Origin of the sequence: Erysipelatoclostridium sp. An173, from assembly GCF_002160495.1 — a bacterium.
In the GTDB taxonomy this organism is placed as follows: Bacteria; Bacillota_I; Bacilli_A; order Erysipelotrichales; family Coprobacillaceae; genus Thomasclavelia; species Thomasclavelia merdavium.
This window is the reverse complement of sequence record NZ_NFKR01000017.1, coordinates 1-57,671: the sequence shown is the minus strand read 5'-3', so window position 1 is coordinate 57,671 and position 57,671 is coordinate 1. Positions and strand designations below refer to the sequence as shown.

Annotated in this window: 52 protein-coding genes and 1 pseudogene (1 of these 53 running past the window's edge); 43 read left to right on the top strand and 10 right to left on the bottom strand. The window is 28.8% G+C overall.

The window, feature by feature from the left end; all coding sequences use genetic code 11:
- From B5F09_RS08680 to B5F09_RS08595, 17 genes and pseudogenes are all read left to right on the top strand, one after another.
- Nucleotides 1–579 carry the 3' portion of an iron-containing alcohol dehydrogenase gene (locus tag B5F09_RS08680; protein WP_158095833.1) on the top strand. 576 nt of this gene lie to the left of the window's left edge, so 579 of the gene's 1,155 nt are visible here — the last part of the coding sequence; its start codon lies beyond the left edge, outside the window; its stop codon occupies nt 577–579.
- Between the two features lie 43 nt (nt 580–622).
- Nucleotides 623–1,216 (top strand): histidine phosphatase family protein, encoded by a 594-nt coding sequence (locus tag B5F09_RS08675; RefSeq protein WP_087301984.1) that lies wholly within the window; start codon nt 623–625, stop codon nt 1,214–1,216.
- 229 nt (nt 1,217–1,445) lie between these two features.
- Nucleotides 1,446–1,601 (top strand): annotated as a pseudogene (locus B5F09_RS08670) (amino acid--tRNA ligase-related protein); the annotation flags it as partial.
- Nucleotides 1,602–2,417: 816 nt separating this feature from the next.
- Nucleotides 2,418–2,792: a VOC family protein gene (locus B5F09_RS08665; RefSeq protein WP_239404296.1), complete on the top strand. Its 375-nt coding sequence runs from the start codon at nt 2,418–2,420 to the stop codon at nt 2,790–2,792.
- Nucleotides 2,793–2,936: 144 nt separating this feature from the next.
- On the top strand, nt 2,937–3,164 hold the full coding sequence (locus tag B5F09_RS08660; RefSeq protein ID WP_087373637.1) for a hypothetical protein: 228 nt from the start codon (nt 2,937–2,939) through the stop codon (nt 3,162–3,164).
- A 31-nt stretch (nt 3,165–3,195) separates the two neighbouring features.
- Entirely contained in the window at nt 3,196–4,632 is a 1,437-nt protein-coding gene (gene pepD, locus B5F09_RS08655; RefSeq protein ID WP_087373635.1) for a beta-Ala-His dipeptidase, read from the top strand.
- Nucleotides 4,633–5,155: 523 nt separating this feature from the next.
- Entirely contained in the window at nt 5,156–6,157 is a 1,002-nt protein-coding gene (locus B5F09_RS08650) for an ROK family protein (RefSeq protein ID WP_158095832.1), read from the top strand.
- A complete protein-coding gene (locus tag B5F09_RS08645; RefSeq protein WP_087373631.1) occupies nt 6,150–6,950 on the top strand; it encodes a Cof-type HAD-IIB family hydrolase in 801 nt (266 codons plus the stop codon). The genes B5F09_RS08650 and B5F09_RS08645 overlap by 8 nt, the downstream gene beginning before the upstream one ends.
- 11 nt (nt 6,951–6,961) lie before the next feature.
- Nucleotides 6,962–7,564: a GNAT family N-acetyltransferase gene (locus B5F09_RS08640; protein WP_087373630.1), complete on the top strand. Its 603-nt coding sequence runs from the start codon at nt 6,962–6,964 to the stop codon at nt 7,562–7,564.
- Nucleotides 7,565–7,993: 429 nt separating this feature from the next.
- Nucleotides 7,994–8,362: a hypothetical protein gene (locus B5F09_RS08630; protein WP_087373628.1), complete on the top strand. Its 369-nt coding sequence runs from the start codon at nt 7,994–7,996 to the stop codon at nt 8,360–8,362.
- A gap of 198 nt (nt 8,363–8,560) precedes the next feature.
- On the top strand, nt 8,561–9,727 hold the full coding sequence (locus tag B5F09_RS08625) for an iron-containing alcohol dehydrogenase (RefSeq protein WP_087302005.1): 1,167 nt from the start codon (nt 8,561–8,563) through the stop codon (nt 9,725–9,727).
- 211 nt (nt 9,728–9,938) lie between these two features.
- The gene (locus B5F09_RS08620; RefSeq protein WP_087373626.1) at nt 9,939–11,204 is read left to right on the top strand and encodes a glycoside hydrolase family 125 protein; all 1,266 of its coding nucleotides are present in this window, start codon (nt 9,939–9,941) and stop codon (nt 11,202–11,204) included.
- Nucleotides 11,205–11,358: 154 nt separating this feature from the next.
- Nucleotides 11,359–12,699 (top strand): PTS sugar transporter subunit IIC, encoded by a 1,341-nt coding sequence (locus tag B5F09_RS08615; RefSeq protein ID WP_087302010.1) that lies wholly within the window; start codon nt 11,359–11,361, stop codon nt 12,697–12,699.
- On the top strand, nt 12,683–15,337 hold the full coding sequence (locus tag B5F09_RS08610; RefSeq protein ID WP_239404294.1) for a glycoside hydrolase family 38 C-terminal domain-containing protein: 2,655 nt from the start codon (nt 12,683–12,685) through the stop codon (nt 15,335–15,337). Before B5F09_RS08615 ends, B5F09_RS08610 begins: the two co-directional genes overlap by 17 nt.
- A gap of 43 nt (nt 15,338–15,380) precedes the next feature.
- Entirely contained in the window at nt 15,381–16,142 is a 762-nt protein-coding gene (locus tag B5F09_RS08605; protein ID WP_087302014.1) for a MurR/RpiR family transcriptional regulator, read from the top strand.
- Nucleotides 16,143–16,160: 18 nt separating this feature from the next.
- Entirely contained in the window at nt 16,161–18,371 is a 2,211-nt protein-coding gene (locus tag B5F09_RS08600) for a glycoside hydrolase family 3 N-terminal domain-containing protein (protein ID WP_087373621.1), read from the top strand.
- A gap of 155 nt (nt 18,372–18,526) precedes the next feature.
- Complete coding sequence (locus B5F09_RS08595) at nt 18,527–19,696, top strand: PLP-dependent aspartate aminotransferase family protein (RefSeq protein WP_087373619.1); 1,170 nt, start codon at nt 18,527–18,529, stop codon at nt 19,694–19,696.
- A 94-nt stretch (nt 19,697–19,790) separates the two neighbouring features.
- Here B5F09_RS08595 and B5F09_RS08590 read toward each other — a convergent pair whose 3' ends face one another.
- Nucleotides 19,791–20,459: a MurR/RpiR family transcriptional regulator gene (locus B5F09_RS08590; protein ID WP_087302020.1), complete on the bottom strand. Its 669-nt coding sequence runs from the start codon at nt 20,457–20,459 to the stop codon at nt 19,791–19,793.
- Nucleotides 20,460–20,514: 55 nt separating this feature from the next.
- On the opposite strand from B5F09_RS08590, the gene B5F09_RS08585 reads away from it, so the two are divergent.
- The 3 genes from B5F09_RS08585 (at nt 20,515) to B5F09_RS08575 (ending at nt 24,240) form a co-directional block, all read left to right on the top strand.
- Nucleotides 20,515–21,114, top strand: a complete 600-nt coding sequence (locus tag B5F09_RS08585; protein WP_087302022.1) for a hypothetical protein — start codon at nt 20,515–20,517, stop codon at nt 21,112–21,114.
- 18 nt (nt 21,115–21,132) lie between these two features.
- Complete coding sequence (locus B5F09_RS08580; protein ID WP_087373617.1) at nt 21,133–22,416, top strand: PTS sugar transporter subunit IIC; 1,284 nt, start codon at nt 21,133–21,135, stop codon at nt 22,414–22,416.
- Nucleotides 22,417–22,569: 153 nt separating this feature from the next.
- Nucleotides 22,570–24,240 carry an ABC transporter ATP-binding protein gene (locus tag B5F09_RS08575; RefSeq protein WP_087373615.1) on the top strand — a complete coding sequence of 557 codons (1,671 nt, stop codon included), beginning with the start codon at nt 22,570–22,572 and terminating at the stop codon, nt 24,238–24,240.
- 46 nt (nt 24,241–24,286) lie between these two features.
- On the opposite strand, the gene B5F09_RS08570 is transcribed toward B5F09_RS08575, so the two are convergent.
- The 4 genes from B5F09_RS08570 to B5F09_RS08555 all read right to left on the bottom strand — a co-directional run bounded on the left by B5F09_RS08570 (nt 24,287) and on the right by B5F09_RS08555 (nt 27,481).
- Nucleotides 24,287–25,006, bottom strand: coding sequence for a glucosamine-6-phosphate deaminase (locus B5F09_RS08570; protein WP_087373613.1), 720 nt, complete (start codon nt 25,004–25,006; stop codon nt 24,287–24,289).
- A gap of 18 nt (nt 25,007–25,024) precedes the next feature.
- Nucleotides 25,025–25,654: an HAD family hydrolase gene (locus B5F09_RS08565; protein WP_087373611.1), complete on the bottom strand. Its 630-nt coding sequence runs from the start codon at nt 25,652–25,654 to the stop codon at nt 25,025–25,027.
- A gap of 62 nt (nt 25,655–25,716) precedes the next feature.
- Entirely contained in the window at nt 25,717–26,109 is a 393-nt protein-coding gene (locus B5F09_RS08560; protein ID WP_087373609.1) for a GntR family transcriptional regulator, read from the bottom strand.
- The gene (locus B5F09_RS08555; protein WP_087373607.1) at nt 26,099–27,481 is read right to left on the bottom strand and encodes a PH domain-containing protein; all 1,383 of its coding nucleotides are present in this window, start codon (nt 27,479–27,481) and stop codon (nt 26,099–26,101) included. The genes B5F09_RS08560 and B5F09_RS08555 overlap by 11 nt, the downstream gene beginning before the upstream one ends.
- Nucleotides 27,482–27,622: 141 nt before the next feature.
- Here B5F09_RS08555 and B5F09_RS08550 point away from each other — a divergent pair, with 141 nt between their 5' ends.
- The 19 genes from B5F09_RS08550 to B5F09_RS15015 all read left to right on the top strand — a co-directional run bounded on the left by B5F09_RS08550 (nt 27,623) and on the right by B5F09_RS15015 (nt 46,786).
- A complete protein-coding gene (locus B5F09_RS08550; protein ID WP_087373605.1) occupies nt 27,623–28,660 on the top strand; it encodes a tetratricopeptide repeat protein in 1,038 nt (345 codons plus the stop codon).
- 13 nt (nt 28,661–28,673) lie between these two features.
- Nucleotides 28,674–29,390 carry a MurR/RpiR family transcriptional regulator gene (locus tag B5F09_RS08545; protein WP_087373603.1) on the top strand — a complete coding sequence of 239 codons (717 nt, stop codon included), beginning with the start codon at nt 28,674–28,676 and terminating at the stop codon, nt 29,388–29,390.
- A 165-nt stretch (nt 29,391–29,555) separates the two neighbouring features.
- Nucleotides 29,556–30,899, top strand: a complete 1,344-nt coding sequence (locus B5F09_RS08540; protein ID WP_087302435.1) for a PTS sugar transporter subunit IIC — start codon at nt 29,556–29,558, stop codon at nt 30,897–30,899.
- Nucleotides 30,892–32,307, top strand: coding sequence for a 6-phospho-beta-glucosidase (locus B5F09_RS08535; protein WP_087373601.1), 1,416 nt, complete (start codon nt 30,892–30,894; stop codon nt 32,305–32,307). The genes B5F09_RS08540 and B5F09_RS08535 overlap by 8 nt, the downstream gene beginning before the upstream one ends.
- Before the next feature lie 21 nt (nt 32,308–32,328).
- Complete coding sequence (locus B5F09_RS08530) at nt 32,329–32,976, top strand: RDD family protein (protein ID WP_087302439.1); 648 nt, start codon at nt 32,329–32,331, stop codon at nt 32,974–32,976.
- Nucleotides 32,977–33,165: 189 nt separating this feature from the next.
- A complete protein-coding gene (locus B5F09_RS08525; RefSeq protein WP_087373599.1) occupies nt 33,166–33,891 on the top strand; it encodes a MurR/RpiR family transcriptional regulator in 726 nt (241 codons plus the stop codon).
- Between the two features lie 96 nt (nt 33,892–33,987).
- Entirely contained in the window at nt 33,988–34,344 is a 357-nt protein-coding gene (locus tag B5F09_RS08520) for a helix-turn-helix transcriptional regulator (protein WP_087373597.1), read from the top strand.
- A gap of 4 nt (nt 34,345–34,348) precedes the next feature.
- Nucleotides 34,349–35,020 carry a nitroreductase family protein gene (locus tag B5F09_RS08515; protein ID WP_087373595.1) on the top strand — a complete coding sequence of 224 codons (672 nt, stop codon included), beginning with the start codon at nt 34,349–34,351 and terminating at the stop codon, nt 35,018–35,020.
- A gap of 162 nt (nt 35,021–35,182) precedes the next feature.
- Nucleotides 35,183–36,217: a GNAT family N-acetyltransferase gene (locus tag B5F09_RS15200; protein WP_087373593.1), complete on the top strand. Its 1,035-nt coding sequence runs from the start codon at nt 35,183–35,185 to the stop codon at nt 36,215–36,217.
- Between the two features lie 49 nt (nt 36,218–36,266).
- On the top strand, nt 36,267–37,886 hold the full coding sequence (locus tag B5F09_RS08505) for a glycoside hydrolase family 1 protein (protein WP_087373591.1): 1,620 nt from the start codon (nt 36,267–36,269) through the stop codon (nt 37,884–37,886).
- Nucleotides 37,887–38,008: 122 nt separating this feature from the next.
- A complete protein-coding gene (locus B5F09_RS08500) occupies nt 38,009–40,123 on the top strand; it encodes a glycerophosphodiester phosphodiesterase family protein (RefSeq protein ID WP_087373588.1) in 2,115 nt (704 codons plus the stop codon).
- A 111-nt stretch (nt 40,124–40,234) separates the two neighbouring features.
- A complete protein-coding gene (locus B5F09_RS08495) occupies nt 40,235–40,906 on the top strand; it encodes a response regulator transcription factor (RefSeq protein WP_087302452.1) in 672 nt (223 codons plus the stop codon).
- Complete coding sequence (locus tag B5F09_RS08490; protein ID WP_087373586.1) at nt 40,899–41,888, top strand: HAMP domain-containing sensor histidine kinase; 990 nt, start codon at nt 40,899–40,901, stop codon at nt 41,886–41,888. The genes B5F09_RS08495 and B5F09_RS08490 overlap by 8 nt, the downstream gene beginning before the upstream one ends.
- A 96-nt stretch (nt 41,889–41,984) precedes the next feature.
- Nucleotides 41,985–42,740 (top strand): ABC transporter ATP-binding protein, encoded by a 756-nt coding sequence (locus B5F09_RS08485; protein WP_087373584.1) that lies wholly within the window; start codon nt 41,985–41,987, stop codon nt 42,738–42,740.
- On the top strand, nt 42,737–44,644 hold the full coding sequence (locus tag B5F09_RS08480; RefSeq protein WP_087373582.1) for an FtsX-like permease family protein: 1,908 nt from the start codon (nt 42,737–42,739) through the stop codon (nt 44,642–44,644). The genes B5F09_RS08485 and B5F09_RS08480 overlap by 4 nt, the downstream gene beginning before the upstream one ends.
- A gap of 88 nt (nt 44,645–44,732) precedes the next feature.
- Nucleotides 44,733–45,176, top strand: coding sequence for a large conductance mechanosensitive channel protein MscL (mscL, locus tag B5F09_RS08475; protein WP_204215267.1), 444 nt, complete (start codon nt 44,733–44,735; stop codon nt 45,174–45,176).
- A gap of 140 nt (nt 45,177–45,316) precedes the next feature.
- Nucleotides 45,317–46,090, top strand: a complete 774-nt coding sequence (locus tag B5F09_RS08470; RefSeq protein WP_087302462.1) for a ZIP family metal transporter — start codon at nt 45,317–45,319, stop codon at nt 46,088–46,090.
- A gap of 76 nt (nt 46,091–46,166) precedes the next feature.
- Entirely contained in the window at nt 46,167–46,346 is a 180-nt protein-coding gene (locus B5F09_RS08465; protein ID WP_087302464.1) for a hypothetical protein, read from the top strand.
- Nucleotides 46,347–46,612: 266 nt separating this feature from the next.
- Entirely contained in the window at nt 46,613–46,786 is a 174-nt protein-coding gene (locus B5F09_RS15015; RefSeq protein ID WP_204215265.1) for a hypothetical protein, read from the top strand.
- Between the two features lie 39 nt (nt 46,787–46,825).
- Here the strand turns inward: B5F09_RS15015 and B5F09_RS08460 are convergent, their stop codons facing one another.
- On the bottom strand, nt 46,826–47,560 hold the full coding sequence (locus tag B5F09_RS08460) for a bifunctional 2-polyprenyl-6-hydroxyphenol methylase/3-demethylubiquinol 3-O-methyltransferase UbiG (RefSeq protein ID WP_087373580.1): 735 nt from the start codon (nt 47,558–47,560) through the stop codon (nt 46,826–46,828).
- Nucleotides 47,547–48,749: an O-antigen ligase gene (locus B5F09_RS08455; RefSeq protein ID WP_087373578.1), complete on the bottom strand. Its 1,203-nt coding sequence runs from the start codon at nt 48,747–48,749 to the stop codon at nt 47,547–47,549. The genes B5F09_RS08460 and B5F09_RS08455 overlap by 14 nt, the downstream gene beginning before the upstream one ends.
- Before the next feature lie 63 nt (nt 48,750–48,812).
- Between B5F09_RS08455 and B5F09_RS08450 the strand changes: the two genes are divergently transcribed.
- The 4 genes from B5F09_RS08450 to B5F09_RS08435 all read left to right on the top strand — a co-directional run bounded on the left by B5F09_RS08450 (nt 48,813) and on the right by B5F09_RS08435 (nt 55,109).
- A complete protein-coding gene (locus tag B5F09_RS08450; protein WP_087301546.1) occupies nt 48,813–49,748 on the top strand; it encodes a TRM11 family methyltransferase in 936 nt (311 codons plus the stop codon).
- Nucleotides 49,749–49,795: 47 nt separating this feature from the next.
- Complete coding sequence (locus B5F09_RS08445) at nt 49,796–51,514, top strand: ABC transporter ATP-binding protein (RefSeq protein ID WP_087373576.1); 1,719 nt, start codon at nt 49,796–49,798, stop codon at nt 51,512–51,514.
- Entirely contained in the window at nt 51,507–53,249 is a 1,743-nt protein-coding gene (locus B5F09_RS08440) for an ABC transporter ATP-binding protein (protein WP_087373573.1), read from the top strand. The genes B5F09_RS08445 and B5F09_RS08440 overlap by 8 nt, the downstream gene beginning before the upstream one ends.
- A gap of 144 nt (nt 53,250–53,393) precedes the next feature.
- Complete coding sequence (locus tag B5F09_RS08435; RefSeq protein WP_087373571.1) at nt 53,394–55,109, top strand: carbon starvation protein A; 1,716 nt, start codon at nt 53,394–53,396, stop codon at nt 55,107–55,109.
- A 66-nt stretch (nt 55,110–55,175) separates the two neighbouring features.
- On the opposite strand, the gene B5F09_RS08430 is transcribed toward B5F09_RS08435, so the two are convergent.
- From B5F09_RS08430 to B5F09_RS08420, 3 genes are all read right to left on the bottom strand, one after another.
- Entirely contained in the window at nt 55,176–56,396 is a 1,221-nt protein-coding gene (locus B5F09_RS08430; RefSeq protein WP_087373569.1) for an OFA family MFS transporter, read from the bottom strand.
- A 15-nt stretch (nt 56,397–56,411) separates the two neighbouring features.
- Nucleotides 56,412–56,600, bottom strand: a complete 189-nt coding sequence (locus B5F09_RS08425; RefSeq protein WP_204215263.1) for a hypothetical protein — start codon at nt 56,598–56,600, stop codon at nt 56,412–56,414.
- Between the two features lie 495 nt (nt 56,601–57,095).
- A partial coding sequence (locus B5F09_RS08420; protein ID WP_087373568.1) for a transposase occupies nt 57,096–57,671 on the bottom strand: 576 nt, incomplete at its 5' end.

Below are 57,671 nucleotides of genomic sequence, written 5' to 3'. Positions count from 1 at the left end.
TTTGACAGTTTGACACATTGTATGGAAACTTATTTTGGAAAAACCACTAATGTATCAGACTTATTGAATGAAGGTTTAATGAAAGATATTATTTACAATATGAGAGAATTGATTCATGGAAATGATAGCTTAGAAGTTCGATCTAATTTAATGTGGGATTCATCATTGGTACAAACATTTTTGTTTAATGTTGGTAAGCCTGGTGACTTTCAAGCACATAAAATTGAAAATGCATTAGGAGCTTATTCTCATGGTACACATGGACAACAACTTGCAGTTATTCAACCGGCGTACTATAGAGCCGTTTATAAGGGAGATATATCTAAGTTTGCTAGATTTTCACGTGTTATTATGGAAATTCATGATAAAGATTCAGAAGAAAATATAGCATTAAAAGGAATAGAGGCATTAGAGAAATTAATCAAGGAGGCTCAACTGTCAACTACATTTACAGAATTAGGATATGAGCTAACGGAAGATATAGCAAGAACTGTGTCTCAGACATGTGAGATTTCTAATACAGGTCCTAGAGAATTAACAAGAGAAGAGATATATGAATTATTATTGCGTTGCAAATAGCGATATTGTATTGGTTTGATTAGAGAGAAAGGAAGGCATTATTATGGTCAAACATCTATATTTAATGAGACATGGAGAAACGTTATTTAATGTAAGAAGAAAAATTCAAGGATGGTGTGATTCTCCATTAACGGAAAACGGAGTAAAACAAGCAAAGGCAGTTCGAGAAATTTTAAAAGATATTCAATTTGATCATTATTATAGTTCTACAGCTGAGAGGTGTTGTGATACGCTAGAAATAGTTACTGATCATAAGGTTGAATATAAACGATTAAAACAGCTAAAAGAAAGAAATTTTGGTATTTTTGAGGGTGAAAGTGAAGATTTAAATCCTAAAATAGATTGGTCATTTGATTATGATGATTTATTCCCACATTATGGTGGAGAGTATTTTCAAGATGTAGTTGATAGGGTGGCAGGTATCTTAAAAGAAATTATGGATAAGATGGATCATCAATGTGTACTTGCTGTTTCGCATGGAGGAGCGTGTTATTCTTTTTTAAGTAGTGTAACGGATCCTAGTGTTGTAAATAATCAAGGTGGATTAACTAATTGTTGTATTTTGCATTTTGAATATGAAAATGATACATTTAGATATATTGACAGTATAAGACCAGACTTTGAAAGTTGCAAATAGATTTCTATCGTGTTTACTTATCATTAGAGTAAATGTGTACTTTTATTATCTTTATTAAAAACGTACTAATTATTAAAATAAACACATAACATGAATATAAAGTAGTGGCATACATTCTGGCATACAAGATAAGATAACTATATATAAAATCTACAAGCTATATATTTTTTTAGTCGTTTACTAATACAAAATAACATGTAAAAATATATATAAAAATTATGTATGAATTGAAATGGATTTAGATTATGTAGAAGCATTAGAATACGGATTACCACCAACAGGTGGAATGGGTATGGGTATTGATAGATTAGTTATGTTATTAACTGGTCAAGAATCTATCCAAGAAGTTATCTTATTCCCTCAAATGAAACCAAGAGGAAAATAATTGATAAATTAAAAAGTATAAAATAGCAAAAAATTGGCATACTTGAAATTAGGCGGTTATATGTTATAATCTGCTTGTAAATCGAAAAGTATTGTATCAAATGCAAAAAGGTAAGGAGTCGCATTCCTTACCTTTTCTAGTTTTTAGAGTGAACTTAACATCAGTTTAGTTATCGTTATAAATATCTATCTAGCTATTTGCATATGTAATATACAATTACCCTTACCATGACAGAAATAACCTGATTATAAAATACAGATGATTTGTCATTAAATTGTAGATAAATATTAATTTTAATATAATAATTTAACTATTTTTATTAGGATAGTCAGTTATATTACAATTATTTTCTATTATTATAAAATAGTAAAGATTAATATAAAATATACAATTAAAAATTGTTGTAAAAATAACATAGTTGCGTATAATATAAGTGAAAAAGGAGCTATCGTTAAGTAGTTGTTCCAAGAATAAAAGTTATTCAAAAAATATAACCGTTACAATTGATGTTGGGCGGTTATTTTCTTTTGGTAATCTTTATAATTAAAGAGATTAATGCAATATGTATCGCAACAAATTAAAATAAATCTTCATATATTATCATAAGTATCTAAAGCAGTAATGATTTAATAACATTTTATATAAAAAAGAATATGAACTGTGGATAATATCAGATAACTAGTATTTCATTGCAAAAAGATAGCAATCATAGTAAGTGGATATTATAATTATAGATATAAATGATTACAGTTTGAAAGGAATAATAATATGAGATTATAAACTACTTATATATGTGTTGAAGATATAGAAAAATCTTTGAATTTTTATAAATTACTTTTACAAAAAGAACCATTATATTGCAATGATGATAGGTGGATAGTATTTGATTGTGGTAATCAGTTAGCGCTTTATAATAAAAAATATGATAAAAAGCTTTTAAAAGAGGAACAGGATATTCATTTTAATCAAGCTTATATTGATGATTTTTTTAAAGAAGATGGTTATAAAAAGAATAATGCTGTTATTTTTAATTTTGAAGCAGATGATTTAAAAAGTGAGTACCAAAGAATAAAGTCATTGAAAATAGGAAAGGTTTCTCAAATAATGTATGTGAATATTCGTATGCCGTATTATTATTTTAATGTAATCGATCCAGATGGTAATATTTTAGAAATAACAGGGAGTTATTAATATAGTAGTTAAATTTGTAAATGATATTAAAAATTAATGCCGATTAGCTAAGAAAATGCAATATTAAGAATATCTATAATGATAGCTTCGAAGAAGATGTTGGAAAAGCAGAAGTAATTGAAATTTATAATTAGAGGTGTAAATATGTGGTGGATAATATTAGTTATAATTGCTTTGTTAGTATTTATGTTTATAAGAGCAGTATATATAAAAAAGAAGTATTGTTTTAAATGTGAGAAGTGTAAATGTAAATGTCAGCCATCTATCTTTAATATAGTTGGTAATTTAAATAATTATGTGGGAACAATTTATTTAAAATGTCCTAATTGTAAAGATAAACAAAAAATGATATTAATAAAGAAAGAAAAATAGTTAATGATATATTAAACGAGGGGGAAAAATTGTGGCGATTTTGACAGAAAGTATAGCAATATTTAAATATTTTGAAGAAATTTCTAAAATTCCTCGGGGATCTTTTCATGAAGAAAAGATAAGCAATTATTTAGTTGAATTTGCTAAAAAGAATAAATTGAAATATTTTCAAGATGATATGAAAAATGTCATTATTTATAAAGATGGTACTAAGGGGTATGAAAATCATCCACCAGTAATGTTGCAAGGTCATATAGATATGGTTTGTGAAAAAGACTATGATTATGACCATGATTTTGATAATGATCCTTTAAAATTGTATGTTGAAGATGGTTATTTACATGCAAAAGGAACTACTTTAGGAGCTGATGATGGTTATGCTATTAGTTATATGTTAGCAATCTTAGAAAGTAAAGATATTGATCACCCACCACTTGATTGTGTTTTTACAGTTCAAGAAGAGGTAGGAATGTTAGGAGTGCGAAACATATCGGCTGATAAAATTCGTGCTAAACGAATGATTAGTATGGATACTGGAAATGAAGCGGTAACTTGTGTTTCTTCATCAGGTGGAAGAAGGGTTACTGTAACAAAAGAACTTAATCAAATTAATAATAACTGGGATACTTATAGATTAAAGATTGAAGGATTATTAGGTGGTCATTCAGGAAAATTTATTAGTAAGGAAAGAGGAAATGCTAATAAAATTGCTTTTAGAATGTTACAGCATCTGTCTAAGAAAACTAAAATACGATTAGTTAATATAACTGGTGGTCTAAAAGCTAATGCTATTGCTAGAGAGTGCGTTGTAGAATTCGCTGTTGATACTTCGTTATCAGTTGTGCAACAAATATTTGAAAATATTATGACTAAAATCAAAACAGAGTTAGAGTTTAGTGATCCTGATTTGACATATTCATTAAACCAATTACCTAAAAAAGCACCAGTTTGTTTTGATGAAAAAACTAGTCAGGAAGCGATTGATTTAATTTATTTATTGCCTGATGGTTTTAAAGCAAAAAGTATGGTTATTGATGATCTTACAACGGTATCATTAAATTTAGGACAAATGGAAGTTGTTGATAACAAGATAAAATGTCACTATTTAATTCGTAGTCCTTTGACTAGTGCTCGTGAAGAATTAACTAATGAAATCAAACTGTTGACATCATTATTAAATGCTAGTGTACAAATAGAATCGGATTATCCTGGGTGGAATTATGAAGCTAATTCATTCATGCGAGATATTTTAAAAGAAGTTATTAAAGAGCAGTTAGGTACTAAAATGATAACTCAAGCTAGTCATGGCGGGTTAGAAATTGGAATTTTAAAAGGGCTTATCCCTGAATTAGATATTATTACTATCGGACCTGAATGTTCAGGAGCCCATACACCAGAAGAAAAAATGAACCTAGCTTCTTTTTTAAAGATGTATGAAGTATTAAAAGCGATATTAAAGAAACTGTAAAAAATCTTATCAAAAAAAGATATTATTAAATAGAATTATTGCTTTTAAAAGATTAATATGTTGGAGTTAAAGCAAAAGGTGGCTATATTTAAAAAAGACCACCGATAGAGCACCGATAGACCACCGATAGAATTAACCGAATCGAATAAAATGGTTTATTAGATAAAAAATTGTTTTAAAATTTATTTGTTATACTAAATAAAGTAATAAATTGTATGATGCGTATTTATTAATTTTCAAGCAGGTTTTACAATGATCTTAAAAACATTGGGTTGATACTGATTGTAAGACTAGTGAAATGGAAGTTGCTACAATAATTGAAAACTGTTTACCATCAGTTCTTGCTAAAAGCAAAACAACCACCAAAAAAGCTTTATAAATTTTATTTAGTTTTGGATAAAAGAATAATAATTTAAAAGGATAATTAATAGCATTTAAATGTTAATTATTCTTTTTTTATTAACTTTAAGATAAATACATATATACTTTTGTTGAGGGTAAATAAAAGTTAGAGGTGATAATGATGACGTATAAATCCGAAGATATAAAAAAAATGAACAGCATTGAATTATTAAAAAATTTGTATCAATTAAATAATGCAACAATGGCCGAGTTAGTTGCTCAAACATCATTTTCACAATCTTCAGTAAGAAGTATTTTAAAAAGTTTAGAAAATAAAGGAATACTAACTTTGCAAAATGTAGATCAATCTAGTGGGGGTAGCTGTCCAGGACGATATACTTTTTCTAAAGAACATTTTCAAATCTTATCCGTATTTGTTGATGAAGGAACTGTAGATTTAAAATTGAAAGATATTTTAGATAATACTATTTTTCATAAGCATATAGTTTGTTCACTTAATGAAGAATTAGAAAATATTATTATCACTATAACAGAAAAATATGTAGTTAATTGTATTAGTATTGCTTCAAGTGGAGTTATTCAAGATGAATGTTTTTATACAGATCATGGTGAGTATATGACAAAACATGAAATTGCTCTAAATTTAAAAAAGAGAACGACGATACCAATTATAATTGAAAATGATGTTAATAGTATGATGATGTCAATTAAGGCCAAACAATCTTGTAATAATTTAGCGTATATTTATATGAGTGAAACTGGGATTGGAAGTGCTTATTATGTTGAAGGGAATATAATCAAAGGTCATCAATCATTTTCAGGTGAGCTAGGATTATTACCATATCAAAATCAAACAATTAATGAGGTGATTGCTAGTAAATCAGCTAAAGAGGTTTTAGAGGATATGTTTGTTTTAATTTTAGTAGCTGTAGCGGTAACGATTGATCCTGAAAAGATAATTATCGCAATGAAAAAAGATAATAATCTATCACTAACTAAAATTAAAGAAGGAGTTAGTAAATCTTTAAGCAAACGCTATTTAATTAATCTTGAAAAGTCAACTAACCCGTTAGAAGATGGACTTGATGGTTTGCATTATTTAGGAATATTAAAATTATTTGATTTATATACAGACTATAATAGGGAGAAAAGAAATGGATAAAAAAATATTTTTCTTTGATTTTGATGGAACTCTTAGAATTGAAGAAACAGATGAAATAACTAAACAAACATATGATAGTTTTGCACAATTAAAAGAGGCAGGACATTTAATTTTCTTAAATACAGGAAGAAGTTTTAATGCTTTAGGAGCGCAAGTCTATACTTTACCTTTTGATGGTTTTATATGTGGTTGTGGAACATATATTCGTTATCAAGATAAGGTTTTATTAGAAGCAAAATTACCAGAAAATCAAATTAAAGAAGTATTAGATTGTTTAAATACTTATCAGATTGAAGCTTATTTTGAAGGACATAATGGGTTATTTTGTAATGATATTACATCTGATTATATGAAAAATCAGATTGAAAGTATTGAAAAAAGAGGTTTGAAATTTTTACCAGTAACTGACCCAAGTTTTCATTTTGTCAAGATGTCAATTCACTATCCAAATCAAAATGCTAGAGAAAATTTTGAAAAAGAAATGGATAAATACTTTGATTTTATTAAAAGAAATGAAGATGAAACAGAGGTAGTATTAAAAGGATATTCTAAGGGAAAAGCAATGAACAAGTTATTAGAATATTTTAATATCGATAAAGCTAATAGTTATGCTTTTGGAGATAGTAATAATGATGAAGAAATGTTATTAGCTGCTGGCAATAGTGTTTTGATTGGTACTGCAGCTAAGCATTTAATCGATAAAGTTACTCATGTTTCTAAAGATGCCAAACATGATGGTGTTAGTTATGCATTAGTACAATTAGGTGTTTTGACTAAAAATATTAAAGTTTAGGAGGTAAATTTATGCAAAATAGTCCTAGAATAGAAACAGAAAGATTTATATTGAGAAAGTTTAATGATAATGATATTAATGATTTACATGAAATATTAAAAGATGAAGTAGTAAATACATATTTACCATGGTTTGTCAGTAAAACAGTAGATGATACTAAAAGATTTTTAGAAGATAGAGTTTATCTAGAATATCAAAAAGAAGTTTCTTATTTTTACGCTATTGAAGCTAAAGATAGTCATAAAGTAGTTGGATACGCAGATGTTACTGATATTGATTTAGAAGAAAAATGTGGTGATTTAGGTTATGGGATTCATCGAGATTATTGGAAAAAAGGGATTGCAAGTGAAGTAAGTCTTGCAATGTTAAAACAATTAAAAGAAGATGGTTTTGCTTATATTCATGCAACTTGTGATCAAAGAAATATTGGCAGTGGTAAAGTTATGCAAAAATGTGGCATGAAATATATGTATTCATATGAAGAACAATGGCAACCTAAAGATATTTTGGTAGTATTTAGAATGTATCAGATTAATTTAGATGGTAATGAAAAAAGAGTATTTAAAAAATATTGGGATATGTATCCAAATCATTATATTGAAGAAAATATTTAATATAGATATTAAATAATATAAATAAAGAACTTGATTCTTAGGATGTAAAAGAAACAGGTTCTTTTTTATTGCACAAAAAATTTTTTAGTTACAACGCAACAATTTGATGATTTTAACATTTTAGAAACAAATTATAAATTATTCATAAATAATTCAATGATATTTTATACCTGTCAAAACAAAGGAGGTATAAAAGATGGCTAAATCAAAATTAGTTAAGGTAAATGAAAAGATTGCTGATGAAGTTGTTAGTGATTATAAAAAAATTTAAAATGGCTTCGTTGATGGATTTAATAAAATATCTGATCGCTTTGTTGAAAATTATTTAACTAAAGATGGAGAATCAGTAGATGAAGCTAAAGTAAGACTTAATCAAGAAAAAAACAAAGAGCTAAAAAAAGAAAATAAAAAGGTAGTGTCAAATAAGTTATGAAAAAAAGTAATTTTGTTGCAATGATTTTAGGTATTATTGGAGGTATTTTATTTGCACTAGGGGCTTGTATGACTATGATTCCAGAATGGAATGCTTTTCAACCAGGAATTGTTATGGGAGTTGTCGGTTTAGTTGTTTTATTAATTATGATTTTAATTTGGCGTAAGATGGAAAATAAAAGTCCAATTAAGTTATCTGGTAAAACTATTTTAGCAACATTAATAGGTATTGTCGGTGCATTATTATTTGGTGTAGGAATGTGTATGGCAATGGTATGGAGTAACATGATTGTTGGTATTTGTGTTGGTATCGTAGGAATTGTAGTGTTACTTTGTTTAATTCCTTTTGTAAAAGGATTAAAATAATTTTGAGTAATTATTGATTTTATTTATATAATTTATGGGTAAAAGAAGGTTTGGGATAATCTTCTTTTTTATATAGAACTTGAAATTTAAAAACAAGTAGCTTTAATTAATGCTTTTTAGGTATAACAATCTATAAAAGATAAGTATTGGCTATTTTGGTTTAAAGAAGCTAAAATATTAATCGAAGGAGTGATAGAAATGTTAGGTAATTTTGAATATTCTAATCCAACAAAATTGTATTTTGGAGAAAATTCTTTAGATTTTTTAAATCAGGAATTAGCTAAATATGGTGATAATGTTATGCTGGTCTACGGTGGTGGATCAATTAAGAAAAATGGTATTTATGATCAGGTTGTAAATATTTTAAAAGCCAATAACAAAAATATTTTTGAAGATAGTGGTGTAATGCCAAATCCAACAGTAGAAAAATTATACGAAGGATGTAAAATTGCAAAAGAAAATAACGTTGACTTGATCTTAGCTGTTGGTGGCGGTTCAGTGTGTGATTATTCTAAAGCTGTTTCTGTATCAGCATATTGTGAAGAAGATCCTTGGGACAAATATTATTTAAGAATGGAAGATGTTGATAACAAAATTATTCCTGTTGGTTGTGTATTAACAATGGTTGGAACTGGTTCAGAAATGAACGGTGGTGCTGTTATTACAAATCATGAAACTAAATTAAAAATTGGACATGTTTTTGGTGACAATGTTTTCCCTAAATTTTCAATTTTAAATCCAACTTTCACATATACTCTACCAAGATATCAAATGGTAGCTGGTTTCTATGATATTATGTCACATATCTTAGAACAATATTTCTCTGGTGATGATGATAATACTTCAGATTATATTGCTGAAGGTTTATTAAAATCATTAATCAATAGTTCTAAAGTAGCTATTAAAGATCCAGAAAACTATGAAGCACGAAGCAATATTATGTGGATTGCAACATGGGCTTTAAACACATTGATTGCTAAAGGTAAAGCAACAGACTGGATGGTTCATATGATTGGACAATCTGTAGGTGCCTATACTGATGCTACTCATGGTATGACATTAGCAGCAGTATCAATGGCATATTATCATCATATTATGGAAGCTGGTTTACCAAAATTTAAACGTTATGCAATTAATGTTTGGAATGTAAATCCTGAAGGAAAAACTGATTTAGAAATTGCTAATGCCGGTTTAGATGCAATGGAAGCATGGATGAATGAAATCGGCTTAGTAATGAATCTTACTGATTTAGGAGTAAAAGAAGACATGCTTGAGGGTATCGCTGATGGTACATTTATCAACCAAGGCGGTTATAAAGTTTTAACACATGATGAAATTGTTGAAATATTAAAAGAAAGTATGTAAAACTATAAATTGAATAACACAACTATATAAAAAGATATCCTAAAATAATTGGGATATCTTTTTATTATATTTACAACAAAAGAAAAGCCTGCTTATCTTGATAACAAAGTATCTTTAACTATATAATTATATATTATAAGCTGAAAAAAATTTACTTTACTAGAAATAGACATAAATAAAATAAGTGGTAAGGTAGAAAATGGAGGTAATTATGAATATACAAACATTATTAGAAAAAGCAGATACAGTTATTAAAGATGAAAAGTTAAAAGAAATGTTTAAAAAATGTTTTCTATCAACAATAGAAACAAGTATGAAAGTTGAAGGCGATAAAACTTATATTATCACTGGTGATATTAATGCTATGTGGCTACGTGATTCTAGCTGTCAGGTAAATCATTATCTAGACTATATTAATGATGATGAAGATCTAAGATTAAAAATCAAAGGATTGATTAAAGCTCAAATTGATTATGTTTTATTAGATCCTTATGCTAATGCTTTTTTAAACACTGAAGATACTATAAGAGAATATCATGATACTACCATCATGAAACCATATGTATGGGAAAGAAAATATGAAGTTGACTCATTATGTTATCCAATCAAATTAGCCTATCAATATTATCGTCAGTGTAATGATGCTTCTATTTTCGATCAAACATACTTACATTTTATTAATGTTTTCTTAGATACAATTGAAACAGAACAATATCATAGTCAAAAATCATCATATACATTTGAAAGAGATATGGCTAAAAAATGGAATCTAAGAAAAACAGAAACATTACAAAATCATGGTCATGGTTTTGATACCCGTTATACGGGAATGACATGGAGTGCTTTTAGACCAAGTGATGATGCTTGTGCTTTAAATTATAATATTCCTGGTAATATGTTTTGTAGTGTTGTTTTAGGATACTTAGAGCAAATTGTTGATGAAATATACCATGATCAATATTTAAAGGAAAGAATTATTGATTTAAAATTTCAAATCGATTATGGAATTGAATTATTTGGGACTTACTTACATCCTAAATATGGTAAAATTTATGCTTATGAAACTGATGGATATGGTAATCATGTGCTAATGGATGATGCTAACGTTCCTAGTTTACTTTCAATTCCTTATCTAGAATATACTGATATTGATGATGAAATATATCAAAATACTCGTAAATTTATTTTAAGTAAAGATAATCCATATTATTATCAAGGAAAACTGGCAAAAGGAATTGGTTCACCCCATACTTGGAAAGAATATGTTTGGCCAATAGCACTTACTATGCAGGCATTAACTTCTAATGATCCTGATGAAATTAATGAACTTATTTCAATGATTGTAAATAATACCGGTAATACTGGATATTGTCATGAAAGTTTTGATGTAAACGATGATAGCAAGTATACTAGAGAGTGGTTTTGCTGGGCTAATTCATTATTTGCAGAATTGATTATTAAAACATGTCTTAAATAATTGTTTATATGTGAAAAATCAGTATAATTTTTCAAGAAGGATAAACTCCTTCTTTTTTTATTTGATCTTTAGAAAAAATATTACCAGTTCTGTAATTCAAATCTGAAAGCGCTTTTTATATACTTGTAGTTGTCAAAGGGAGGAAAATAAGAAAATGAAATTTATTATGTCATTATTAGAAAAATATCTAATGCCGTTTTCTAATAAAATTACCGCAAACAAATTATTAAATGCGATTAAAGACGCTTGTATTTTAACCAGCCCATTTACAGTTGTTGGTTCATTAGCAGGACTAATTAGTCAACAAGCCAATTACTGGTGTGGTGAATGGGGAATATCATTAGATGGTATTTTTGGAAGTATTGTTGATACATTCGCTAATATTAATACAGTAGCAATGGGGCTTACTGGTTTAGTTGTTGTATTAGCTTCTTCTTATAATTATGCTACTCAACTTAAAGGAAATAAAAAAGGTGATAAATGTGTTCCTTTAGTAGCTTGTGTTGTATCATTAATTGCTTATATTGCTACTATTCCAAATGCAATTGATGTTGGTGATTCAACTATTACTGCATTCCAAATTAACTTCTTCAATTATGAAGGGATGTTTACAGGAATGGTTATTGGATTAGCATCTGCATACTTATATTATCATTTAGTTAATTCAAAATATACAATTAAATTACCTGGACAAGTTCCACCAATGGTATTGAGTTCATTTTTATCAATTATTCCATTTTTTGTAATCATGGTTGTTTTTTCAGGAATTAAAGAGATTGTAACTTCATGTGGATTTGCATCACTACAAGAATTATTTACACAATTTATTATTACACCATTAAACGGAATTGGTACTGGATTACCAGCTGTTATTTTAGTAATTATTATTATGCAATTATTATGGTTCTTTGGAGTTCATGGTTTTTCAATCATGTGGGGTCTAATTTCAGTATTATGGATGCCAATTTTCTATGAACACATTCAAATTTTTGTGGAAACAGGATCTTTTGATAAAATTACAGAAGTAGCACCAAATACATTATGTAATGTTTACGCTATGATTGGTGGTTCTGGATCAACATTAGCTTTAGTTGTCTTATTATTAGTATTAGGTAAAAAAGGTTCTGCCGAAAGATCAATTGGAAAAGTTGCAATTATTCCAGGATTATTTGGTATTAATGAACCAGTAACATTTGGATTACCTATCGTATTAAATCCAATTATGTTTATTCCATTTGTATTTGTACCAGTTGTTAATGCAATTATCGGTTACTTTGCAACATCTTGGGGCTTAGTAAACCATTTAGTTGTATTGAACTCTGGGGTTGAACCAATTTTTGTTAATGCATGGGTACTTGGTGCCTTTACAATGAGTCCGGTTGTTTTATGTATAGTACTATTTATTATTGATTTAATTTTATATTATCCATTTGTAAAACTACAAATTAAACAAAATAGTATTGAAGCAGAGAGTGAAGGTGTTGTTCTTGAGTAGAATACATTTTATCCCTCATGTTCATTGGGATCGTGAATGGCTTCGTTCAACAGACGCTTCAAGAATTAAATTAGTATACTTTTTTGATCGATTAATCGATATGCTGGAAAATGACAGCAAAATGGAATATTTTACATTTGATGGGCAAACAGCAGCTCTAGAAGATTATCTAGCGATTAAACCATATCAAAAAGAAAAGATTACTAAACTGGTTACTGAAAGAAAATTATTAATTGGTCCATGGTATGTCCAGCCAGATATGATTATTCCTTCTGGTGAAGCATTAATTAGAAATTTATTAGTAGGTTCAAAATATGCTAGCTCATTAGGACATTGTATGAATGTTGGCTGGGTACCGGACGCTTTTGGTCAAAACAAAGTTACACCTTATTTATTTAAAGAATTAGGAATGAAAGGTGTCTATGCTTGGCGTGGTTTTGATTACGAATGTTTAGATGATTCATTGTTTTTATGGAAAGGAAATGGCAATACTGTTTTACCAGCAGTTCATTTTGCCTTGGGTTATGGACATTATCGTGGTTTTCCTGAAGATTATCAGGAAGTAAAAAAAGATATGGAAAATTTTATTCCTAAATTAAAAGCTCGTTATCAAGATCAAGAAGTATTATTCATGCTTGGTAGTGATTACGCTTTTCCAAGAAGACATGCCTCAAAGACAATTGAACAATTAAAAAAAGATGGTTATAACTGTCAAATGAATAATCCAGAAGATTATTTAGATACATTGTTACAAGCAGCTAAAAATAATAATCATCAATTAAATGTTTATGAAGGAGAGGCTCGTAGTGCCGCTTTAGGAAGAATTCACGCTGGAATTACTTCAACTAGAATTGATATCAAAAATGCCATGCGTTATTATGAAACAATGATGGCTAAAGTTGTTGAACCAATGATTGGGATTACTCGAGCATTAGGTGGTTACTGTGATCAAGAACTAGTTAATTATTTCTGGAAGATAATTTTCAAAAATCAATTCCATGATTCAATTTATAGTTCATCACCTGATAGTATCAATCATACAGTTGAAAATCGTTTATTAAATTTACGACATGGTTTAAATGAACTAATCTGGATGAATTTTAGATATTTAGCTGAAAAAACAGATTTAAGTTCACTAAAAGAAAATGAAGATATTTTAGTTTTATTTAATACCTTACCATATCAAAGAAATGATTATGCTTTTGTTAGTATGATCGTTAAAAATAAAGACTTTGTTTTAAAAAGACAAGATGGTTCAATTGTGCCTTATCAATTGACAAATGAAATAATTGATACTTGTCACGATATTGAATATTATAATGGAATGGAAAATTTCCATGATTCTGGAGAAGTATTAGAAGGAACTAAATTTAAAGTTCAACTAAAAATAGCTACTTCATTTTTACCAGCAATGGGTTATGAAATATTAAAAGTATGCTTTAATGAAACAACCGAAAATAATATTGATGGTGATGTGACTGTTTTTGAAAACGGAGCTGAAAATAAATATTTAAAAATTAAGATAGAAGCTAATGGAACAGTTACTGCAACAAACAAAATCACTAACGAAACATATCGTAATTTAAATACTTTTGTTGAAAAAGGTGATGATGGTGATGAATATAATTATTCACCATGTGTTGATGATCAAGAAATTTGTCTTAACGATACTAAACCAACTATTACCTTAATTGAATCATCTCCAATTGAAGTCAAATATCGACTTGTATATAAGACAATGGTTCCTGAAAAGGTTGTTGATCATCATCGAGTTGCTGAATTAAAAGAATTAAATATAATTAGTGATGTTTCTTTAAAAGCTAATAGTCAAACAATTGATTTTAAAACAACAGTTGAAAATCATTCATCAGATCACATCGTACGAGTTACTTTTGATGATTTATATGAATCTTTACAAAACTGTAGTCAAGATCAATTTGGAACAATAATTAGAGATAATGTAATTGGAAATCAAAAAAGTTTAGAAGATGGTGCAACAGAATACGTTTTACCAATTTATGCAATGCAACGTTTTGTTAAATTGAATCACCAAAATTCAATTATGGCATTAATTAGTAAAGGTCCTTTAGAATATGAAGTTGAAGCTAACCAACGTCTATGTTTAACACTACTTAGAAGTGTTGGTAAATTTGGAAAAGCTGATTTATTAATTAGACCAGGTAGATCTTCTGGATATCGAATGGATACTCCATCTTCACAACTATTAGATAAATCAATTACTAGTGAATACTCAATTTTTTTAGGAAAAGCTGATCAAATGAGTGATTTAATTAGAAATGCTGAAGTTTTAAATACGCCAGTACAAAGTCGTTATTTAAATGATATTAGTCGTCATAAAAATGATAACTTAGCTTGGTGTAATAGTATTTTCAAATTAGATCCAAGAGTTGAATTGATGGCTTATAAAAAATGTGAACAAGGTAATGGATCAGTTGTTCGAATCTTAAATAATCGTGATGACGATGTTGCAGAGGTAATTCTTACATTATCTAAAGATAAGCAGTGTTATTTGGCTAATGTTCAAGAAGAGAAACTTGAAAAGTTAGAAAATGAAAACGGTCAAATTTTAATTAAAAACATTATGGCAAATACTTTCATTACTGTTATAATAGAGTAGATTTTTTCTACTCTATTTTCACATGAAAGGATGGTACCCAAGGATGAGTTTAATCAAAAACTTTCAGAAGTATGGTAATAACTTAACAGAATTAGAAATTGAGTCATTTCAAAAATTATTAACTTTTGAAAATTTAGAACCCAGTCTAACAATATCCTCACTTGCCGATGCATTAAATGTATCAACAACTACTATTTTTAGAATGGTAAAAAAACTAAATTATAAATCATTTATGGATTTTCGCTATGATCTTTTATATCAGCGTCAAGATGAATTTGTTTATAAAAAATCTAGTAAAGACGCTTTAGATACAATGGAAAAAGAAATCCGTGATACTATGACAATGCTTAGAAGTGTCGATATTGATGATGCCGTTAAAGATATTGTTAATGCTAAAAGTGTTCTTATTTGTTCATCAGGAATGAATAAATATGTAGCTAAAATATTAGCAGTTAAATTAAGTTTATATGGAATTAGAACAATTTATCCTGATGATAGCTGGTTTTTATATTTAGAAGCTAATAATCTTACCAAGGATGACTTTGTTATTGTACTTTCGCGCAGTGGCGCAACGGAATCAATCCTTGATGCGATGAAAAATGCCAAACTTAGTGGTTGTAAAATATTGCTGATTACTGAAAAAAAGGCTGCGCCAATGACTAGACTATCAGATTATGTAATCAATGTTTCAGTTTCAGAAGATGAAGGATATGATATTGATTCCCGTTTACATATTCATTTGGCGATTGAATATTTATTAAGAGAAATAGTTAATCAATATTTATATAATAAAAGATATTTATAGATAAGCAGGAAGATAGAAATGATAGAAAAAATTGTAGAGCAAATGACAATAAAAGAAAAAGTTGGTCAGTTAAATCAACATTTATATGGCTGGCAATGTTATCAAAAAGTTGATGATCACTATGAATTAACAGATACTTTTAAAAATCATGTTAAAGAATTTGGCGGTGTTGGAGCTATTTATGGAATCATGCGCGCTGATGCCTGGTCTAAAATCGACAAAGATAACGGAATTAGTAGAGAAGATAGTTTTAAAGTTATTACAATGATTCAAGAATATATCAAAGATCATTCTCGTTTTAAAATACCAGCTTTAATTAGTGAAGAATGTGTTCATGGTCACATGGCTTTAAAAAGTGCAGTATTTCCAACTCAACTAGCAATGGGAATGACTTGGGATGTTGATTTAATGGAACGAGTAAGTCAAAATGTTAGCCAGGAATTAGCAGCTAAAGGTGGAAACTTAGCGTTATTTACTGGTTTTGATGTTTTAAGAGATCCTCGCTGGGGACGTAGTGAAGAATGTTTTAGTGAAGATTCCTTTTTAACAAGTCAAATGGTTAAAGCAGCAGTTACTGGTTTTCAAAAAGAAGATAATGGTGTTGGAGTTGTTGTTAAACATCTATGTGGACAAGGTGCTAGTGTTGGTGGACATAATTCCGATGCAGCTAATATTGGGATGCGTGAACTTCGAGAAATTCATTTACCACCAGTTCAATCGGCTAGTAAAGCTCAAGCTAAAGCGGTCATGGCTGCTTATAATGAAATTGATGGTATTCCTTGTCATGTTAATAAAAATCTTCTTAGTGATATATTAAGAAAAGAATATGGTTTTAAAGGAATTGTAATGGCTGATGGCTGTGCTTTAGATCGTCTGTTATTGATGAATAATAATCCTTTACTAATGGCTAGTAAAGCATTAAAGGCTGGGGTTGATTTAAGCCTTTGGGATCAAGTTTATTTAAAATTAGAAGAGGCTATTAAACAAGGTTATCTGCAAGAAAAAGAGTTAGATGAGGCTGTTATTAGAGTTTTAAAACTAAAAGAAAAACTAGGTCTTTTTAACGATTCTAAAAATATTTCTTTACCTGAAAGTGGTGACTTATTACTTGAATGTGCTAGAGAATGTCAAACATTACTAAAAAATGAAAATGATATTTTGCCACTATCTAAGGATAAAAAAATTGCTGTTATTGGTCCTAATGCAAATAATTATTTAAATCAATTAGGTGATTATACCGCTTATCAAGAAGAAAAGGATATTGTTACTGTTTTACAAGGGATTGCTAAAAAAACTAAGTATAAACCAGCTTATGCTTTAGGATGTACAACTCGGCTTAAGCAATTTGAAAATCTTGATGAAACATTAAAAATAGCTAAAGAAGCTGATGTAGTTGTTTTAGTATTAGGGGGTAATAGTACTCGTTTATATGAAAATGCTTTTGAAAATAATGGGGCTTTAAAAATACAGGAGCATAATGAAATGAATTGTGGTGAAAATATTGATTTAGCTTCATTAGAATTAGAAGGTTATCAAAATAAGTTATTAAAAGAAGTTAGTAAAGTTAATCCTAATATTGTTACTGTTTTAATTCAAGGTAGACCTCATGTAATTGATCAGGTTTTAAAATATTCTAAAGCAGTCCTTGCAAGTTTTTATCCTGGGGCTCGTGGTGGTGATGGTATCAGTGATGTCTTGTTTGGTGACTATAATCCAAGCGGTCATTTAACAGTGTCTTTACCACGTCATGTAGGAGCATTACCATGTTATTATAATCATAAATATAATGGCGCTCAAAAAGATTATGTTGATTTAGCACCAGGACCATTATTACCATTTGGATATGGTTTAAGTTATTCTGATTTTGTTTATAAAAATATAAACATGCCTAGTAAAATTAGTTTACAGCAGTTAAAAAAAGAAGGTTTTACAATTTCTTTAGATGTTTGTAATTTAAGTAACAACGATGGTAAAGATGTAGTTCAAGTATATTTAAAACACTTAAATGCCTCAATTGTTGTTAGAGTTTTAGAATTAAAAGGATTTAAAAAAGTATTTGTTCCTAAATCATCTAAAACAAATGTTGAAATAACTCTTACATATGAAGATTTTGCTTTATGGGATGAGTTTATGAATTTTACAGTTGAGCCAGGTGAAGTTCTTGTTTGTGTTGGACAAGATAGTCAAAACTATCAAGAATTTAAAGTGGTTGTATCTAAGGAGCTTTAAATTAGCTCCTTTTTAGTTTAGATAATAATGTGTTTTTTATAAATGTAAGAAATAAATGATAACTAATAAAAAACGCAATAATTTGGGGTTTTTAATTGTTGTAATATGGTATGATATAGTTGTTAATAATATTAGGTAAAGGAGAAAATAAAAAAATGTATGATGATAAAAATATCTGCTTAGAATTGGAAGATGGTGGTTATGAATATTATCCAGTAGCTCCTGAAATAGTACAAACTTCAAATTTCAAGTTCAAAAATTTCCAACATTATGTAGATGTTAATGCTAATGGTGAGTTTGCCTACACTTATACTCGAGGTGATAATCCAACTATTAAAATTTTAGAAGATAAGGTTGCTAAATTAGAAGGTGGACAAAAAGCTCGCGCATTTGCTTCAGGGATGGGTGCAATTTCAGGGACTATTTTAAGTTTAGTAAAACAAAATGACCATATCATTATTGTTAATACTGTTTATGGTTCTTCTGTTAAATTGATTCAACGATTAGAAAAATTTGGTGTTGAAAGCACTAAAATCGATGTATCAGATACTAAAGAAATCTTTAAATATATTAAAGATAATACTAAAATGATTTATTTTGAAAGTCCTTCATCACAAAAATTTGAAATGCTTGATTTAGAAATGATTGCTGATGTTGCTAAAGAAAAAGGGATTTATACTGTAATCGATAATACTTGGGCTACCCCATTGTTACAAGACCCATTAGCTCATGGAATTGATGTAGTTATTCATTCTTGTTCAAAATATATCGGTGGACATAGTGATATTGTTGGGGGAGTTGTTATTACTAATGAATCTTTAATGGAAAAGATTGATAATTTTGCAACTATCTTACTAGGAGCAACAATGACACCTATTAATGCCTGGTTAGCGATTAGAGGTTTAAGAACCTTACCAGTGCGTATTAAATCACAAAGTGAAACAGTCAAAAAAGTAATTGATACTTTAAAAAATCATGATAAAATTGAAAAAATTTATCATCCTTATGCTGGTGATTCACACCAAAAAGAATTAGCTGATCGTTATTTAAAAGGTTATGGTAGTTTATTAGGGATTGTATTAAAAGATGCTACACCAGAAATTATTGAAAGATTTATGGATTCTTTAAAACATTTTACTCTTGCATATAGCTGGGGTGGTTTTGAAAGTCTAGCTATGCCAGTATATAAAGGTAATAATGTTGAAGAATTAAAACAACGTGGTTTAGCGTTAGGTCATATCAGGGTATATTTAGGGCTTGAAGATAGCCAATTATTAATTGATGACTTTTTACAAGCACTTGAAAAAGCATATAATGGTCAATAAATAGTAAAAACATGTTATAAATTTAATAACATGTTTTTTTTGTGTAAAGATTTGATAAATATTTTTTGTCAATTTGTATAATAATAGCGTGACATTAGTCGAACAAGAGTGTTTCAAAAGCAATTATGGTTTCACCAAAAAAGAAATTTGGTTTACTGTTGTCATGTAAAAAAGAATCATATTTACCAATAATAATTGGTAAAGTAGAATCTTGATATATTGGCGATTCCTTACTAGCAATAAAACTAATAATAGGAATATTGTTTTTAGAAGCAGTAGTAACAATTTCACTTAAACGACGTGTTTTGCCAGAATAAGAAATTACAATCATAAGAGTATTTTCAAAAAATACCTGACTAAACATTTCCATGTGAACTACGCAAAGTGCTTGATAGCCCATTAAAGTTAATCGTTGTTGAATATATTCAGCAATAGGAGCTGAAAAGCCTAAGCCAAAAACAATAATTCGTTTAGATTTATCACTCATTAATGAAGAAAATTCTTTTTTATAATCAAGATATTTTTCATTGAAGTTGATAGTAGTATCCTTGGCAGATGTCAGATGATAAATCATATCACTGTAGCCTTTAAAACCGAATTTATTACATAGTTTATAGATAGTTGAGGTACTAGTATAGTTGTCTTTTGCCATTTGACGTATGCCAATAGACTTTAATTGAGAAATATTTTTTTGCATGTAAGATACAATCTGTTTTTCCAAATTATTTAATTCATACTTTTCAATTAAATGTTGAATATTCATAAACGCCACCTCTTATTCATTATGTCACAGAAAAAAGAAAGGAGCAAGGTTGAAAATGTACGATCCATGGTCAAAAATAACGACTAGAAATGGTTATGCGGGGGATGAAGTAATTTCTGCATTACAAAAATCAATTAGAAGAGGGTTAGAAGAACAAGCTTGTATGTTTGCATATGAATTATACATTTCTTCACCACAATTAGAAGAAAAATTATGGCGTAGACTTCTAACAATTTCAGTAGAAGACATTGGAATGGGTAATCCAATGGCAGCAATTATGGTTAATAATTTATATCAAATGAGTAGAGAATTTGATTATTCAGATGGTGATCGTCCAATGTATTTCATTCATGCGATTAGATATCTATGTCAATCTGAAAAAGATCGTTCAAGTGATTTATTAAAAAATATTTGTATTAAATCATTTGCAATGGGAAAATTCCCTGAAATTCCTGATTATGCATTGGATAAACATACTGTTAGAGGGCAAGCAATGGGTAGAGATTCTTTCCATTTCTTAAATGAAGCAAGCAAAGTATATCCACAAAAAGAAGTAGATAATGATTATAAAGAAAGATATGCTAAGATTTTAGAAGAATATGATCCAGAAAATGTTTGTGAAACAGCATTTAAATTTAATGGTTGGCAATTTTAATAAAAAAGGGGAACAAGGATGATTAATAAATTAGAAAAATGGTTAGCGCCATTATCAGATAAATTAGGGAACCAAAGACATTTACAAGCCATTTCTAATGGGATGATGATGTCTTTAGCGTTAATTGTAGTCGGTTCAATATTTTTAATTATTGCAAATCCGCCAATTAATTTAGATTTAGTTGATCTTGATACAGGTAATATCTTTATGAAAGCTTTAATTGCCTGGAAACAATGGGCGGTAGCTAATTATAATACAATTACAATTCCATATACAATGACAATGGGATTAATTGGTTTAGTAACAGCATTCGGTGTTGGTTATAGTTTAGCTGAAAGCTATAAGATGAAAGCAGCAATCAGTGGTATCATCTCTATGTGTGTTTTCTTAATGATTTGTGCACCAGTAGAAGATGGTAAACTTGCAATGACTTATTTAGGAGCAGATGGTTTATTCGTTGCTTTGATCGTTGGTTTATTATCAGTTGAAATCTGTCGGGTTGTTGGTAATAAAGTAGTATTCACTTTCCCTGGTAGTGTACCTAGTGCCGTAACAAACTTTGTTAATTCATTAATTCCATTAGCTGCTAATATTATTGTTATTTATGGTTTAAATTTAATTTTAATGGCAGCAAGTGGTAAATCATTACCAGATTTTATTATGAGTATTTTAACACCAGCGATATCAGGTGTTGATAATATTTGGGCTTATATGGCAATTTTTGCTTTTTCAAATATTTTATGGTTATTTGGTATTAATGGATCTTCAATTATTTTCCCAATTGTCTTTACATTAGGGGTAACTAATTCAGGATTAAATGCAGATTTAGTTAACGCTGGAAAAGCAGCTGAAAATGTTATGAATTTACAAATGTATCGTTATGCAGTTCTTGGTGGTGGTGGAAACACACTAGGGTTAGTATTATTAATGTGTTTTTCACATGTAAAACATTTAAGAACAATTGGAAAATTAAGTGTAGTACCAGGAATTTGTGGTATCAATGAACCGGTTATTTTTGGTGGGCCAATTGTCTTAAATCCAATTCTTGCAATTCCATTTGTATTAATGCCATGTATTTCAATTTATTTAGGATATTTAGCACAATCATTAGGATGGGTTAGTATGGGATATATTGTTGATCCATCATTTACACCATTCTTTGCACAAGGATTCCTTTCAGCATTAGACTTTAGAAATGTAATCTTTATGTGTGTATTAATTGCAATAAGTATTGTAGTATATTATCCATTCTTCAAAGTTTATGAAAAATCATTAGCTGAAAAAGAAGGAACAGATAAATAATTATGATAACCAGGTTTAAAGCCTGGTTATTTTTTTTGCAACTAATAGTTTCTATTTTATTTTTTGATGTAAATTAAAGTTGGTAGCAGCAACTAGAAATAAGCGTCTATAGTAAAAATATAGAATTAATTTATTTTCAAAGGAGCTGTTATAGTGAGAAGATATTTAAAAAGAAACAAATGGCATTTTTTTCTAGCTGGTTTTATCTGTTTATTAAGTGCACTAGCAACATTGTTTCTTGCTTATGTAATGAAATATATTATGGATGTTGCAATTAGTAAAGATTTAAAATTATTTTATCGTGCGATTATATTATCTTTATTATTGATTATTATTTATGTTTTATTAGTTTATTTAAAGGGTATTGTTAATGCGGTATTTTTAAAAAAAGTAATGGTTATGTTACGAAGTGATTATTTTAAAGCATTAATGAATCGTAATATTTTTGATAACAGTAATCCATCAAAATATATTTCAGTATTTAATAATGATATTAGTTTATTAGAAAAAAATTATTTAGAAAATTTATTATTAATTATTAGTGATTTATTTTTGATAGTTATTTGTACCATAGGTTTATTTTTAACTAACTTTAAATTAGCTTTAATAGTAGTTTTAATAAATATATTATCAATAATTATACCCGTTATATTTTCAAAACAATTATCTTTAAAACAAGAAAAATATACCAAAGTATTAAATGAGTTAAACATTAAATTTAAAGATTACTTAATGGGTTTTGAATTAATAAAAGCTAATAATATAATAAATAAAATAAAAACAATTTTTAATACCAAAGAAATAGAACATGAAAATAGTAAACAGAAAGTACGTTATGAAGAAGCCAAAATTAATGCTTTATCATCATTATCATCAATTGGAACTAATATAATTACAATTTTACTTTGTATATATTTTGTAATTACCGGTAGAATAACAATTGGTACTGTGGTTGCAATCAATAACCTGGTTAATAACATTACCAATCCTCTTAATCGCCTTTTTGTAGAAATAGCAACAGTAAAAGGAACTAGAATAGTTGAACAAAAAATAATTAGTTTTATCGATTTACATCATTGCTGCAACAATGATATAAATTACAAAGAATCGATTAATAAAATCCAATTAGAAAAAGTCAGTTTTAAATACTCAAATAAACTAATTTTAAATCAAATAGATTATTGCTTTAAAAAAGGCAAAAAATATATTTTAGTAGGTAATAGTGGTTGTGGTAAGACAACATTATTAAAATTAATATTAATGTATTTTAATAATTATGAAGGGGAAATTTTATATAATAATAAAAATGCCAAAGATATTGACCCAACTAGTATATTTGATCAAATTGCTTTTATCAATCAAGAAACATTTATCTTTAATGATACTTTAAAAAATAATATATGTTTATTTCAAGATTATGATAGTAAACAAATAAATGAGATTATAAATAAAACAGGACTTAACCAGTTAGTTGCTTCATTACCAGAAGGTTTAAATAGTAAAATCAAAGAAAACGGTGCTAATCTATCAGGAGGACAAAAGCAAAAAATAGCTATTGCTAGAGCATTGTTAAAACAAAAAGAAATTATATTTATTGATGAGGGCACATCCAATTTAGATAATCTTAGTGCTTATGAAATTGAAAAGATAATATTAGATAGTAAAGCGATGATAATAAGTATTACCCATCATTTAAAAAAGGAATTATTAGAAAAATATGATGAAATATTAGTATTAGATCAAGGAAAAATTATTGAAAGTGGTAGTTATAATGAATTAATAGCTAATCAGCAATTATTTTATCAATTGTTATGTAAGCAATAGTTAAATAGTAGAAGACTAAAAAAGGGACCTCAGTGTCCCTTTGATTTTATAGACGATTTAATTTATCACGATCAATTAAACTTGCGGCATCTTGATCACAAATAACTGTAAAATTAGGATGAAGTTTTAAGATCGTTGCGGGAACATCTTGATTAATTGGTTCTTCTAAAAAGCGTTTGAATATTTCAGCTTTTTCTTTTCCATTAACAATCATAACTAGATGTTTAACACGCATTAAACTTTTAGGTCCCATCGTTAAAGTATGTGGTTGGGTAGGACGGTCGGCATAGCCAGGATTGACAGCTTGTTTATCAGTAAATTTAATTTTATAAGTATAACTGTCAAATGGTGTACAGCGAGGACAATTACCGCAAAAATGGCCGTCATAACCAAGACCAATAACCATAACATCAATACCACCAGCATTACGAATTTGATTGTCATAATCTTGCCAATTATCATTGTTCATAATATGAACTCTTTCATCAGGAATATTGGCTGGCTGGAAAAATAACTCTTGCATATCATTCCAGTTAGGACCATGGATTTTATCAATATAAGGATTTTCATCAAATAAGTAATATTCAACATCCTTAAATTTTTCTTGATCTTTAACATAAGGAATCATCATATCATACATAGTTTTTGGCGAACGCCCAGAAGTCAATGAAATATTTACTCTTTTATCTTGCATCATTGCTCCTAATAATATAAACATTGCACTTTCGCTCATTTTTTGTTCATTTTCTTCAATAATTAGTTTCATTACGATTTCTCCTTGTCTTTAATCATCAAGCAGTTTTAATAAATCAAGTGGCTGGTTAAAAATAAGACATGATGAATCAGTTTCAAATTCTTTAGTACAACCCCATTTAGCTAAACCAAAATCAACATGAGCATTTTTACATGTTTGATAATCAGAATAAGTATCACCAATATAGATAGCATCTTCATTTTTAATATTTAATCTTTTTAGACATTCTAGAATTGATTCAGGATCAGGTTTGTGTTTAGTAGTATCTTCTTCTAAAACCGCAGTTTCAATATATTTTCCTAATCCTTTAGAAAGAAAATCAATTTCATATTGTTTTTTCTTTTTAGATGAAGCAACAGCTTGAATAATTTTACCATCAAAAGCTTCAAATACTTCTTTAAAACCATCATATAAAGTTGCCCCATCTTCATATTCATTAACATATTTTACCCAACGGGCATAAGTTTTTTTAGGATTTTTTACCTGTAGTTCTTCCATTACTTTCATACCTGGATAAGAGGCGAATTTTAAGACTTGTTCAAAAGACCAATCTTCCCTAGTTTCTTCTTTGATGATTTTTAATAATGGAATCATATTCATTTTTAATGTGTCTAAGACTGTCCCATCTAAATCATAAATTATTGCTTTGTATTTTTTCATAATCGTTCTCCTTTAATATAATTATACTGGAGTTTTAACTTAAAACAAGCTTGTAAACTAAATTACTTGGCTATTGATGGGTCATAATTGATACTTTGTAATAATTTTTTACATGTATCAATAAAGTCTTCTTTATCCATACCTTTTACAATTGCTTCACTAGCTAATAACTCTAGTTCATTAACTAATTTTTCCTGGTGTTCATATGAATTATCAATTGTTGGCTGTACCTTAGCGCCATGACGACGATCAATACAAATATAACCTTCTTGTTTTAATAAAGAATAAGCTTTATTAACAGTCATATTATTAACTTGTAATTCTTTTGCAAGAGTACGTACAGTAGGTAATGCTTCACCATATTTAAATTGGCCGCTGGCAATTCCTTTAACGATTTCATTTCTAAGTTGTAAATAAATCGGGGTATCACTTGTATAATTTAACTCAATAATCATTATTAATCACTCCTTTAATTTCTTGATAAATCTGTTTAGTATTTTTAATATCATCATCATTAATTATATATGTTAAATCATCAGTATATAAAATAATGTAACAGTCATGAAAATTAGCTTTATAAACTTTACAGTCACCATATTTATCATAAGTACAATAACCAGTAGTATAAACAATAGCATCACTACCATTAGTTCGTATACCGTCACCTAAATCATCGGTTAATTCAACTTTATTAATATTATCTAAATTAATTTTAGCATCGTATAAAGGACTATCGACAACGATAACATTATTTTCAATAGCAACATCAACTAATTGATTAGTATAGTCCAGGTAAAAAGGATAACCAAATAATATAATAAGTAAACCAATAACAAAAACCCAGATGCAAATGACAAAATATTTATAGCTTGTTTTGGCGGTGTTAAAAACCATTTGTGTACCACAATAAACAAATGTCTTAGGATCAGCTTTATTATAATAGTACGGACCTAAAAAACCGATTTTCCAGCAAGAATCATCGTCAATTGTATATTCTTTTTGATTTTCACTAGCTAAAATTTCTTGTTTCTTTCTTTGATAGTCTTTAGTATGATTAATAATTAAAATCATATTAATCATCATTAAAATAATTACAATGGTCACTATAATAAAAGGTAATTTATTTAATAAATAAAACTGAATTGCAAAATTAAATAAAGCATCAATCAATATTAATGAAAAAAAGCAATGAGATACATAATCTATTCTTAAGCTGTTGATAGTAATATTAATTTTGGTATCATCACAATATGTTTTATTAGGTAATCTTTTTATAAGGATAATACCAATGATTAAAACAATAAACTGTAATACTAAATATAAATAGCTAGTGATATTAGCTTTAAAATAAATCATCCCAGCTAGACAAATTATATCAACGATTAAAACAATTAAATATCTTTTATAATTAAAAGGTTGTTTTTCCATATGTGCTAACATTGCTAAATCAACTTTTACAGTTTTAGTACTTTGACTAGGCCAGTTATAATCTTTTTTGATTTTTAATAATTGGTTTCGATATTTTTTAAATGGCAAATTAAATAAATAAATGTTAATCCAGATAATGATCAAAAAATATAAAATATCAACAAAATCAGGAAGAATTATCATTGGTAAATAAGTAAGAAAAGAAAGAAATAGTATTTTAGTTGTTTCTTGTTTAAAATTATGTTCTATTTCTTTGACTTCGCTAAGGTTATAAGCATATGCTGGGATATTCACTAATAATAACCGTCCGTCTTGATAACTGGCTGTTTTTTTAGTACTGTAATAAAATGCAATATTTACAATAGCAACAGTTGATAACATAATAATAAAAAATAACATTGTATATCACCTCTGTTTGTATTATAACATATAATACAAATAATGCAAATGATACTAAATAAAAATTTTAATAACTATTTTTATAAAATAATGATAGTGATATAATTTGATTGATAAAATCTTGTGAAATGGGGAAAAGTTATGAAGTGTAAACAATGCGGGACTGTTAATAAGGCTCAGGCACAATTTTGTAGTAATTGTGGTGCAAAATTAGATCCTAGTTCTAAAAATAAAAAAATATATATAGCGATAATTGCTGTGATTGTTGTTGTGGCAATTGTTGTTGGATCAATTTTTATTTTTGGATCATCTAATACCGAAAAACAGTATAATGAATTAATGGATCAAGCTCAGCGCTATGTTGAAGAAAAAGAATACCAGCAAGCTGAGGAAACTTATTTAGAAGCAATCGATATTGAACCTAAAAAAGCAGATGCTTATGTAGAATTAGCTGATGTTTATGTAACAACTGATCAAGTAGAAAAAGCAGTTGAATTATTAGAAGAAGCTAAAGATGTAGTATATGAAGATGAACGTGAAATAATTGAAGATAAAGAAGAAGAGATTTCTAATCAGGTTTCCATTGATCAATATATTAAATTTTTAAAAGCTGTTCATGATAACCCTGAGGATTATATTGATGAACAAGGTGGTATTAATGGTGACATTGATGAAGCAATGTTTGAAGAAAATGAATTTGGAATTGGTGATATTGATCAAGATGGTGTTGATGAAATTATTATTAATTATACAACGACCTCAATGGCAGGAATGCACAGTGAAATCTGGAAATATGATGATGAAAGTCAAGAATTTGAAATGTTGCCGATTTTAGGAGCAGACACTGAATTTTATAAAAATGGCTATGCCAAAACACCATTTAGCCATAATCAATCAGCAGGAATGACGATCTGGCCTTATATTATTTATAAATATGATCAAAATAAATATGAGATGCTTGGTGAAGCTTATTGTTATGATGAAGCTTATGGCTATAACTTGGCAGATGACGTTGATAATGATGGGGTAGTTTATTATTTTGATTTACAAGATGAACAAACACGGCCTTTAACTTTAGAAGAATATAATCAGTTAGTCGATAAGTATTTTCCTGAAGATGAATTGATTGATTTAAATATGCAAAAGTTTACTATTGAAAATATTGAAAAATTAGCTTAAGGAATGAAAATAAATGTTTAAAGCACAACAAATTAAAGATTTAAATGACACTGAATTACAAGTGTTTGAATATATTATGAATAATAGTTTAATTATTCCCTTTCTTACAATTAGAGAGTTAGCCAGCGTTGCTCAGGTTTCGACAACAACAATTCTTAGATTCGTTAAAAAGATGGGATATGATAGCTATAATGATTTTAAATATGCTTATAAAATGTCAATGCAAGATGAAAAGCATTTTGAACGTGATTATGATTTTAGTGAAGTTATTGATTGTTTAAAAAAATTTGATTCCAATTTTTATCATGATAAATTTAATGAGGCTATGGCTTTAATTGGTAATAGTGAAAATATTATTTTTCTTGGAGTAGGTAATTCAGGAGCAGTATGTCACTATGGAGCAAGACGATTTACTAGTTCTGGTAAATTTGCAATTGCTATCAATGACCCATATTTGAAAATGTCAGCAATAAGTGAAAATAGTTTGTTAATTGTTTTATCAGTATCGGGTGAAACACCAGAAATAATTGATATGGTTACTTCTAGTAAACAAGGAAGTTGTAAAATTGTTGCTATTACAACTTCTCAAAGCAGTACATTAGCTAAGTTATCGGATTTAACTATTCCATATTATATTAAAAAAATAGGAACAGAGATATTTGATTTGACTACGCAAATACCAGTTATTGCAATCATTGAAAATCTTACAACAATGTGTTTTCATAAATAAAACACATTGTTTTTTTTATGTAACTAAAATCAAGTTATGAATACAGTTGCCAATTGGCTTAAAAGTATTTATATTAAATTTCCTTTGTTTATAATATTAAGTGTCGATAAAAATAGCGCTTACAAATTAAACGTTTAGCTAAACTAATTATGGGAGGAAAAAATTATGGAGAAAATGCAAGCATTCATGGAACGTGCCTTTGTTCCAATTGCAGCAAAAATTAACGCTCAACGACATGTAGCTGCAGTTCGTGATGCTTTTACATTATCATTCCCACTTACAATGGCGGGGTCAATGGTATTGTTAATAAACAACGTATTCTTAGATCCTAATGGGTTTATTGCAAGTTTATTACATTTAGGGGATTTAATTCCTAACTTAACAGATTATCAAGCTATTTTAAATTCTGTTGTTAATGGTACTACTAATATTTTAGCAGTATTAATTGCATTTTTAACAGCTTATCAATTAGCTGAAGAGATGAAAGGTGATAAAGTATTATGTGGTATTACTGCTTTATCAGCATATTTCATTTTATATCCTGCTTCTAGAGAATTTGTTGATGGAAGTGGTTCTGGTTTAACTACAACATATTTAGGAGCACAAGGATTATTCGTTGCTTTATTTGTTGGTTTATTTGTGGCTGAAATTTTAACTAGATTAGGACGTAATTCAAAGTTAAGAATTTCAATGCCAGAAATGGTACCACCAGCAGTATCTAAATCATTTAACTTATTAATTCCAATTATGATCGTATTAGCATTAGTTGGATTAATTAACTTTATTTTCAGTAATATCACAGCAGATGGTATTCAAGTATTAATTTATAATGCTATTCAAGCACCAATGACTTCTCTTGGAAGTTCTATGGGTACAATTTTAGTATTTGTAGTGGTACAACAATTCTTATGGGTATTAGGTATTCATGGTCCTAACACTTTAAATGCTTTAAGATCAGTTATCTTTACAGAACAACAAAATATGAACTTAGCATATGTAGCAGCAAATGGTACTGCTTGGGGTGCACCTTATCCTGTAAACTGGGGATCTATTAATGATGCTTTTGGTAACACAGGTGGTTCTGGGGCAACTTTAGGTTTAATCATTGCTATGTTTATTGCTGGTCGTAAAAATAAAGCTCAGTTCCAAATCGCTAAAATGTCTTTAGCACCAGGTTTATTTAACATTAATGAACCAATTATCTTTGGTTTCCCGCTTGTTATGAACCCAATGTATATTGTGCCATTTATTTTAGCACCGGTTGTATGTAATATTATTGGATGGCTTTGTGTAGCGGTCTTTGAGATAATTCCACCAGTAGCTTACAGTGTTGCTTGGACAACACCAGGTTTCTTGATTCCATTTTTAGGATCTGGAGCAACTAGTATCTTATCATTAGTTATTGGATTTCTTTTAGTTGGTGTAAGTACATTAATTTATTTACCATTTGTAATGGCAAGTACAAGAGCTGCTGTTAAAGCAGAAGCAGCAGGTGAAGCTAATGCGTAAGGATTTTTTATGGGGCGGTGCAGTTGCTGCCCATCAAGTTGAAGGTGGCTGGAACGAAGGCGGTAAGGGTCCTAATGTTTCAGATATGATGACCGTAGGTGGCGTTGGTAAAGAACGTCGAATTACTAAAACAATTATTGATGGTGAATATTATCCTAATCATGAAGCAGTAGATTTTTATCATCGTTATAAAGAAGATATTGCTTTATTTAAAGAAATGGGATTTAAATGTTTTAGAACATCAATCTCTTGGGCTAGAATCTTTCCTGAAGGGGATGAAGTTACTCCAAATGAAGCTGGTTTACAATTTTATGATGATATGTTTGATGAATTATTGAAAAATGGAATTGAGCCAGTAATAACTTTAAGCCATTTTGAAATGCCATATGGTTTAGTAGAAAAATATGGTGGATGGCGTAATCGTAAATTAATTGATTTATTCGCTAATTTTGCAAGAGTATGTTTTGAAAGATATCAAAATAAAGTAAAATATTGGATGACTTTCAATGAAATTAATAATCAAGCTAATTATAAAGCTGATGTTGCTGTTTTTACTAATTCAGGAATTCTTTTTGAAGAAGGTGAAGATCGTCAGCAAATTGTTTATCAAGCATCTCATTATGAATTAGTTGCTAGTGCAAAAGCAGTAAAAATCGCTCATGAAATCAATCCATCAATGCAAGTAGGATGTATGATGGCCATGACACCAATTTATCCTTATTCATGCAATCCTGATGATATGTTAAAAGCGGTAGGAGCTAATCATAAACGTTTCTGGTATGTTGATGTTCATGCTCGCGGTAAATATCCAGGATATATGAAAACATTCTTCAAACGTAAAGGATATCAATTAGATATTACTGATGAAGATTTGGATATTTTATCAAAAGGATGTGTTGATTATATTGGATTTAGTTATTACATGTCATTTGCAACCAAGGGCGATGGTGACGAAAATCTTGATTATGATGAATCAAAAGATTTATGCGACAATCCATATATTCAAAAAACAAAATGGGGTTGGCCAATTGATCCTAAAGGATTGAGATATACATTAAACTGGTTATATGACCGTTATCAATTACCACTATTTATTGTTGAAAATGGTTTTGGTGCTGTTGATGAAATGATAGATGGTAAGGTTAATGATGATTATCGTATTGATTATTTACGAAGTCATATTCAAGAAATGAAAAAAGCAGTTGAAATTGACGGAGTTGACCTAATTGGTTATACTGTGTGGGGATGTATCGATTGTGTAAGCTTTTCAACTGGTGAAATGAAAAAACGATACGGATTTATTTATGTAGATAAAGAAAATGATGGTACAGGTACTTTAAATAGAAGTAAAAAAGCATCATTTGACTGGTATAAAAAAGTAATCGAAACAAACGGTGAAGAATTATAATTAAAAGATTCGAGGTAGGCTATGAAAAAAATATTAGAACTAAGGAATAAAGAAGAAAAAAATGAATTAAGTCATATTAGAAGATTTCTTGCTTATGCAATTGACTGGTATTTAGGTGGCGTTGTTGCCTCATTACCAATTATCATCATTTATATGATGTTACATGAAGATGCTACCAGTATACCGCAAAATATCGCTATTTTCGACTATCCATATAATTTTATAGCTGGTAGTTTATCTTTTCTAGTAGCTATTATATATTATGTAGGAGTACCTTGGGTTGTTTTTAAAGGACAGACAGTTGGTAAGAGATTGTTGAAGCTTAAAATTGTTAGTAATGACTATCAAGAAGCTAGTACAAAACAAATTATTATTAGACAATTAGTAATGATTATTTTGGTTGAAGGAAGTATTTATAGCTGTAGTAATATGTTACATCAGATTATAAATGCAGCTACTAACTTTAATTTTAGTGGTCTTTATGCTTATATTGGCTTAGTCATTAGTTTGATTTCAGCGCTGTTAGTTTTATTTTTAAAATCAAAACGGGCCTTACATGATTTAGTAACTAATACTAAAGTAGTCTATCTTGATTCAAACCAATATACTGTAGCCGTTCGTAGAATGAAGAAAAAAATGAGAAAAAATCTTAAACTTGCCAATGGATAAACATAGATTTATCCATTTTTTGTTGGTTAATCATATTGATTAACCTCTTTGTTTATAATAATATAATAGTTATTATTTTAATTAAAATAATAACAGTAATGTAAATGTTTTATTGATATTAAAAGCTTATTTATAATATTGATTTGTTAAGATATTTTAAAAATAATTATTTAGAAAGAAGGAAAAGTCGTGATAACAATTGAACAAATAAAACAACTAAATGATTTAGAATATGAAATCTATCTTTATTTAATCAATCATAGTGATGTTGTGGTAAAAGCTAAATTAAGCGATATTGCCAAAACATTACATGTTTCTTCCTCGATGATTACAAGAGTATGTAAAAAATTAGGTTTTGAAGGCTTTACGCAATTTAAGGTTCAAATGCGTTATAACCAGGAAAAAGAAGTTCGCCGTCAGGAAAGTGATAGTGAATATTTAATTGATTTTTTTAAGAAAATCGATAATCAAGAATCTAAAGCCTTGCTCCAGCGAGCTGCTGGGATGATGGCTAAAAGTAGTGAAATATTATTTTTTGGGATTGGTTTATCAGGAGCAATTGCTGAATACGGTGCTTACTTATTTAATCGTCGTGGATTTAAAAGTTTTTATGTTGATGATTTTTCACATCGTTTTAATGTATATGATCCTGATACTTGTGTTGTTATTTTGACAGTTAGTGGAGAAACCAAGGAAACAAATAATCAAATTATGTTTATTAAAGAAACTGGAGCTAAAGTTATTGTTATAAGTAATAGTGTTAATACTACTGCCGCAAAACTTGCTGATGAAAACATTTGTTATTATATTCCTTCTAGTAAAGATAGTTATTTTTATTCTTCTGCAAGTCAAGTACCAGTTGTGTATATATTAGAGACTTTAATTAAAGAAATTGAAAAAGTTGGAATTAGATAATTAATCGTGTATAAATATTGTATGGTCGTAATTTCTTTGACGAAGCAATTTTTTAGGATGTTATATGATATAATACTTTGATAAAAGGAGCTTATTATGAATCTAGAAGCTGAATTAGAGCAATTATCTTTAGAAATTAAAAATAGTCAAAAATTATTGTTAGCTTTAGGCGATGAAATTCGCCAGCATATTATTTTGATGATGATGGAATCTGGGGACTGTTTAGGAATGCGAGTTGGTGATATTGCTAAAAAGACCCATTTATCAAGAGCAACTGTATCACATCATCTTCAGATTTTAAAAAGAGCTGGTGTTGTTAAAGTCCGCCAGGAAGCTACTAAAAATTATTACTATTTTGATGGTGATATTGATTTATTTGATCAGTTAATTACAATGCTTAACCATGCTAAAGATATTATGCAACGGCTTCCTAAAAGAGATGCGGAGGTATAAATTAATGAATTTATTAGAAGCGATGGAAAAACGTCATTCTGTACGTGTTTATACAGATAAAAAAATTACTAGTGCGATAAAGGATGAATTGTTATCATGTATTGATGAATGCAATCAAGAAGGCGACTTAAATATTCAGTTAATTAGTGATGAACCAAAGGCTTTTGATAGCATGATGGCTCATTATGGAAAATTTAAAAATGTTAAAAATTATATTGCTTTAATTGGTAAAAAAGGACCTGATTTAGATGAAAAATGTGGTTATTATGGTGAAAAGATTGTTTTAAAAGCGCAACAATTAGGTTTAAATACCTGTTGGGTAGCTATGACTTATAAAAAGATTAAAACTGCTTTTAAAATTGGAACTAATGAAAAACTAGTTTTAGTAATTGCTATTGGTTATGGTACTAATCAAGGAGTAGAACACCGCATTAAATCAACAGATCAGGTAGTTGATACAATGCAAAATCAACCAGAATGGTTTATAAATGGTGTTAAAGCAGCATTATTGGCTCCAACAGCAATGAATCAACAAAAATTTGTTTTTTCTCGTCACGACAATCAAGTTGCAATAAAAAAAGGAACAGGATTTTATACTAAGGTTGATTTAGGAATTGTTAAATATCACTTTGAAATCGGTGCTAGTAAAGAAAATTTTAATTGGATAAAAAAATAAGATATTAAGATTCTTTTAATCATAGGTTTTAAACCACGATTAAAAGAATTTTTTTATTTAAAAACTAATATTTAATTGGTTATGATTTGGTAATAATAATAAATTAGCTTTATTATTTTATTAATAAATGGTATACTAGAACGGATAAGGAGGCTTAGCAAGATGAAAATTCGTCATGCGTCAATGAAAGATTTAGATCCTATCACAGCGGTAGAAGCAGCTTGTTTTCCAGTTGCTGAAGCAGCCACAAAAGCCGATTTTGAAAAACGTTTGCAAGTATATCCTGATCATTTTTGGTTATTAGAAAATGATGATCAGTTAATAGGTTTTATAAATGGTATGGTTACTAATAACAGTACCATTAGCGATATAATGTTTAGCGATGCTTCATTACATGATGAAAATGGAATGTGGCAAGCAATTTTTGGTCTTAATGTTTTACCCGAATATCGAAGACAAGGATTGGCAGCTAAACTAATAGATAAAATAGTAGAACAAGCCCGTCAAGAAGGTCGTAAGGGCTGTATTTTGACGTGTAAAGATAAATTAATTCATTATTATGAAAAATTTGGTTTTAAAAACTGTGGTATTTCACAATCAGTTCATGGTGGCGCTATCTGGTATGATATGCGTTTAGAATTTGGTAAAATTGATATTAATCAGTTAGGGCGTTTTATTAGTTTGATTTTAAGACATAAACCGGAAGTAATTGGAATCAAATTAGATGGACATGGCTGGGCAGATGTTGAAGAATTATTGCTTGGTATTAGAGAAAAGGGATATTTCATCAATCATGAAATATTGCAGGAAATTGTAGCTACGAATAATAAACAACGTTTTCATTATAACGAAGATCAAACTAAAATTCGGGCTGCTCAAGGACATTCTATTGCAGTAGATGTTGAATTGGATGAAAAAGTTCCCCCTGATTTATTGTATCATGGAACGGCAATGAAAAATTTATGTGAAATTAAGGCAACTGGTATCAAGAAGATGCGTCGCTTATATGTTCATCTATCTAAAGATGTTGAAACAGCATTTAAAGTAGGTAGTCGCCATGGAATACCGGTAGTTTTAGTTATTGATACTCTTGCAATGCAAAAAGATGGCTATAAGTTTTATTGTTCAAAAAACGGTGTGTGGTTATGTGATGACATTGATTTTAAATATGTAAAAGAAATTATTAAACAAAAGTAATGGTTAAGTCCGTTACTTTTTTTTATAATATAGATAAGAGGTGAGGAAAATGAAACAAGATTTTTTATGGGGAGGCGCATTAGCTGCTAATCAATGTGAAGGAGCTTATAATATTGATGGTAAAGGTTTAAGTATTAGTGATGTAATGTTGTCAGGTAGTAAAGATAAAAGAAGGAAAAAAACTACTAAAGTTGAAAATGATAAATATTATCCAAGTCATGAGGCTATTGATTTTTATCATACTTACAAAGAGGATATCCAGTATTTTAAAGAAATGGGATTTAATTGTTTACGAGTTTCAATTGCCTGGAGTCGGATCTTTCCAAATGGTAATGAAAAAAAACCTAATGAAGCTGGTTTGCAATTTTATGATGATTTATTTGATGAGTTACTAAAAAATAATATTGAACCAATAGTAACTTTATCACACTATGAAATGCCATATTATTTAAGTAATTGGTATAATGGTTTTTATAGTCGTAAATGTATTAAATTTTTTGAAAACTTTGCCATAACTTGTTTCAAACGTTACCAACATAAAGTTAAATACTGGCTAACATTTAATGAAATCAATGGTATGTTAACTAATCCTTATACTGGAGGCGGTTTAAACATTGAAAAGGATAATCAATATCTAAAAAAAGTATTAACAGCTTGTCATCATATGTTTGTTGCTAGTGCTAAAGCAGTCATTGCGTGTCATGAAATAATTCCTAAAGCTAAAATTGGTTGTATGATTGCTTATACTGGTAGTTACAGTGAAACATGTCGACCTAAGGATGTGTTGCTTAATCAAAAGTTTATGGATGCAAATATGTTTTTTAGCGATGTTCAAGTACGTGGCTATTATTCAAATAAAGCTGTGTCATGGTTTAATCGTTATGGTATAAAAATTCCAATCAAAGATGAAGATGTTACCATTTTAAAAGAAGGAAAAGTAGATTTCATCGGTTTTAGTTATTATCAAAGTGTTGTATTGTCTAGTAATATTTTTTCTAAAATAAAAGCCGATAATAGTCTTGAAGCCGGTATTAAAAATCCGTTTTTAAAAAGCAGTCGCTGGGATTGGCAAATTGATCCTCAGGGATTAAGAATTGCTTTGAATTATTTGTATGATCGCTACCAGGTACCATTATTTATAGTTGAAAATGGATTAGGTGCGGTTGATAAAGTAAAAGAAGATCATCGTATTCATGATACTTATCGTATTGATTATTTAAAAAAACATGTTTTACAAGCTAAAAAAGCAGTAGAAATAGATGGTGTTGATTTGATGGGCTATACTTGGTGGGGACCAATCGATATTGTTAGTTATTCAACTGGCGAAATGGAAAAACGTTATGGCTTTGTTTATGTTGATAGAGATAATCAAGGTAATGGTACTAACAAACGTTATATTAAAGATTCTTTCTATGTGTATCAGCGAATAATTAAAACTAATGCCCGTTGTTTAAAAGAATTACCTAAATATTCATTAAATACCAAAGTTCGTGATATTTTGAAAATCGATGGATTAAAAGAAACAATTAAAAAATTATCTAATGGTCGAGTTAATGACATTCAGCTTAGAATTGTTGGTCATTTAAAAATTGGGCATTTATTAGATAAACTTGATGTTGATTACAATAATCAATTAATGATTATTGATCTGTTGAATCAAATTGATTAATTATATTAAGCAACTTAAAATAAAAATAAGTTGCTTTTTAGATTTTCTTAATATATTTTTAAGTAATATTAATTAAAAAAGTACGCTATAAATGTTAGAATAACATTTGTGGAGGCGATATAATGTTTGAAAAAATAAAAAATTATCAATATCTTTTTTTCAAAATCTTAAAATTTGAAATATTTTATAAAATTGGAATAATTTTAATAATATCGCCATTTTTCAATAAAATCATTCAAATGTATTTAAATGATCGTTCCTTAGGTGGAGCCTTCAATCAATATATCGTTTTTGATTTTTTAACTATTGAAGGAATATTAATAATATTATTAGTAATGCTAGGAGCTTTAATGACCATTATTTATGAATACAGTGTCATTATTAATATGATAACTTTAAAATCACAAGGAATAGATTTTCGAATTTATGATGTCTTAAAAACCTCAATACTAAATCTAAAATGTTTAAAATATCCTAGTACTTTATTAGCTGGATTATATTTTATATTACTATTACCACTAGTTCATTTAGGATATATTAATTCTTTATTCCCTTCATTTAAAATTCCTAATTTTATATTTGGGGAATTGAAATTAACATTGGTAGGTAATATTTTAATTGTTTTAATTTATTTATTATATTATGGAATTTATCTTTTGTTATTCTTTGTACCAGTAATGATGGTTTTAAAAAAAGAAAGTTTTATCAAAGCATTTAAAGATAACTTAAAAATTCATCGTTCATTACAGTTAAAACAACGAATAACATTAATAACTTTGATTGTAGGCTGGATTATAATGGAAATGCTTTTAAAACAGCAATTACCTAATGCATTAATAAAAAATGCTGATTTTAATCGCTATTTCTTGAAGAATTTAATTACTTCATCATTATTTAGAAACTATTTAATTCAATATTTAATTTATAGTTTAATTATTGTAGCATTAATAGTTATCTTCTATCAAATAGTCTTAAAGATAGTTAGTAAGCAAAATGAAGAAATTGTCAAAGTGGCTATTGATACAGATTTTAATCAGGCTTTTGATGAAACCGTACTTGAAGCTAAGATCCAAGGTAATATTATTTATCAGTTTTTAGATAAAAATATTTTTAAAAATGAGTTTTATCAAAAACATTGGGGGATCATCAATTTAATATTCTGGGCGGCATTAGTATTAATAATTACTTATATTTCTCCCAATTCGATATACATATTATGTACTATTTTAATTGTAGTTATTGTTATGTATTTTGTAGCCAGTATCATTAATCGCTATGAACAAAAAAATAATAAAACTAAAGCTTCAAAAAGTAATTCTATATTATTTTGGCCTTATCAGATGATTAGAAACGTTTTGAACCGTTCTAAAATATATAATAAACATCCTAAAATAGTAACATTTACTTTAGTAAGTTTATCTGTTTTATTAGTTGGCGCTTATTTAGAACCATCAACGATGGTTCATCATCCTTGGGTCATTGGGCATCGAGGAAGTCACTATGGTGTTGAAAATACTTATAGTGCTGTAAAAGGCGCTAGTGACCATAATGCTAATTATGCAGAAATTGATGTTCAGCTTTCAAGTGATGGTATACCGGTAGTGATTCATGATAATGATTTATCTAGATTAGCTAATGAAAGAAAAAAAGTTAGTAATTCAACAGCTAAAGAATTAACAAAATTAACGGTATATCAAGGCAATTATCAAGATAAAATACCAACTCTTGATGGATTGATCAAGAAGATGAAAAAGAATGATATTGATGTTGATTTGTTAATTGAGTTAAAGACTGAAAATAGTGATAGTCAAAAACTTGCAAAAGAAATAATTAAAGTAGTTGAAAAAAATAATTTTGAAGATCGTTCAATTTTTATGTCATTAGATTACGATGCGGTTACTTATTTACAACAAGAGCATCCTGAATGGTGGATTGGTTATTGTATTTATGGTAGTGCTGGGGATTTAGATGAATCATTATGGAATATGGATATTGACTTTCTAGCTATTGAAGAAAATCGAGCTACATTAAGTTTTATTGAAAAAGCTAATAATAACTGGGTACCAGTTTATGTCTGGACCGTTGATACAAGTGATAAAATGCGCCAATATTTAGATATGGGCGTTAGTGGAATTATAACTAATTATCCAGATCGTGGCAAAGCGGCTGTTGATGATTACTTAAAGCACAATTATCAATATTATTATTATAAAGGTGATAGTTATCCTGCTTTTTAATACTAAGTTTAATGACTTAGTATTTTTTTATAACATTTTTGTTAGATTGGATATTTTAATATTAATTTTTAAATTAGCGATATATAATAATTTTATATAGGGGTGATAATGATGAAAATAATGATTGTTGAAGATGATCCTGTTTTAGCGCGGGAGCTAGAATTATTACTTAAAAAATGGGATTTTCAAGTAAAAGCTGATATTGATTTTAAACATGTAGATAGACAATGTTTAAAATATGCACCAGATTTAATTTTATTAGATATCAATTTACCATATTATGATGGTTTTTATTGGTGTCAAAAGATTAGAAATACATCAACAGTACCGATTTTGTTTATTTCTAGTCGTGAACAAAATGCTGATAAAATAATGGCATTATCAGCTGGTGGTGATGATTATATTGAAAAACCTTTTGATTTAGAAGTATTATTAGTCAAAATTAAAGCAATGCTAAGAAGAACATATGAATATAAACAATTAGAAAAAGAATATTTAGATGATGATACCTGCTATGATTTATTAAGTGGTCGATTAATTCATAATGATCAGGTTTTAGAGTTAACTAAATCAGAAAGTAAAATTATGACAACATTATTAGAACACCGTGGTAATTGTGTTAGTCGGGAACAATTGATGATGGTTTTATGGAATACAGATGAATTTGTAACAGATGCAACTTTATCGGTTCATATTTCAAGATTACGTAATAAATTAAAAGAATTAATGAGTGGACAAGAGGTTATCAAAACAAAAAAAGGAGTTGGTTACTATATTGATTAATTATTTAAAGAAAACCGGCTTGAAAATTTTATTTGCTATTAGTGTTATTGCTTTTATTAATATCTATTTTATTTTACTTTGTGGCAGTCGCCTATTTTTGGAAGATTTAATTTATTTAGATATAATTTTATGTTTTCTTTTAATTGTTGTAATTATTTTTGATTATTTAAAGTATTTACGATTAGTTAGATTAGAAAAACGGCAATTAGTTGACAAAGAAGAATTAAACTTAGTTTGTAGTAAGCAGATAGTTAATATATTTGCACATAATCAAAAATACTATGAACAAAAAATAAATTATTTAAATAATCAAATTCAAGATTTATCGGACTATATTTCAAAATGGTCACATGAAGCCAAATTACCACTTGCATCATTAAGATTAATGAATGAGCGTAATGAAAATGTTTTTTTAAAAAAAGATATTCGAGAAACTATTGAAAGATTACAACTGCTTTTAAATACTATGCTCATGAGCAGTAAATTAAAAAATCCTGAAAATGATATAAAAATAGAACGAATCCAGTTAACCCAAGTAATTAAAGAAGCAATAAAACATCAATCATATTTTTTAATCAACAAGCATTTTAGTATCGATATCCAATTTGATGATATTTATGTTTACAATGATCGTCGCTGGTTAACATATATGCTTGATCAGTTTATTGCAAATTCAATTAAATATTGTCAAGAAAGTCCTTGTTTAATATTTAAAATCATTGAAAATGATGCAATAACCTTAGTTGTAGAAGATAATGGAATTGGCATCAGTAAGGAAGATATGCCATACATATTTGATCGTGGTTTTGTAGGCAGCAACTTAAGAGATGGTGATTATCGTTCTACCGGAATGGGATTATATTTTGTTAAAGATATTGCTAAAAAGTTGAATATTGAGGTTCAAGTTGATCAAAATTTTCATACGGGAACTCGTTTTTTTATTAAGTTTAAAGATAATCGGGATTATTTTTTCTTAGATTAAGAAAATGTAAGATTAGCAAATTAACTGTTAGATAGCTGTTAGGATTTTTGGAGTTCAACTTGATACAATTAAGTTGTAATCTAAGGAGGACTTGATATGAAAAAAGTAGTTGAAATTAAAAATCTCGTCAAAAGTTATGGCGGTAAAGATTATCAAACGAAAGTATTAAAAAACATTAATCTAGATATTTATGAAAATGACTTTATTGCTATTATGGGACCCTCAGGGGCAGGTAAATCAACATTATTAAATATGATCTCAACGTTAGATAAACCTACTCATGGTCAGATTATTATTGATGGTGAAGATGTCAGTAATGTTAGTAATAAACGCTTATCAAAAATTAGACAAGAGAAAATAGGTTTTATTTTTCAAGACTATAATTTATTAGATAATATGACTTTGGCTGATAATATTGCTTTACCACTTAGTTTAAACGGGGTCAAAAATACTGAAGCAATTGCTCGAACTAAAGCAATGGCGGAATTATTTGGCTTAAGTAATCATTTAAACAAATATCCTTATCAATTATCTGGTGGTCAAAAACAAAGAGGAGCTAGTGCCAGAGCTTTAATTACTAATCCTCGAATAATTTTTGCAGATGAACCAACCGGAGCCCTTGATTCTAAATCTAGTAAAGATTTATTAGTATCATTAAAAAATGCTAATGAACGTGGTAATGCTACTATTTTAATGGTTACTCACGATGCTTATAGTGCCAGCTATGCTAAACAGGTATATTTTTTAAGTGATGGATCAATTAAATGTCGCTTGAATCATACTGGTAAACGAGAACAATTCTATGATGAAATATTAAGTTTATTAGCTTCGATGGGAAGTGACCAACAATGAGTTTATTTAAACTAGCGTATTCTAATTTTAAAAGAAGTATTAAAAATTATGTGTCATTAATTATTTCATTATCGTTTTCGATTTTCGTTTTCTTTAATTTTCAAAATATTGCTTTTTCAGGAGCAATGGATGTATTAAAAGATCGAAATAGTGATTATATTACAACTATTATTGAAGTTATTTCGATTGTATTTGTTATCTTTGTCTTTTTCTTTATCTGGTATGCTACAAATGTCTTTTTAGCACAGCGAAAAAAAGAAATTGGAATCTTTACATTTATGGGACTAGACAATGGTAAGATTGGTAAAATGTATGTAATTGAAATTAGTTTAGTAGCTTTATTATCATTAATAATTGGAATTGGAACCGGGATAATTTTTTCTAAATTGTTTACAATGATTTTATTAGCTCTTTCTAACATTAGTGTTGATGTATCATTTAAATTAACTTTAGCACCATTTATAATTTCGATTAGTTTGTTTATAGTTATTTTTGCGATAATGATCATTAAAGGATATATCAATATTGTAAAAAGCAGTGTTGTAGAAATGCTATCTGCTTCTAAACAAAATGAACTAAAGGTTACTAATGGTATTTTGGCTACTATTAAAGCAATAATAGGTATGATATTGTTGATTGCTGGTTACTACTGTGCATTGCAGGTTGGTGATCTAACATCATTTATGTATATTCTTTATGCAGTTGTTTTAGTAATCGTGGGTATTTACTTTTTGTATGATGGTGTTATTCCATTTGTAATCTATAAATTAATAGGTAATAAAAAATATCTATATCAAAAACAAAGAACATTATGGGTTAATAATATCGCCTTTAGATTAAAAAAGAATTACCGTACTTATGCGATTGTAACGATTTTAATGATTTGTTCAGTAACTGTTTTAGCTACTGCATTTGCAATGAAAGAACGCTATGACGGTATTGCTCATTTTAGAGATACTTATAATTATACAATTACAGCTAGTAAACAGTTAGATGAAAAACAAATAGCTGATGAAATCTCTAAAACTAATGAAGTAGAATTTTCTAATTCATATACAATGCTATCTTTAAACGATGAAGATGTAAGTAGTAAGTACACATATACTGCTAATGGAATCGTGTCATATAGTCAATTAAAACAACTGGCTAAAAAAGCTAATATTGATTTTGATTTACCAGAGTTAAATGATAATCAAGTAATTCAATTAACCCGATTATATTTAATAGATATTTCTGATCCAGTAAGTAATCCAACTATTACCATTAAAAACCAGGAATATCAAATAGTAGATGAAACTAATACATCTTATTTAGGAATTCTTCAAGAAAATATTAATACTTATGTTGTAAATGATAATGTCTATAAACAATTACAAACAACAAGTAACGAAATAAATATTTATAATTATAAAATTGCTGATCCTAATAATTATCAGGCATCAATTGGATATTTAGATTCTTTAGTTGAAAGTGAAGGAGGAGCTGTTGGTTATGTAGCGCTTGATCCTTTATATAGTGATATTGCCTGGGTTCGTGTTACTTATTCTATTTGTATTTTCTTATTTATTGTCTTTATTTTAGCTAGTGGTAGTATTATTTTTATGAAGGTTAGCAATGAAGCTTATGAAGACCGTGAACGTTATCAGATTTTAAGAAAAATGGGCATTAGTGATCGAGTATTATCAAAATCAATTAAAAATGAAATTCGCTTTGCTTATTATTGTCCATTTGTATTAATGGTAATTACTTCCTGCTTTTCAGTTCAGGCACTTGCCAATACAATGCAAACAGATTTATTTATTATAAATGTTGTTAGTGCATTAATAATACTAGTTATCTTTTATCTGGCATATTTGTTATCAGTGTTTGCTTTTAAACAAAAATGTTTAAGTGTTTATCTTTAAGTAACTATGTTTGTCATAGTTACTTTTTTGTTTACTTAATTGACTAAAATAGACATTTTTTGTTTTAATGTATTTATTAGGAGGTTAGATGATGAAAAGAGGAAAAAATCTTATTGAAGAATTTAAGAAATTTATTACTAGAGGTAATGTAATTGATATGGCTGTTGGGGTAATTATTGGGGGTTCTTTTACCACAATTGTTACTTCTTTAAATAATGATATTATTACACCGATATTAGGAATATTTGGTGGTGTTGATTTTTCAAATTTAAAATTAGTTTTAGGGAGTGGTAAAAATGCTCCGGTATTAGCTTATGGCAGTTTTATTACGGCAGTAATTAATTTTTTAATAGTTGCGTTTATTCTTTTTGCTTTGATAAAGTTAGTTAATTCAATTAATGAAAGTATTAAAGCAAAAATTGGTGAAGAAAATAAAGCTGAAGCTAAAGTAAAAATATGTCCTTTTTGTAAAGAAGAGATAAATATTGAAGCTTCAAGATGTCCTCATTGTACATCAGTAATTGATGAGTAAAATGATTTATTATCATATAAATTGCATGTAAAAATCGGATAAGCTAGAATATAGCCAAAATATAGTTTAATTATTTTCCGTTATTTAGATATTGGAGATTATATATAAGATGATAAAAATTAATAAGTGAGGAATGTAATATGGAAATATTTTGGGGAATTCTAATTCCGTTTTTTGGAACTACTGCCGGTGCTGCCTGTGTATATTTTATGAAAGATAAAATCAATAATTATGTACTAAAGCTGTTACTTGGCTTTGCTTCAGGAGTCATGGTTGCTGCATCGGTCTGGTCATTGTTGATTCCAGCGATGGAAATGTCGGCTTCAATGGGAAAATTATCATTTTTACCAGCAGCGATTGGTTTTATGTTAGGAATTTTATTTTTGTTATTTTTAGATCATATGATTCCGCATATGCATTTAGATAATAAAGCTGAAGGACCTAAAAGTCATTTGAAAAAAACAACAATGTTAATATTAGCAGTTACAATGCATAATCTACCAGAAGGAATGGCAGTAGGAGTGTTATTTGCTGGGTTTCTTTCTGGGAATCAAGACATAACTTTTGCTGGAGCGATTGCTTTATCAATCGGTATAGCGATACAAAATTTTCCTGAAGGAGCTATAATTTCAATGCCATTAAAAGCTAGTGGCTTATCAAAAAATCGTTCTTTTCTTTATGGACTGTTATCAGGTATTGTTGAACCAGCAGGTGCTGTTATAACTATTCTATTTGCTTCTAAGATGGTACCAATTTTGCCATATTTATTAGCTTTTGCAGCTGGAGCAATGATTTATGTTGTAGTTGAAGAATTAATACCAGAAGCTTCTCAGGGAGAACATAGTAATCTTGCAACAATCGGTTTTGCCATTGGGTTTGTTATTATGATGATCTTGGATGTTGCCTTAGGATAATATTTACATAAACTTAATTGTCTTTGTCTATTTTAAATACTGTTTTTAAATATAATAAAAGCTGTAGGTGATGAAGATGAAAAAAAGAGTAGGAATGGGATTATTAACAGGATTGATGACAATTGGGACTAATATGTCAAATATTTTCGCTTATACAGGTAGTGAAAAAACTAATCTGCCTAGTATAGCATTAGTATTATTGATACCATTTATGTTAGGCGTTATTTATTTGGCGTTTAAAGGTGAAACTAAGTAAATAAAAATTAACAAACATTTAAGACAAATTAGATTTTAGATTATAAAAATTATTGTAAAATAAACGTAGGTATAAAGATAATGTTTTAGTCCTTTTATGCAATTTATACCTATATATTTTGAGTAACTTTCCAATCTTGAAAATGACAGTAATATTTACTGTCATTTTCTATTTCTAGAGAAAATTTAATATTTATTTAACATATTAGTGGTATTATCGAATATATATAAAGAATAAGATATAATTGAAAATGAAGGAGGCTTATTATGAACAGGATCGCGTTAATTGCAATAGGCTTATTTATAGTATTAGAATTGATGGTTAGAGATACTATAATTTGTGGAGTACCTCTTTGGTTATTAGGATTGATTTTATTTAGCGTTATTTGGATGACGATTGTTGGTATTAGTGATAAAGTAAAAATTGAAGATTTTTATTAAATATAAAAATAGGAGGCTGATATAAATCAGTCTCCATTTTTAAAGCGGTTTTTTACAAGCGATTAATAACATCATTGGTCGACGCATTTCATCTTTCATGCCTGGAAGATCCATCATTTCTTCAGGTGGTTGTGGTTCAACGATGTTAGTTAATAAAAAGCCATTATTTAAAAGAGTTTCAATATATGTTGTTAAAGTACGATGATATTTAGTTACTTTTTCATCTAAAAAAATTGCCTCTCTTTTACCTTCATAATAATAATTATCAACTGGGAAATGTAATATTTCACCATTATCATCATAATACCAGTCTTGAGATCCAGCTGATGTAAATATTGGATGTTCTACTGAAAAAACAAAATCACCACCTGGTTTTAACCAGTTATAAATATTTTTTATTAAAGAAACAAAGTCTTCAACATAATGGAAAGCTAAAGAACTCAAAATAATATCAAAACTTTCTTTCGATAAGTTTAAATCTTCCATTGCAATTTGCTGATATTCAATATTATCAGCACTATTAATTTCCTGGGCTTTTTGTAACATCCTTTTAGAAATATCTGTTCCTAAAACATATATGGCTCCATTATCGCTGGCGTATTTACAATGCCAGCCAAAACCACAGCCTAAATCAAGAACTTTTTTATCATGAAAATCTGGAAGAATTTTTTTAAGTTCATGCCATTCACCAGCACCATCTAAACCGTTTATTGAGCGATTCATTTGTAGATATTTATTAAAAAACACAAGGTTATCATATTTATTTTCTTTCATATTCAATTTCTCTTTCTAAATCACCGCTGTTTTCATAAATTCCAAATGAGGAAGATAGTAATAAAAATAAAATACCAGTATGAACCCAAAAAATAGTGTAATCTAAAGTACCGTGTAACAAAATTACAGTAATACATGAAATTACTAAGGCAACATAACGAATATTTAATCTTTTTTTGTATACTTTAATTAATCTTTTAAAATTATCAATAACATAAGGAACTAGCACGGATATTCCAATTACCCCAAAGGATAAAATAGGATCTAAATAAACGCTATGAGCATGTTGAGTAACGTGACCGTGATATTTTTCAAAGATCATCATATATGTCATAGGCCCTTGACCAAATAAAGGATGAGCTTTGATACCAGTAATAGCAGCTCGCCATATTTTCATTCTAACGGCAAAGTTGTCAAAGATTCGTTCAATACGTGGAAATTGTTCCGGATTAAAGATAAAGTAAATGCCACAAAGTACACAGGCAAGAGCTATTAATAAACAAATACGGAAATTTTTATTAACGATTAAAAATACTAACATTGCTCCAGCTGTTGCGATTAATGCAGTTCGACAACCAGTCATATATAGTAAAAAGAAATTAATTAAAGCTACTACAAAATAATAAGCTTGTTTCTTTAAGTCTTTAGTTCCAAATATTTTATAACCAATCATCATAATAATAAATTCAATCATCATTGCATAATAATTGGCATTGAAAAATACTGAATTAAGACGATTTTCTCGACGGCTGAATACTTTTAAGGTAAAATGGTCATACCCAAGCCGTTGTAAAATTTGGGTTTGTTCATATAATCCATATATTGCCCATAAAACTGATAGTGCAATTAATAAATCAAGAATAAACTCAAAAGTGTCTTGATTGATATATTGGCGATAATATAGCATTAGTGAAACAGCTATAAAAATTAAAGCTAGGCAACCAACACCAATCCAGTTTTGATAAATTAGAGATACTATTAAACTTATTGCCATGAAAATAAGTAAATATTTGGATTTTGGGGTGGTTTTATAAGCATTAATAATTTTTTTGGTATACAATAAATATATTGTTACAACTAATAAAAAAGGGACACAAATATAAAAAGGTGTCGATAAACTAAATGCTATTGCAATTAATAGCAGCTGTTCTTTAGAAAAACGGTTTTTTAATGAATCTAAATATTGCATAACAGACCTCCAAGTACTGTTACTATAGCATAAAATTAAAGTGGTTACAAATAAGGAGAAGTAATGGAAAAGTACCTATATGTATTCAATTATCCGCCTGAAGAACGTGATTTATGTGCATTAGAATTTCGGGCATTATTTAAAGAAGAATATTTAAGCAAATATTATTTAAGTAATATTGATTATAGTGTTGATCAAAGTGTTTTTATGAAAGCTAAGGTTGATATTTGGTCTGTAGATAAAAACTTTGATCGATTAATAGAGAAAGTTAAACAATTGCATTATGAGTTTGAGGAATTTAAGGTTATTTATTTAAAAAATGAAATTAGCCATGTTGATTATCAAGAAACATTGCAGAAGTGTAAAGATATTTCCTGGGCTATTGAAGGAACTGTTAATATGTCTAAACCTAAACATATTATTGCAATTACTAAGTTGAATCAATTATGGCTTTGCGGCTATTATCATCATGGTATTCCATCGTGGAAAAAACATGATGATAAACCGAATACTTTTTCTAACTCGTTAGATATTAGACTGGCTAGAACGTTAGTTAACATTGCCTATCAAGGTGATAAAAGCTTAAAAATAGTTGATCCTTGTTGTGGAATGGCGACTGTAGTTTTAGAAGGATTAGCACTAGGACTAAATATTGAGGGATTTGATATTTCTCGGGAAATATCATGGCAAGCACGAAAAAACTTAAAATACTATGGTTATAATGAGTATTTAATTAATAAGGTAAGTATTCATAATTTGGATAAACATTATGATGTTGCCATAATTGATTTACCTTATAATTTATATACACCAATTAGCTATCAAGAGCAGTGCCAAATAATTGAATCATCAAGAAGAATCTGTAATCGACTAGTGATAGTTACATTTGAAGAAATGTCTGGTGAAATTATTAAGGCTGGATATAATATAGACGATAGTTGTTTTCGAAGAAAGGGCGAAAAAAATAAATTTGGGCGCTATATTTATGTTTGCAGCTAAATTATAAAGTAAATTGGCTATAATTATTTATAGTTGGGAGGGTAACAATGAAATTATTAAAATACATTAAAGATTATCGGTTTCCAGCTATTGGCGGATTTGTTTCCAAGATAGCTGAAGCCGCTTTAGAATTATTAGTACCACTAGTAATGGCTGATATTATCGATGTTGGAATTGCTAATAATGATCAAAATTATATTTTATCACGGGGATTAATATTAGTAGCATTAGCTGTTATTGGATATCTGTTTGCGTTGATATGTCAATATTATGCATCAGTAACATCACAAAGTGTAGGGACTAAACTTAGAGAGGATATGTATCATCAGATAAATCGCTATGATCATCACAATTTAGATAAATTAAATGCACCAACATTAGTAACTCGATTAGTAAATGATGTTGTTCAAATTCAATTAGCAATTGCTATGACGATTCGTTTAACATCAAGAGCTCCTTTTATTATGTTAGGTTCGTTATTTTTAGCCTTTTTAATCAGTGGTCCATTAGCCTTGATCTTTGTTTGTGGAGCAGTAATTTTAGCAATTGTCATGTTATTAATTACAATAGTTTCAATGCCATATTTTAATCGGGTCCAACAAAAACTTGATCAAATAAGTTTAATTGTACGTGAAAACTTAAATGGGATTCGAGTTATTAGAGCTTTTGCTTCACAAGACAAAGAAATTAATAAGTTTAAACAGGAAACTAAAAGTCAAAAAGATATTCAAGTTAAAGTGGGGAGTATTCAGGCGTTATTGAATCCTTTTACACAATTGATCGTAAATGTTGCAATTGTATTGATTATTTATTTTGGTGGGGTCCAGGTAAATATTGGTGGATTATCACAAGGTGAAGTTATTGCTTTAGTTAATTATATGAATTCAATTCTTTTAGCTTTGATTGTTTTTGCAAATGTTATCTCTATTTACAATAAAGCTGGAGCTAGTTATTCACGAATATTTGAAGTGTTAGAAACTAATCCTGATATTACAAGTTTATCTAATGAAACAGATTGGAATGATACACCGGTTTGTTTGGAGTTTAAAAATGTTGATTTTGCTTATAATAAAAAGAATGTTTTAACAAACATTAATTTTAAGATTTTTGCTGGTCAGACAATTGGTATTATTGGCGGAACTGGTGCAGGTAAAACTTCTTTAGTAAATCTAATTGCTCGTTTTTATGATGTTAATAATGGAGAAATTTATTTAAATGAAAAGCCAATTAAAGACTATGATTTACAATCACTACGAAGTTTCATTGGTTTTGTACCTCAGTATGCTTCTTTGATTTCAGGAACGATAAGAGAAAATCTGCAATTAGGTAATCAAAACGCTAGTGATGAAAAATTAATGACGGCTTTACAAATTGCACAGGGAGTAGAATTAGTAGAAGATAAAGAAAGAGGCTTAGATACATTTATTGACCAAGGTGGTAAAAACTTATCTGGTGGCCAAAAACAGCGTCTAACTATTGCTAGGGCTTTAGTAAAAGATCCTAAGATTTTAATCTTAGATGATAGTTCAAGTGCTCTTGATTATGCTACCGATTTTAGGTTACGTCAGGAATTAAAGAAATTGCAAATGACTAAAATTATTATTTCACAAAGAATTGCTTCTGTTGAACAGGCTGATAAAATTCTTGTTTTATATCATGGTGAATTAGTTGGCTATGATAGTCATGAAAATTTGATGAAGAATTGCCAGATTTATCAAGAAATTTATGCTTCTCAGCATAGTGGGGATGGTGATTTACATGGATAATAAAACTATTATGCGTTTAATTACATATTGTAAACCGTATCGAATTATTTTAATTGGGATTTTTGTTTTATCTTTTATAAGTGTTTGTTTAACACTGATTACTCCAATTCTATTTGGTCAAGCTATTGATTTATTGATTGGAGTAGGTAAAGTTGATTTTAATGCTTTAATAAATCAATTGTTATTTATTGTTTTAATAATTATTGCTGGGTCGATAGTACAATGGATATTATCACAGCTAACAAACAAAATAACTTATAATATTACTAATGATTTACGAGATCGAGTTTTTGAAAAGATTCATTTATTACCACTAAAATATATTGATCAACATCCTCATGGAGATATTATTGGACGAGTTATTAATGATATTGATTTAATAGGCAGTGGTTTATTGCAAAGTTTTACTAGCTTGTTTACAGGAATTGCAACGATCGTAGGGACAATTATTATTATGTGTTTAATTAATTTGACGATTGCTGCAGTGGTAATTGTTTTAACACCATTATCACTTTTAGTAGCTTCATTGATTGTTAAAAGAACACATTTATATTTTCAAGAACAATTAGAGATTCGTGGTGATATGAATGGATATATTGAAGAAATGATTGGTAATCAACGTTTGATTAAAGCATTTAATTATGAAGAATTAAATGAACAAAGATTTGCACAAATTAATCAGCGGATGCATGTTAGTGGCGTTAAATCCCAGTTTTATGGTGCTTTGATAAATCCTACAACAAGAATAGTAAACAGTTTGGTTTATGGTGCAGTTGGTGTTTTTGGGGCAATTAGTGTTTTAAATGGACATTTTAGTGTTGGATTATTATCGAGCTTTTTAACATATGCCAATCAATACACTAAACCATTTAATGAAATTTCTTCAGTAATGACAGAAATGCAAACTGCTCTTGCAGCTAGTGGAAGAGTATTTAAATTATTAGATGAAAAAGTTGAAAAACCAGTTGCTAATCCGCAAACGATTGAAAATATCAGGGGACAGGTTTGTTTAAAGGATGTTTGTTTTAGCTATAATCCTGATATATCGTTAATTGAAAATTTAAGTTTAGAAGCTAAACCAGGACAAACAGTTGCTATTGTTGGTAAAACTGGTTGTGGGAAAACGACGTTAATAAATTTATTAATGCGTTTCTATGATCAAACCAGTGGTACTATCCAAGTAGATAACATTGATACTAGAGATATGGAAAGAAATTATTTACGACGATTATACGGAATGGTTTTACAAGAATCTTGGATCTTTAAAGGGACAATTAAAGAAAATATTGCTTATGGAAAAAGTGATGCAAGTGATCAAGAAATAATTGCTGCGGCCAAAAAAGCCCGGGTTCATAAGTTTATTATGAAGTTACCAGAAGGGTATGATACGTTAGTAGAAGAAGATGGTGGCAATCTTTCTCAAGGACAAAAACAGTTAATTTGTATAGCTCGAATTATGCTTACTAAACCACCGATGTTGATTTTAGATGAAGCGACTAGTTCGATTGATACACGAACTGAATTACAAATCCAGGAAGCTTTTGATATTATGATGGAAGGAAGAACGACATTTATTGTTGCCCATCGTTTATCGACGATTAAAAATGCTGATGTTATTTTAGTAATGGATAAAGGTCGTATTTTAGAACAAGGAACGCATCGAGAATTGTTAGCTAAACATGGTTATTATTATAATCTATACCATAGTCAGTTTAATTTAGGAAACAGTCAATAAAATGACTGTTTTTAATCTTTTTAACAAAAAAAATGAAAATATTTATCTTTTTTCTAAAAATAATTTATTAAAATAAATTATTATATTGACAAATAAGAATTACAAGTGTATTTTTATTCTTAACAATATTAAGGGGGAAGAAAAATGAATGGTTTAGTATTGCTCGTTATCGCAATGGTAGTTTTGATCGTTGCTTATGTTGTTTACGGGCGTTATTTGGAAAGAACATGGGGAGTTGATCCAAATGCTAAAACCCCTGCGATTAAGAATGATGATGGCGTTGATTATGTACCTAGTAATAAATGGAATGTTTTCGCACATCAATTTTCTTCAATTGCGGGTGCTGGGCCAGTAACTGGACCGGTTATGGCATTGATGTTTGGTTGGATACCAACTGTTTTATGGATCCTTATAGGTGGTATTTTCTTTGGTGCTGTTCAAGATTTTGGGGCATTATATGCTTCAGTTAAATCTGATGGTAAATCGATGGGCGGAATTATCGAAGAATATATTGGTAAAACAGGAAGAAAATTATTCTTTTTATTTTGCTGGTTATTTACATTACTTGTAATTGCAGCTTTTGCCGATATGGTAGCTGGTACATTTAATGGCTTTGGGGCAGATGGGTCAAAAGTTGCCGCTAATGGTTCGGCTGCTTCGATTTCAATGTTGTACATTGTTGTTGCAATCGGATTTGGTTTCTTTTTAAGAAAATTCAAAGTTAGTGGTAAATTACAAGCGGCTATTGGAATTGTTTTGATTTTATTGATGTTAGCAGTAGGAATTGCTTTTCCAATTTATTTTGATAAAACAACATGGTTATATGTAGTGTTTGTCTATATTTTCTTTGCATCAATTACACCAATGTGGTTATTAAAACAACCTCGTGATTATTTAACTACATTCTTATTTGTAGGAATGATCATTGCAGCTGTTGTTGGTGTGCTTATTTACAATCCAACTATTTCTACACCTGCATTTACTGGATTTGTAACTGATAGTGGAAGTTACTTATTCCCAACATTATTTGTAACTATTGCTTGTGGGGCAGTTTCTGGATTCCACTCTTTGGTTTCTTCAGAAACAAGCAGTAAACAAATTGAAAATGAAAAAGATATGTTACAAGTTGGATATGGTTCAATGTTATTAGAATCATTATTAGCAATCTTAGTTGTTGTTGTAGTTGGGTCTTTATCTTCATTAATTGCTGATGGTACTTTAAATCAACAACTTACAGCAATGGTAACTGTTGAAGGTGGAGCTACTCCATTTACTCAATTTGCAGTTGGGGTTACTGGTTTTGTTTCTCAATTAGGATTACCTCAAGAATGGGGAATTTGTATTATGACAATGTTTGTTTCAGCATTGGCATTAACTTCATTAGATGCTGTAGCAAGAATTAGTCGTTTATCATTCCAAGAATTCTTTGAAATAGAACTTGGTCAAGAACAATCTGGAATAAATAAATTTTTAACAAATAAATATGTAGCTACATTAATTTCATTATTCTGTGGATATTTATTATCTTTAGGTGGTTACAACAATATTTGGCCATTATTTGGATCAGCTAACCAATTATTAGCTGCGATGGTATTAATTAGTATTTCAGTATTCTTAAAGGTAACTGGAAGAAAAGGATGGATGTTATATATCCCAATGTGTTTAATGTTAGTTGTAACATTAACTTCATTAGGAATGTCAATTTATAACATTGTTACTGCATGGATGACAACAGGAACAATTGATTTCTTGACATCCGGATTACAATTAATTGTAGCAGTATTGTTAGTTGCTTTAGGTGTATTAGTAGCATTCTTTGATTTCAAAAAATTATTTGAATCTAAAAAAGCAACAGCGTAATTAAAGATAAAAGTGCTAATTGTTAGGATTAGCACTTTTTTTATAAGAAATAAAATCACGATTTTTTTAATCATTTAACATTTTATCAGACATTTTTTTAGCAATTAATATTAATGCAATGGCTAATGCGGCTAAAATAGCAGAGCCTAGATATCCCATCACATATGATCCAGTTGCATCATAGAAGCTGGCTGAAATTTTTGGTCCGACAAAAGCTCCAATACCATATCCAATAAAAATCAATCCATAATTACGATTATAATATTTTGAGCCAAAGATTATTTTAACCATTGGTGCAAAGACAACTAGCAGCCCCCCAAAAGAAAAGCCAACTAAAGCAATACATAAAATGAAATAAATATAAGAATCAGCAATAGTTAACATTAACATTGAAATACCGTTAATAACTAAAACTAGTAGCAGAGAATTCCAGCCTTTTAATTTATCATAGATAAAGCCGAATGCAATTCGTCCAAACATATTAAATAAAGTCATTAAACTTACACATAGAGCAGCATCCATTGCTGATAAACCAATTTGATTTTGAGCAATTGGTGATGTGGCACTAACCATCATAGTACCAGCAGCATTAGCAAAAATAAACATTAATAACAAAATCCAGAAAATTGGTGTTTTAACCATTTGAGGAATATTGTAATCTTTAGTGTTTAATTCTTTGCTTTGTTCAGTAGATGGAACCCATCCTTCAGGAGTCCAGCCATCAGGGCAAGGAACGATCATCCAGGCTACTAGACCAACCCCAATTAAAAAGATAATTCCTAAAATTTTACAAGCACTTTGAGCCCCATAATTGTCAATTAACATTTGGGCAATTGGTGACATGATAAATGGACCACAAGCAGCTCTAGCTTGAACTAAACCAGAAATAGATCCGCTTTTATCAGGAAACCATTTTAATGCTGTTGGTAAACAGGCTGGATAAATCATCCCAGCACCAGCTCCAGCGATAAAGCCATATGCAATATAAAGGAATGGAATTGTATTAGCAAAACCAGTTAAGATCCACCCTCCTGCAAATAAAGCTAATCCGATATAAATGGCGATTCGTGGCTGGAGTTTTTCAGCTAAAATTCCGCCTAGAAAGCCAACAGCACAATAAATAAACATATAAATGGTATAAGCCATTGAAAAATCAGAACTACTCCAACCAAATTGATCGCATAATGGTAATGCAAATAAACTAAAGAAAGCAGTAGCTGATGTAAATAAACTTTGTATCCAAACTCCCGCAAAAACACGCCAGCGAGTTGCTTTAGTAATTTTCATTCTTTTAATCCTCCATTATTGTAAAGTTCCTAAATCTAATGGAATATCACGACCGTTAAATTTTCCAGCTTCGCGACTAGTTCCCATCCAATAAACCATATCAGTAATGTCTTCAACGTCTAAAAATGGGACCCCAGCATACATTTCTTCAACAGATGTAAAGTTATTACCAGTTAATTCATTGATAAATTCAACATAATCCATTGTTTCGCACATTGGAGTTTTTACTTTAGTTGGCGTTGAAGAAGAATTTGCGCAGCTTCTTGATATTAAAGAAACATAATATGTTAAATACTATCCACCATGTCAATGTTTATATCTGTGTATTTCATCACGTTCGAGCCAATTTTTAACATATCAGGTTTTAAATCCGGCATTTGAGTATATGAAAAAGCATAATTTACAACTAGCTGGTGATATAATTACTCAAATTGTTTCAATGTGTAAGCCAGATCAAGAATATTTTAACTGGCATAATATCTGGATACCAATCGAATAAAAAGGGGCTGTAACGAAAGGAGGTTTTTTTAACCTTTAATGAAGCGTTACAGCTTCTTTTTTTGTTTTGAAGATTATTTTTTGGAAAATTTAATTTTTTTGCTATTTTTAATTAATTTTTGTATAAAAAAAAGCCTTTTTAGGCGCAATAAGGGTATCTGTTTCAAAATCAGTTTTTTTTCAAGGACTTTTTGGATCTTTTTAATTAATTAGAGCTTCTTTTTTTCGCTTCTCCATCATCATTTTATGATATTTTCTAATATTAAATCCTATTGCGACCAGCGTTATTTCTAATTTGACTCCAGATTCTCCTCTTCTTCTTAATTTTGAGTAATGATGATCTTCCTTTAATATCCCAAATACTCCTTCTGAATATATCTGTCTCCATTTTATATATTCTTTTCCTACTTCACTAGCCAGATTATCTCTTACTTCTTTCTTCATCTGATTTAATTTTTCATTATTTGTTATTTTTCGGTTGCCTTTGCTTTTTGTACACTTTGATTTTAACGGGCATCCTTCGCAATGTTTATTTTCCAGTATCTGATTTACTTTCTTATATTGCCCTTTGGTATTGATCGTTTCTCTCACAAATTCAAATTTATATCCCTGTGGACACACATAACTTCCATCTTCCTGCCGCATTTGAGATACCTTGAATTGATTCTTTTCTGTCTTTTTTTCCTGTTCTTTATAATATCCCGAATATTTCATATATAAATCTATCTCATGTTTTTTACAGAACATGTAATTATCATAACTTCCATATCCGGCATC

What these genes read in the sequence shown, in the direction of transcription:
- B5F09_RS08440 (WP_087373573.1), top strand. Translation starts at nt 51,507, where the DNA reads ATGGATAATAAAACTATTATGCGTTTAATTACATATTGTAAACCGTAT.
- B5F09_RS08520 (WP_087373597.1), top strand. Translation starts at nt 33,988, where the DNA reads ATGAATCTAGAAGCTGAATTAGAGCAATTATCTTTAGAAATTAAAAAT.
- B5F09_RS08605 (WP_087302014.1), top strand. Translation starts at nt 15,381, where the DNA reads ATGAGTTTAATCAAAAACTTTCAGAAGTATGGTAATAACTTAACAGAA.
- B5F09_RS08565 (WP_087373611.1), bottom strand. Translation starts at nt 25,654, where the DNA reads ATGAAAAAATACAAAGCAATAATTTATGATTTAGATGGGACAGTCTTA.
- B5F09_RS08445 (WP_087373576.1), top strand. Translation starts at nt 49,796, where the DNA reads ATGAAATTATTAAAATACATTAAAGATTATCGGTTTCCAGCTATTGGC.
- B5F09_RS08515 (WP_087373595.1), top strand. Translation starts at nt 34,349, where the DNA reads ATGAATTTATTAGAAGCGATGGAAAAACGTCATTCTGTACGTGTTTAT.
- B5F09_RS08580 (WP_087373617.1), top strand. Translation starts at nt 21,133, where the DNA reads ATGATTAATAAATTAGAAAAATGGTTAGCGCCATTATCAGATAAATTA.
- B5F09_RS08615 (WP_087302010.1), top strand. Translation starts at nt 11,359, where the DNA reads ATGAAATTTATTATGTCATTATTAGAAAAATATCTAATGCCGTTTTCT.
- B5F09_RS15015 (WP_204215265.1), top strand. Translation starts at nt 46,613, where the DNA reads ATGAACAGGATCGCGTTAATTGCAATAGGCTTATTTATAGTATTAGAA.
- B5F09_RS08430 (WP_087373569.1), bottom strand. Translation starts at nt 56,396, where the DNA reads ATGAAAATTACTAAAGCAACTCGCTGGCGTGTTTTTGCGGGAGTTTGG.
- B5F09_RS08560 (WP_087373609.1), bottom strand. Translation starts at nt 26,109, where the DNA reads ATGATTATTGAGTTAAATTATACAAGTGATACCCCGATTTATTTACAA.
- B5F09_RS08545 (WP_087373603.1), top strand. Translation starts at nt 28,674, where the DNA reads ATGTTTAAAGCACAACAAATTAAAGATTTAAATGACACTGAATTACAA.
- B5F09_RS08535 (WP_087373601.1), top strand. Translation starts at nt 30,892, where the DNA reads ATGCGTAAGGATTTTTTATGGGGCGGTGCAGTTGCTGCCCATCAAGTT.
- B5F09_RS08460 (WP_087373580.1), bottom strand. Translation starts at nt 47,560, where the DNA reads ATGAAAGAAAATAAATATGATAACCTTGTGTTTTTTAATAAATATCTA.
- B5F09_RS08630 (WP_087373628.1), top strand. Translation starts at nt 7,994, where the DNA reads ATGAAAAAAAGTAATTTTGTTGCAATGATTTTAGGTATTATTGGAGGT.
- B5F09_RS08435 (WP_087373571.1), top strand. Translation starts at nt 53,394, where the DNA reads ATGAATGGTTTAGTATTGCTCGTTATCGCAATGGTAGTTTTGATCGTT.
- B5F09_RS08455 (WP_087373578.1), bottom strand. Translation starts at nt 48,749, where the DNA reads ATGCAATATTTAGATTCATTAAAAAACCGTTTTTCTAAAGAACAGCTG.
- B5F09_RS08570 (WP_087373613.1), bottom strand. Translation starts at nt 25,006, where the DNA reads ATGAAACTAATTATTGAAGAAAATGAACAAAAAATGAGCGAAAGTGCA.
- B5F09_RS08425 (WP_204215263.1), bottom strand. Translation starts at nt 56,600, where the DNA reads ATGGATTATGTTGAATTTATCAATGAATTAACTGGTAATAACTTTACA.
- B5F09_RS08600 (WP_087373621.1), top strand. Translation starts at nt 16,161, where the DNA reads ATGATAGAAAAAATTGTAGAGCAAATGACAATAAAAGAAAAAGTTGGT.
- B5F09_RS08485 (WP_087373584.1), top strand. Translation starts at nt 41,985, where the DNA reads ATGAAAAAAGTAGTTGAAATTAAAAATCTCGTCAAAAGTTATGGCGGT.
- B5F09_RS08450 (WP_087301546.1), top strand. Translation starts at nt 48,813, where the DNA reads ATGGAAAAGTACCTATATGTATTCAATTATCCGCCTGAAGAACGTGAT.
- B5F09_RS08500 (WP_087373588.1), top strand. Translation starts at nt 38,009, where the DNA reads ATGTTTGAAAAAATAAAAAATTATCAATATCTTTTTTTCAAAATCTTA.
- B5F09_RS08540 (WP_087302435.1), top strand. Translation starts at nt 29,556, where the DNA reads ATGGAGAAAATGCAAGCATTCATGGAACGTGCCTTTGTTCCAATTGCA.
- B5F09_RS08555 (WP_087373607.1), bottom strand. Translation starts at nt 27,481, where the DNA reads ATGTTATTTTTTATTATTATGTTATCAACTGTTGCTATTGTAAATATT.
- B5F09_RS08465 (WP_087302464.1), top strand. Translation starts at nt 46,167, where the DNA reads ATGAAAAAAAGAGTAGGAATGGGATTATTAACAGGATTGATGACAATT.
- B5F09_RS08495 (WP_087302452.1), top strand. Translation starts at nt 40,235, where the DNA reads ATGAAAATAATGATTGTTGAAGATGATCCTGTTTTAGCGCGGGAGCTA.
- B5F09_RS08650 (WP_158095832.1), top strand. Translation starts at nt 5,156, where the DNA reads ATGACGTATAAATCCGAAGATATAAAAAAAATGAACAGCATTGAATTA.
- mscL (WP_204215267.1), top strand. Translation starts at nt 44,733, where the DNA reads ATGATGAAAAGAGGAAAAAATCTTATTGAAGAATTTAAGAAATTTATT.
- B5F09_RS15200 (WP_087373593.1), top strand. Translation starts at nt 35,183, where the DNA reads ATGAAAATTCGTCATGCGTCAATGAAAGATTTAGATCCTATCACAGCG.
- B5F09_RS08620 (WP_087373626.1), top strand. Translation starts at nt 9,939, where the DNA reads ATGAATATACAAACATTATTAGAAAAAGCAGATACAGTTATTAAAGAT.
- B5F09_RS08675 (WP_087301984.1), top strand. Translation starts at nt 623, where the DNA reads ATGGTCAAACATCTATATTTAATGAGACATGGAGAAACGTTATTTAAT.
- B5F09_RS08595 (WP_087373619.1), top strand. Translation starts at nt 18,527, where the DNA reads ATGTATGATGATAAAAATATCTGCTTAGAATTGGAAGATGGTGGTTAT.
- B5F09_RS08590 (WP_087302020.1), bottom strand. Translation starts at nt 20,459, where the DNA reads ATGAATATTCAACATTTAATTGAAAAGTATGAATTAAATAATTTGGAA.
- B5F09_RS08645 (WP_087373631.1), top strand. Translation starts at nt 6,150, where the DNA reads ATGGATAAAAAAATATTTTTCTTTGATTTTGATGGAACTCTTAGAATT.
- B5F09_RS08625 (WP_087302005.1), top strand. Translation starts at nt 8,561, where the DNA reads ATGTTAGGTAATTTTGAATATTCTAATCCAACAAAATTGTATTTTGGA.
- B5F09_RS08550 (WP_087373605.1), top strand. Translation starts at nt 27,623, where the DNA reads ATGAAGTGTAAACAATGCGGGACTGTTAATAAGGCTCAGGCACAATTT.
- B5F09_RS08530 (WP_087302439.1), top strand. Translation starts at nt 32,329, where the DNA reads ATGAAAAAAATATTAGAACTAAGGAATAAAGAAGAAAAAAATGAATTA.
- B5F09_RS08505 (WP_087373591.1), top strand. Translation starts at nt 36,267, where the DNA reads ATGAAACAAGATTTTTTATGGGGAGGCGCATTAGCTGCTAATCAATGT.
- B5F09_RS08470 (WP_087302462.1), top strand. Translation starts at nt 45,317, where the DNA reads ATGGAAATATTTTGGGGAATTCTAATTCCGTTTTTTGGAACTACTGCC.
- B5F09_RS08640 (WP_087373630.1), top strand. Translation starts at nt 6,962, where the DNA reads ATGCAAAATAGTCCTAGAATAGAAACAGAAAGATTTATATTGAGAAAG.
- B5F09_RS08480 (WP_087373582.1), top strand. Translation starts at nt 42,737, where the DNA reads ATGAGTTTATTTAAACTAGCGTATTCTAATTTTAAAAGAAGTATTAAA.
- B5F09_RS08585 (WP_087302022.1), top strand. Translation starts at nt 20,515, where the DNA reads ATGTACGATCCATGGTCAAAAATAACGACTAGAAATGGTTATGCGGGG.
- B5F09_RS08660 (WP_087373637.1), top strand. Translation starts at nt 2,937, where the DNA reads ATGTGGTGGATAATATTAGTTATAATTGCTTTGTTAGTATTTATGTTT.